The organism is Gordonia zhenghanii (genome assembly GCF_021738965.1).
GTDB lineage: Bacteria > Actinomycetota > Actinomycetes > Mycobacteriales > Mycobacteriaceae > Gordonia > Gordonia zhenghanii.
In genome coordinates this window covers 1-57671 of the sequence record NZ_JAKKOQ010000004.1, presented here as the reverse complement: position 1 = coordinate 57671, position 57671 = coordinate 1, and the positions used below count along the sequence as shown (strand labels likewise).

51 protein-coding genes, 2 tRNA genes and 2 rRNA genes (1 of these 55 running past the window's edge) are annotated in these 57671 nt (G+C 67.3%); 27 read left to right on the top strand and 28 right to left on the bottom strand.

The window, feature by feature from the left end:
- The 3 genes from L5G32_RS03870 to L5G32_RS03860 form a co-directional block, all read right to left on the bottom strand.
- A protein-coding gene (locus L5G32_RS03870; protein WP_237009709.1) for a L,D-transpeptidase crosses the window boundary here: on the bottom strand, window positions 1-920 show its 5' portion. 292 nt of this gene lie to the left of the window's left edge; the window shows 920 of its 1212 coding nt (coding positions 1-920); its start codon is at window positions 918-920; the stop codon falls past the left edge of the window.
- A gap of 345 nt (window positions 921-1265) precedes the next feature.
- The gene (locus L5G32_RS03865) at window positions 1266-2429 is read right to left on the bottom strand and encodes a DUF3089 domain-containing protein (RefSeq protein ID WP_237009708.1); all 1164 of its coding nucleotides are present in this window, start codon (window positions 2427-2429) and stop codon (window positions 1266-1268) included.
- A 111-nt stretch (window positions 2430-2540) separates the two neighbouring features.
- Entirely contained in the window at window positions 2541-3053 is a 513-nt protein-coding gene (locus L5G32_RS03860) for a MarR family winged helix-turn-helix transcriptional regulator (RefSeq protein ID WP_237009707.1), read from the bottom strand.
- 171 nt (window positions 3054-3224) lie between these two features.
- On the opposite strand from L5G32_RS03860, the gene L5G32_RS03855 reads away from it, so the two are divergent.
- Window positions 3225-4550, top strand: coding sequence for an FUSC family protein (locus L5G32_RS03855; RefSeq protein ID WP_237009706.1), 1326 nt, complete (start codon window positions 3225-3227; stop codon window positions 4548-4550).
- 91 nt (window positions 4551-4641) lie between these two features.
- Here the strand turns inward: L5G32_RS03855 and L5G32_RS03850 are convergent.
- Window positions 4642-4714, bottom strand: a tRNA-Lys gene (locus L5G32_RS03850).
- A 170-nt stretch (window positions 4715-4884) separates the two neighbouring features.
- Complete coding sequence (locus L5G32_RS03845; RefSeq protein ID WP_237009705.1) at window positions 4885-5103, bottom strand: DUF3618 domain-containing protein; 219 nt, start codon at window positions 5101-5103, stop codon at window positions 4885-4887.
- Window positions 5104-5196: 93 nt separating this feature from the next.
- Here L5G32_RS03845 and bcp point away from each other — a divergent pair, with 93 nt between their 5' ends.
- Both bcp and L5G32_RS03835 read left to right on the top strand, forming a co-directional pair.
- Complete coding sequence (gene bcp, locus L5G32_RS03840) at window positions 5197-5670, top strand: thioredoxin-dependent thiol peroxidase (protein WP_237009704.1); 474 nt, start codon at window positions 5197-5199, stop codon at window positions 5668-5670.
- 10 nt (window positions 5671-5680) lie between these two features.
- Window positions 5681-6319, top strand: a complete 639-nt coding sequence (locus L5G32_RS03835) for a TetR/AcrR family transcriptional regulator (RefSeq protein WP_237009703.1) — start codon at window positions 5681-5683, stop codon at window positions 6317-6319.
- Window positions 6320-6341: 22 nt separating this feature from the next.
- On the opposite strand, the gene acpS is transcribed toward L5G32_RS03835, so the two are convergent.
- Window positions 6342-6743 carry a holo-ACP synthase AcpS gene (gene acpS, locus L5G32_RS03830; protein ID WP_237009702.1) on the bottom strand — a complete coding sequence of 134 codons (402 nt, stop codon included), beginning with the start codon at window positions 6741-6743 and terminating at the stop codon, window positions 6342-6344.
- Window positions 6740-15973 carry a type I polyketide synthase gene (locus L5G32_RS03825; protein WP_237009701.1) on the bottom strand — a complete coding sequence of 3078 codons (9234 nt, stop codon included), beginning with the start codon at window positions 15971-15973 and terminating at the stop codon, window positions 6740-6742. Before L5G32_RS03825 ends, acpS begins: the two co-directional genes overlap by 4 nt.
- Window positions 15974-16282: 309 nt before the next feature.
- Between L5G32_RS03825 and L5G32_RS03820 the strand changes: the two genes are divergently transcribed.
- From L5G32_RS03820 to L5G32_RS03800, 5 genes are read left to right on the top strand one after another with little or no spacing between them, the layout of a single operon-like run.
- The gene (locus L5G32_RS03820) at window positions 16283-17068 is read left to right on the top strand and encodes an LppX_LprAFG lipoprotein (RefSeq protein WP_237009700.1); all 786 of its coding nucleotides are present in this window, start codon (window positions 16283-16285) and stop codon (window positions 17066-17068) included.
- 29 nt (window positions 17069-17097) lie between these two features.
- Window positions 17098-17487 carry a DUF4189 domain-containing protein gene (locus L5G32_RS03815; RefSeq protein WP_237009699.1) on the top strand — a complete coding sequence of 130 codons (390 nt, stop codon included), beginning with the start codon at window positions 17098-17100 and terminating at the stop codon, window positions 17485-17487.
- Entirely contained in the window at window positions 17487-17918 is a 432-nt protein-coding gene (locus L5G32_RS03810) for an HIT family protein (protein WP_237009698.1), read from the top strand. Before L5G32_RS03815 ends, L5G32_RS03810 begins: the two co-directional genes overlap by 1 nt.
- Window positions 17915-18673: an SIR2 family NAD-dependent protein deacylase gene (locus L5G32_RS03805; protein ID WP_237009697.1), complete on the top strand. Its 759-nt coding sequence runs from the start codon at window positions 17915-17917 to the stop codon at window positions 18671-18673. The genes L5G32_RS03810 and L5G32_RS03805 overlap by 4 nt, the downstream gene beginning before the upstream one ends.
- Window positions 18674-18682: 9 nt before the next feature.
- The gene (locus L5G32_RS03800) at window positions 18683-19237 is read left to right on the top strand and encodes a hypothetical protein (RefSeq protein ID WP_237009696.1); all 555 of its coding nucleotides are present in this window, start codon (window positions 18683-18685) and stop codon (window positions 19235-19237) included.
- Here the strand turns inward: L5G32_RS03800 and L5G32_RS03795 are convergent.
- Window positions 19224-20201, bottom strand: coding sequence for an ABC transporter permease (locus L5G32_RS03795; protein ID WP_237009695.1), 978 nt, complete (start codon window positions 20199-20201; stop codon window positions 19224-19226). The genes L5G32_RS03800 and L5G32_RS03795 overlap by 14 nt on opposite strands.
- Before the next feature lie 98 nt (window positions 20202-20299).
- On the opposite strand from L5G32_RS03795, the gene L5G32_RS03790 reads away from it, so the two are divergent.
- Window positions 20300-20890: a TetR/AcrR family transcriptional regulator gene (locus tag L5G32_RS03790; RefSeq protein WP_237009694.1), complete on the top strand. Its 591-nt coding sequence runs from the start codon at window positions 20300-20302 to the stop codon at window positions 20888-20890.
- Window positions 20891-20914: 24 nt separating this feature from the next.
- On the opposite strand, the gene L5G32_RS03785 is transcribed toward L5G32_RS03790, so the two are convergent.
- The gene (locus L5G32_RS03785; protein WP_237009693.1) at window positions 20915-22672 is read right to left on the bottom strand and encodes a DEAD/DEAH box helicase; all 1758 of its coding nucleotides are present in this window, start codon (window positions 22670-22672) and stop codon (window positions 20915-20917) included.
- 116 nt (window positions 22673-22788) lie between these two features.
- On the opposite strand from L5G32_RS03785, the gene L5G32_RS03780 reads away from it, so the two are divergent.
- From L5G32_RS03780 to L5G32_RS03770, 3 genes are read left to right on the top strand one after another with little or no spacing between them, the layout of a single operon-like run.
- Entirely contained in the window at window positions 22789-24579 is a 1791-nt protein-coding gene (locus tag L5G32_RS03780; protein WP_237009692.1) for an AMP-dependent synthetase/ligase, read from the top strand.
- Window positions 24580-24625: 46 nt separating this feature from the next.
- On the top strand, window positions 24626-25756 hold the full coding sequence (gene opgC, locus L5G32_RS03775) for an OpgC domain-containing protein (protein WP_237009691.1): 1131 nt from the start codon (window positions 24626-24628) through the stop codon (window positions 25754-25756).
- Window positions 25753-27018: a trans-sulfuration enzyme family protein gene (locus L5G32_RS03770; protein WP_237009690.1), complete on the top strand. Its 1266-nt coding sequence runs from the start codon at window positions 25753-25755 to the stop codon at window positions 27016-27018. The genes opgC and L5G32_RS03770 overlap by 4 nt, the downstream gene beginning before the upstream one ends.
- Here L5G32_RS03770 and L5G32_RS03765 read toward each other — a convergent pair.
- Window positions 27001-27579: a TetR/AcrR family transcriptional regulator gene (locus L5G32_RS03765; RefSeq protein ID WP_237009689.1), complete on the bottom strand. Its 579-nt coding sequence runs from the start codon at window positions 27577-27579 to the stop codon at window positions 27001-27003. The genes L5G32_RS03770 and L5G32_RS03765 overlap by 18 nt on opposite strands.
- Before the next feature lie 94 nt (window positions 27580-27673).
- Here L5G32_RS03765 and L5G32_RS03760 point away from each other — a divergent pair, with 94 nt between their 5' ends.
- Window positions 27674-28318 carry a lysophospholipid acyltransferase family protein gene (locus L5G32_RS03760; RefSeq protein WP_265738675.1) on the top strand — a complete coding sequence of 215 codons (645 nt, stop codon included), beginning with the start codon at window positions 27674-27676 and terminating at the stop codon, window positions 28316-28318.
- 106 nt (window positions 28319-28424) lie between these two features.
- Here L5G32_RS03760 and L5G32_RS03755 read toward each other — a convergent pair whose 3' ends face one another.
- Complete coding sequence (locus L5G32_RS03755; RefSeq protein ID WP_237009687.1) at window positions 28425-29927, bottom strand: DUF7782 domain-containing protein; 1503 nt, start codon at window positions 29925-29927, stop codon at window positions 28425-28427.
- A 49-nt stretch (window positions 29928-29976) separates the two neighbouring features.
- Between L5G32_RS03755 and L5G32_RS03750 the strand changes: the two genes are divergently transcribed.
- Window positions 29977-30058 (top strand) — tRNA-Leu (locus L5G32_RS03750).
- Window positions 30059-30096: 38 nt separating this feature from the next.
- Here L5G32_RS03750 and L5G32_RS03745 read toward each other — a convergent pair.
- Window positions 30097-31059, bottom strand: a complete 963-nt coding sequence (locus L5G32_RS03745) for an acyl-CoA thioesterase (protein WP_237009686.1) — start codon at window positions 31057-31059, stop codon at window positions 30097-30099.
- Between the two features lie 256 nt (window positions 31060-31315).
- On the opposite strand from L5G32_RS03745, the gene L5G32_RS03740 reads away from it, so the two are divergent.
- The 4 genes from L5G32_RS03740 to L5G32_RS03725 all read left to right on the top strand — a co-directional run bounded on the left by L5G32_RS03740 (window position 31316) and on the right by L5G32_RS03725 (window position 34255).
- Complete coding sequence (locus L5G32_RS03740; RefSeq protein WP_237009685.1) at window positions 31316-32656, top strand: trimethylamine monooxygenase; 1341 nt, start codon at window positions 31316-31318, stop codon at window positions 32654-32656.
- Between the two features lie 122 nt (window positions 32657-32778).
- A complete protein-coding gene (locus L5G32_RS03735) occupies window positions 32779-33462 on the top strand; it encodes a phosphatase PAP2 family protein (protein ID WP_237009684.1) in 684 nt (227 codons plus the stop codon).
- Window positions 33459-33863, top strand: coding sequence for a transcriptional regulator (locus L5G32_RS03730; RefSeq protein WP_237009683.1), 405 nt, complete (start codon window positions 33459-33461; stop codon window positions 33861-33863). Before L5G32_RS03735 ends, L5G32_RS03730 begins: the two co-directional genes overlap by 4 nt.
- A 20-nt stretch (window positions 33864-33883) precedes the next feature.
- Window positions 33884-34255, top strand: coding sequence for a DUF3817 domain-containing protein (locus L5G32_RS03725; RefSeq protein WP_372491629.1), 372 nt, complete (start codon window positions 33884-33886; stop codon window positions 34253-34255).
- A 25-nt stretch (window positions 34256-34280) separates the two neighbouring features.
- Here L5G32_RS03725 and L5G32_RS03720 read toward each other — a convergent pair whose 3' ends face one another.
- The 9 genes from L5G32_RS03720 to clpS form a co-directional block, all read right to left on the bottom strand.
- Window positions 34281-34892 (bottom strand): non-canonical purine NTP pyrophosphatase, encoded by a 612-nt coding sequence (locus L5G32_RS03720; RefSeq protein ID WP_308192009.1) that lies wholly within the window; start codon window positions 34890-34892, stop codon window positions 34281-34283.
- Window positions 34889-35647, bottom strand: coding sequence for a ribonuclease PH (rph, locus tag L5G32_RS03715; protein WP_237009682.1), 759 nt, complete (start codon window positions 35645-35647; stop codon window positions 34889-34891). The genes L5G32_RS03720 and rph overlap by 4 nt, the downstream gene beginning before the upstream one ends.
- A gap of 54 nt (window positions 35648-35701) precedes the next feature.
- Entirely contained in the window at window positions 35702-37069 is a 1368-nt protein-coding gene (locus tag L5G32_RS03710) for a GDSL-type esterase/lipase family protein (protein ID WP_237009681.1), read from the bottom strand.
- A gap of 42 nt (window positions 37070-37111) precedes the next feature.
- Window positions 37112-37885 carry a cyclic nucleotide-degrading phosphodiesterase gene (locus L5G32_RS03705; protein ID WP_237009680.1) on the bottom strand — a complete coding sequence of 258 codons (774 nt, stop codon included), beginning with the start codon at window positions 37883-37885 and terminating at the stop codon, window positions 37112-37114.
- 104 nt (window positions 37886-37989) lie between these two features.
- Window positions 37990-38784, bottom strand: coding sequence for a glutamate racemase (gene murI / locus L5G32_RS03700; RefSeq protein WP_237009866.1), 795 nt, complete (start codon window positions 38782-38784; stop codon window positions 37990-37992).
- The gene (locus L5G32_RS03695) at window positions 38781-39416 is read right to left on the bottom strand and encodes a rhomboid family intramembrane serine protease (protein WP_372491628.1); all 636 of its coding nucleotides are present in this window, start codon (window positions 39414-39416) and stop codon (window positions 38781-38783) included. The genes murI and L5G32_RS03695 overlap by 4 nt, the downstream gene beginning before the upstream one ends.
- Complete coding sequence (locus L5G32_RS03690; protein ID WP_237009679.1) at window positions 39413-40534, bottom strand: P1 family peptidase; 1122 nt, start codon at window positions 40532-40534, stop codon at window positions 39413-39415. Before L5G32_RS03690 ends, L5G32_RS03695 begins: the two co-directional genes overlap by 4 nt.
- Window positions 40531-41139, bottom strand: a complete 609-nt coding sequence (gene aosR / locus L5G32_RS03685) for an oxidative stress transcriptional regulator AosR (RefSeq protein WP_237009678.1) — start codon at window positions 41137-41139, stop codon at window positions 40531-40533. Before aosR ends, L5G32_RS03690 begins: the two co-directional genes overlap by 4 nt.
- A gap of 10 nt (window positions 41140-41149) precedes the next feature.
- The gene (gene clpS / locus L5G32_RS03680) at window positions 41150-41452 is read right to left on the bottom strand and encodes an ATP-dependent Clp protease adapter ClpS (RefSeq protein WP_237009677.1); all 303 of its coding nucleotides are present in this window, start codon (window positions 41450-41452) and stop codon (window positions 41150-41152) included.
- On the opposite strand from clpS, the gene L5G32_RS03675 reads away from it, so the two are divergent.
- The 4 genes from L5G32_RS03675 to glgB are packed head-to-tail and all read left to right on the top strand — an operon-like array spanning window position 41451 to window position 47508.
- On the top strand, window positions 41451-42794 hold the full coding sequence (locus L5G32_RS03675; protein WP_237009676.1) for a nicotinate phosphoribosyltransferase: 1344 nt from the start codon (window positions 41451-41453) through the stop codon (window positions 42792-42794). The two genes, clpS and L5G32_RS03675, sit on opposite strands and share 2 nt — an antisense overlap.
- Window positions 42795-43379 carry an isochorismatase family protein gene (locus L5G32_RS03670; protein WP_237009675.1) on the top strand — a complete coding sequence of 195 codons (585 nt, stop codon included), beginning with the start codon at window positions 42795-42797 and terminating at the stop codon, window positions 43377-43379. It abuts the gene before it with no gap.
- Window positions 43376-45361, top strand: a complete 1986-nt coding sequence (locus L5G32_RS03665; RefSeq protein WP_237009674.1) for an ATP-dependent DNA helicase — start codon at window positions 43376-43378, stop codon at window positions 45359-45361. Before L5G32_RS03670 ends, L5G32_RS03665 begins: the two co-directional genes overlap by 4 nt.
- Window positions 45358-47508 (top strand): 1,4-alpha-glucan branching protein GlgB, encoded by a 2151-nt coding sequence (glgB, locus tag L5G32_RS03660; RefSeq protein WP_237009673.1) that lies wholly within the window; start codon window positions 45358-45360, stop codon window positions 47506-47508. The genes L5G32_RS03665 and glgB overlap by 4 nt, the downstream gene beginning before the upstream one ends.
- 72 nt (window positions 47509-47580) lie before the next feature.
- On the opposite strand, the gene L5G32_RS03655 is transcribed toward glgB, so the two are convergent.
- The 3 genes from L5G32_RS03655 to L5G32_RS03645 are packed head-to-tail and all read right to left on the bottom strand — an operon-like array spanning window position 47581 to window position 50113.
- The gene (locus L5G32_RS03655) at window positions 47581-48483 is read right to left on the bottom strand and encodes a tetratricopeptide repeat protein (RefSeq protein WP_237009864.1); all 903 of its coding nucleotides are present in this window, start codon (window positions 48481-48483) and stop codon (window positions 47581-47583) included.
- Between the two features lie 56 nt (window positions 48484-48539).
- Window positions 48540-48914, bottom strand: a complete 375-nt coding sequence (locus tag L5G32_RS03650) for a DUF3817 domain-containing protein (protein WP_237009672.1) — start codon at window positions 48912-48914, stop codon at window positions 48540-48542.
- A gap of 5 nt (window positions 48915-48919) precedes the next feature.
- Entirely contained in the window at window positions 48920-50113 is a 1194-nt protein-coding gene (locus L5G32_RS03645; RefSeq protein ID WP_237009671.1) for an acetyl-CoA C-acetyltransferase, read from the bottom strand.
- Window positions 50114-50169: 56 nt separating this feature from the next.
- Between L5G32_RS03645 and mce the strand changes: the two genes are divergently transcribed.
- Window positions 50170-50658, top strand: coding sequence for a methylmalonyl-CoA epimerase (gene mce / locus L5G32_RS03640; protein ID WP_237009670.1), 489 nt, complete (start codon window positions 50170-50172; stop codon window positions 50656-50658).
- An 86-nt stretch (window positions 50659-50744) separates the two neighbouring features.
- Window positions 50745-51740, top strand: coding sequence for a hypothetical protein (locus L5G32_RS03635; protein WP_237009669.1), 996 nt, complete (start codon window positions 50745-50747; stop codon window positions 51738-51740).
- 6 nt (window positions 51741-51746) lie between these two features.
- Here the strand turns inward: L5G32_RS03635 and nucS are convergent, their stop codons facing one another.
- A complete protein-coding gene (nucS, locus tag L5G32_RS03630; RefSeq protein ID WP_237009668.1) occupies window positions 51747-52430 on the bottom strand; it encodes an endonuclease NucS in 684 nt (227 codons plus the stop codon).
- Window positions 52431-52479: 49 nt separating this feature from the next.
- Window positions 52480-53148 (bottom strand): TetR/AcrR family transcriptional regulator, encoded by a 669-nt coding sequence (locus L5G32_RS03625; RefSeq protein ID WP_237009667.1) that lies wholly within the window; start codon window positions 53146-53148, stop codon window positions 52480-52482.
- Window positions 53149-53314: 166 nt separating this feature from the next.
- Between L5G32_RS03625 and L5G32_RS03620 the strand changes: the two genes are divergently transcribed.
- From L5G32_RS03620 to L5G32_RS03610, 3 genes are all read left to right on the top strand, one after another.
- On the top strand, window positions 53315-54109 hold the full coding sequence (locus L5G32_RS03620; protein WP_237009666.1) for an SDR family NAD(P)-dependent oxidoreductase: 795 nt from the start codon (window positions 53315-53317) through the stop codon (window positions 54107-54109).
- 64 nt (window positions 54110-54173) lie between these two features.
- The gene (locus L5G32_RS03615; protein WP_237009665.1) at window positions 54174-55301 is read left to right on the top strand and encodes a DUF5938 domain-containing protein; all 1128 of its coding nucleotides are present in this window, start codon (window positions 54174-54176) and stop codon (window positions 55299-55301) included.
- A complete protein-coding gene (locus L5G32_RS03610; protein WP_237009664.1) occupies window positions 55298-56773 on the top strand; it encodes a class I adenylate-forming enzyme family protein in 1476 nt (491 codons plus the stop codon). The genes L5G32_RS03615 and L5G32_RS03610 overlap by 4 nt, the downstream gene beginning before the upstream one ends.
- A gap of 405 nt (window positions 56774-57178) precedes the next feature.
- Here the strand turns inward: L5G32_RS03610 and rrf are convergent.
- Both rrf and L5G32_RS03600 read right to left on the bottom strand, forming a co-directional pair.
- Window positions 57179-57295: ribosomal RNA gene (gene rrf, locus L5G32_RS03605) — 5S ribosomal RNA — on the bottom strand.
- Window positions 57296-57438: 143 nt separating this feature from the next.
- A 23S ribosomal RNA gene (locus L5G32_RS03600) occupies window positions 57439-57671 on the bottom strand; the annotation flags it as partial.

Here is a 57671-nt window from a genome sequence, read left to right as displayed (position 1 = left end):
ACACCGTAGGTCGCGGAGTCCATGATGATGTGGTCGACGCGGTCGCCGATCGTGTAGATGCCGTTGTTGGTCGGTGCAGCATCCTTGCCCATCGACGTCGGCATCCGACGGATCACCTTGCCGTCACGCTTGACCACGACGATCTTGTCGCTGTCGTCGACCGACAGTTCCAGGTCGCGACCGATCTTGAAGCTGGACGATGCGTTGTCCTGACCGAAGGTCCCGTCACCGAGATCGATGCCGAAGATGTTGACCTTCACGTCGACCTTGGTACCGGGCTTCCAGAACTCCTTGGGCCGCCAGCGGACCTCTTGGTTGCTGATCCAGTAGAACGCACCCTCGGTCTTCGGGTTTGTCGTGACCGTGATGGCCTTCTCTGCGGCCTCCCGATCGCCGATCGCCTCGTCGAAACGGACGCCGACAGCCTGCGCGACGCCCACGGTCTCGCCGTTCGGAGGAGTGATGTAGGCAGCGGTCTGGTTCTGCGGAGAGCGAGTCGTGAACTTAGTTGTGCTCGTCGTGCTGCCACCGACACCGGATGCCGTCGCGTTGACCGTGTAGCTGCGGCCATAACCGAACGGCTCGGTGCTCGTCCACTTCGCACCGTCGTCGCTGACGTCACCGGAGATGAAGCCACCGCTGGCCTTCTTGATCTTGACGTCGGTGATAGCACCCTCGGTCGCGTTCACGACGATGGGCTGCCCGGGTTGGATGTCGACCTCGTTCTTGCCCAATGCCTCGCCACCAGTGTCCGTGACGGAGATCGCAGGCTTGATCATGTCGGCGAACTCACCGTCCGCCTGGACCTCGCTGCCGTAGGTGGTGCCGCAGGCCGACAGGAATGCCATCGTCCCGACCAGCAACGCGACCATCGACGCCTTGACTCCAGGTCTGCGTCGGCCACTCCGAGTGATGCCCATCTTGCTCCCAAACCTCTTCTAACCGTTCCCGACTCATGGTCATGGGAACCCGAAAGCGGACCGTGTTCCGGTTCTCGTCGATTGTACGAGACGCCGACCGTATTCCTCGTCGCCGAGGACGGCGTGACGGCTCCGCCACGCGCAGCTGCGGCGTCGTCCATTTTGTCGTTACCGAACCCGGCGACGTTACCGATCGACGAAAGCCTCACTACCTCGATGAATCGTCATCGACAATACCCAATACCTCCGACATCGACCACCGCGACGACGCTTGGATCACACCGGTGTGACTCATTCGACCGAATGGGTTGTGACGTCCACTAGAGGTTGAAAGTTCTGCTCGCTTCAGCCGACGTACGCGGCGATCTGCTGCTCGGCGATCGAATGCAGTTTCTCTATTCCGAGGTTCAGGTCGACCAGATGCGAGTCGAACAGCGGCAGTTCGTTGAAGTGCTGAGGGATCACCGAGTGGGCGATGAGCTTGCGGAAGCCGAGGTGGTCCTCGCAGTTCAGGTTCCACCGTCCACGACCGGTGGTCCAAGTCGACGACGATGTCGGCAGATCGCCGGGGAACGTCGACACCTTCATCAGGAATGCGATCATGCTCGCCGCGTACGGCCTGCTAGGGACCGTCGCCGCGGCCGGAGTCCGGTCACCGCTCAATCGGTCGGGGTCGGTGCACGCCACTTGGAAGGCGGGTCCCGTCGGGAGATTCATTGGCGAACTCAACGCGTCGAGACCACTGTTGCCGAACAACGACGGTAGACCTATCAGCGCGGTCGAGTACGCGACCACACAGCCGGTCTCGGCACGCCTGGTACAGATGGGAATATTCCGGAAGTCACCACCGGTGGTCCGTCCGCGGGCGGTCATCACGTTGCCGCCCATGAGGAACGCGCCCACCATCTTCTTACGCAGTTCAGATTTCGGGTCGATTTCCTCACGGATCAGCTTGCGCAGCATCATCGAGCCCTGGGAATGACCGATGAAGATGACCGGCCGCCCGTTGTTGTCTTCGCGCAGGTACTTCTGCCACGCCTGCTTCACGTCCCCGTAAGCAGTGTTCGGCAGGTCGCGGTTGCCGACCCAGGACGCAACCATCGACGGACTCAGTCCCCATAGCGTCATCTGACGGTAGACCGGTGCGTACACGCGACACAGATCGTTGAACGACGCGGCCTGAAAACGCGCGATCGACTGAACCGTCGGGACCACCTTCTTGTCCGCCAGGATCGACGGCTGATCGGTGACCGTCGGGTAGACGTAGAAGCAGTCGGCCTTTTTCGCCGAGTCCGGCACGGGCGCAGCCGGGGTCCGTTTGTCGGTTAACTGGTCGGTCCTGTCGTTCTTCAGGTCACACGGATCCAGTACCCCCGGTTCACACAACCAGGCAACCGTCGATTTGGCGGCTGCGGGACCGGCGCCGATCGGGGCCACCAATCCGCCGGCGACAGCTATCGATGCCAGCAGTGTCACGATTCCGCGAATACCTGGACGACGTGCCGACATGTGAGCCTCCCCGACGGTCGATGTCAGGAGAGTCAATCATCTCCGTCGTCGCAGGTCTCGCGAATCATCGAGACAGATCAGACCGGATGGAACGCGCCAGCAGCTCCGAAATCAGTTCCGCCTCTCGACGTTCTCGGTGATTCTTCGCAACATGTCGGTCAGAATCCTGATCTCGTCGTCGTCGAGTCCGTCGAGCATCTGCAACTCGCTCTCGACCCGCCGCGGGAACTGCTCGTGCACCAGTTCGCGACCCGCATCGGTCAGCGACAACAACACGACCCGGCCGTCGCGCTCGAGTCGCTCACGCTCGATCAGTCCCATCTTCGCCAACCGCTCGGCGTGCTTGGTCGTCGATCCGGCTGACGCCCCAGTCACCGAAGTGACTTCACTCGCTCGCAACGGATGATCACTGCGGGCAAGCGCACTGAGTACGTCGAACTCGGTACGGCCGATTCCGCTGGCGTCGAGTTCTCGCTCGAACCTCGCCAGAGCGAGCGTGCTGATCCGCGTGATGCGCCCGATGACGTCGATCGGCCGCACGTCCATGTCGGGAAACCGCTCAGCCCAATCGCTACGGGCCCGCTCGACATAGTCGGGTCCGTCCCCGGGGATACGTGACGCCATGTGACGAACTCTACCCACCGAGACGGATTAATTCATAGTTATTTTACTTGTGAAGTATTATTCTGGAGTCATGCACGATGACTCGTCCTCCGTCCGCCAGCCCCGGCTCAAGCAGTCGGGACGGCTCTGGCCCACGTCGCGTCGCCCGCCACGTGGCGGAGCGCGTTCGAGATGCGCCGGGCCGACCCGACGACGGCGCTCGCACTGCGCGTCGGCTTGGTCGGCATGATCGCGCTCGTCGGCTGCGGACTGCTCGGGTTCACCGAGATCGCGGCGTTTACCGCCCTCGGCACATTGAGTTCGGCCTTCCTCCGCTACGAGCCGTACCGTCGCCTCGCGCCGAGACTGGCAGGCGTCGTCGCACTCATCGTGGCCTGCGCCGCTTTCGGTGCAGCACTCGGCGCGCTCGGCCTCAACGTCTGGACGCAGGTCGTTCTACTCTCAGCCACAGGTGGGATCGTCTTCTGGTTACTGCAGGCATTCCGGATCACCGGGCCCGGAGCTGCCATCATGGTCTTTGCGGCCGCAGGCGCGGCAGGCTTCGCCCAGGACGCTCAGGACGTCGGCGAGGTCACGCTCGCCATCACCGTTGGCGCGGTCCTCGGCTGGATCGTCGCGATGTGGCCTGCGATTCTGCATCCCCACAGTCCTGCCCGAGTCGCGGTGGCTCGTGCGCTGTCTGCTGCGGCAGCAGTCGAAAGTGGCGACGTCGCAGCCGAACCCGCAGCGCGCCAAGCCATTTCGACTGCCCGGGAGACGATCGCCCTTACCCCGCACCGGCGTATCGACGCACACACACGAGAATTGCTCGCTCTGGTGGACGCCGCCGAAACGGTCGTCGACAGCGGCTCACGAGACACTCTCGATCCCGCGCACCGCGACTTCGCCGACCTCGCGGTACGCCTCCGTCGGATTCGTTCCGACTTCCCTGTTCCGGCCAAGTCTGAGCGCGAGATCGAAGTCGAGGACATCAAGGCTCACCACCCCGGTCCGGCGTTCCGCGCCGGGTTCCACCGTCTCGGCGACCGCACCATCCTGCTCGACGTCGCGCGTCTGGGCATCGCCTGCCTGATCGCCGGACTCCTTGCCGCAGCCCTCGGGCTGGACCACCCACTGTGGGCCACCATCGGCGCGCTCACCGCGCTGCAGGGCGCTCACTATCACCACACAGTCCAGCGCGGGATCCAGCGCGTCCTGGGCAACGCCGCGGGCGCCCTCGTCGTCGTCGGCATCTTCGCGCTTCATCCGGGCTACTGGCCGCTGATCATCGTCGTCATCATCTGTCAGACATGCGGCGAACTCTTCGTGACGCGCAATTACGCGCTCGCCCAGATCTTCATCACCACGATGGCACTGATCTTGACCGGGCTCGGCGCGTCCGGTGGCGCCACCATCGCGGCCACCCGCGTCGCCGACACTCTCATCGGGGTGGTGATCGGCGTGATCATCGCGGCAGTCACTATCAAGAACGACGACCGGCATCATCTGACGACGTGACCGGCGAACGGGCGCGCTCGTTTCGCTTGCGGTACGTCAGCACACGAAAAATCCCTGTGATCCGCGCTTGTGCGGATCACAGGGATTTGAGTGCGCCATCAGGGACTTGAACCCCGAACCCGCTGATTAAGAGTCAGCTGCTCTGCCAATTGAGCTAATGGCGCTTGGCCTTGCGAGAAGAAACATTAACAGCAGGATCGGAGATAACCCAAATCGCCTGGTCGACGGCGGGACTGAGCGTTAACGCAGTGGTCCGCCGGTCTGCGAACAGACCGGCGGACCGGGGGTCTCGACTCCGCTCGACCAGCAGGGTTGAGCTCGACCAGCAGGGCGGTCAGCGGAAAATCTTGACGATCACCGCGACGACGAGAGCACCGACTCCGGCGGCTCCGTACTTGACGGCGGGCTTCTGTACGACGGCCATCGCCTTCGTCTTCGCCTCGCCGGCCAGTCGCTGCGGGTTCCCCTTCACCGCAAGCTGATCGAGGGTCTTCGCGAGCTCCTCGCGCGCCTGCGCGATGTCCTTCTCGATCCGTTCGGTGTCACCGGCCACGTTCGTCCTCCAGTACTTTCTGACATTTCAGGGTTCGTCTTCGGGTTGAGCCTACAAGGGATCAGTGTCACTGCGATCGGATAGCCTGGCGGTATGTCTGAGAACGCACGACTCGCCGTCGGTGACAAGGCCCCCGATTTCACTCTTCTCGACTCCACCGAGAAGCAGGTGTCCCTCTCCGACTACGCGGGACGCAAGGTGATCGTCTACTTCTACCCGGCAGCGATGACCCCCGGCTGCACCAAACAGGCATGCGACTTCCGCGACAGCCTCGCCGAACTGAACGGCCAGGGCATCGACGTCATCGGCGTCTCCCCCGACAAGCCGGCCAAGCTCGCCGAGTTCGTCGAACGCGACGAGCTGACGTTCCCGCTCCTGAGTGATCCCGACAAGACCGTCCTCACTGCGTGGGGCGCGTTCGGTGAAAAGAAAATGTACGGGAAGGTCGTCCAGGGCGTCATCCGATCGACGTTCCTCATCGACGAGAACGGCGTCATCGCCGCCGCGCAGTACAACGTGCGCGCCACCGGGCACGTCGCGAAGCTACGTCGCGACCTGTCGATCTGACCTTCTCGGCATGACCCATGCTGACTCACCTGAGCCCCTCGTCCCGCGTAAGCGACCGACGCAGGAGCGGAGTCGACGCACCTTCGAGACGATCCTGTCGTCGGCGCGCGACGTACTGATCGACGTCGGCTTCGACTCGCTGACCTGTGAGCAGATCGCGCAACGCGCCGAGCTCCCCATCGGCACCATCTACCAGTACTTCGCCAACAAGTACGTGGTCGTGTGCGAACTCGACCGCCAGGACACGACCGCAGTCAGCGAAGAGCTGTCGGCATTCGCCTCGGAGATCCCGTCCCTTCAGTGGCCGCAACTCCTCGAGAAGTTCTTGGACCACCTCGCCGAACTGTGGCGCACCGACCCGTCGCGTCGAGCCGTCTGGCTGGCCGTCCAGTCGACGCCCGCGACACGCGCGACGGCGTCGATCACCGAGAAGATCCTCGCCGAACAGGTGTCCCGCATCCTCGCACCGCTGACTCCGACGTCCCAGCGCGACCGACGCCAGATGATGGCCGAGGTCCTCGTTCACGCCGCGTACTCGTTGCTCAGCTTCTCCGTACAGGCGCCGCACGACCACGCAGAAGTAGTCGGCGAGCTCAAACGGATGCTCGCCGGCTACCTCTTACTCGAAGAGTCGGTCGACCGCGACTGACCCGGCCACACGCCGAGTCCGACTAGCCGTCGGTCGCCTCCTCCAGGATCGCGACGGCGCCTGCCATGTCGCCGTCGTGCGTCAACGACACGTGAATCTTCAAGTGGCCGATCGCATTCGCCAGATCGCCGTGCAGACGCACGCGAGGCCTGCCGAACGAGTCCGACTGGATCTCCACCTGGTTCACAGCGGTGTCCGGCAACAACGGCGCGAGACCGAACCTGCTCGACGACCATGCCTTGATGACCGCTTCGCGAGCCGCCCACCGGGCCGCCAGGTTCCGGGCGCCGTCACCGCTGCGGTCGGCCACGTCACGCCGTTCACCGACCGAGAAGTGGCCGATGAACGTCGATCCCGGCGTGGACAACTGCTCACTGAACTCGGGAACCGACACCATGTCGATCCCCACTCCGACAATGCTCATCGGACGTACGTGCCTTCCTCAGTCAGACGCGACTCCGGATCGAGCAGCAACGCCGACTCGGCCGTGTGCTCGTCGGCGTCGCCGAACCGACGTCCGTCCGGACGCTGGTAAGCCGGTTCGCCACCGCACATCGACGACAGCAGACGCTGGCGGCCGTCACGCAGACGGGCGGCGGCCGCGCGGCGGTAGCCGCCGCGACTCGACTCGTCGAGCGAGGCGACGAACGCCTCGGGATGGACGACGGCGATGAGGCCGGACACGTGGCCGAAGCCGAGGCTGGTGAGCAGACCCGCCTTGAGCGGGAACTTCTCACCCATCCGCAGGGTCTCCCGCGGCCACACCAGGTGCGGGTACTCGGCCATCTTCTCGTCCACACAGTCCAGGCTGCGGTTGGGCGGAAGGACGCCGTCGCGGAGCACCTGGCACAGCCCGATCAGCTGGAAGGCGGCAGCGCCGCCCTTGGCGTGACCGGTCAGCGACTTCTGCGACACCACGAACAGCGGCGCTCCGTCGCCTCGACCGATGGCTCCGGCCAGTCGCTCGTGCAGCTCGGACTCGTTCGGGTCGTTGGCGCGAGTGGATGTGTCGTGCTTGGACACGACCGCCACATCGTCTGCGCTGACGCCCAGCGAGGCGAGCGACGTCGCGAGCGGGGACGACGCCTCGCCGCGGGCCGCGCCCAGAGCACCGAGCCCGGGAGCCGGGATCGACGTGTGAACGCCGTCGCCGAAGCTCTGCGCCCACGCCACCACACCGAGAACAGGCAGACCCAGTTCTGCGGCGACGTCGCCGCGAGCCAGGAGCACGGTTCCGCCACCGGCGGACTCCACGAAGCCGCCACGGCGGCGGTCGTTCGCTCGGGAGTAGCGACGTTCGTCGATCCCCTTGGCCTCCATGTCCGCCGAATCGGCGGTGGCCGACATGTCGCCGAATCCGACGATGCCCTCGATGCCGAGGTCGTCGAATCCGCCTGCGACCGCGAACAGCGCCTTGCCGAGGCGGATCTTGTCCGCGCCCTCTTCGACGGACACCGCGGCCGTCGCACACGCTGCGACCGGGTGGATCATCGCACCGTACGAGCCGATGTACGACTGCACGACATGCGCGGCGACGACGTTCGGCAGCGCCTCCTGCAGGATGTCGTTGGCCTTCGACTCGCCGAGCAGCGTGTCGACGTACAGCGACCGCATCGACGTCATGCCGCCCATGCCGGTGCCCTGGGTGTTCGCGACCAGACCGGGGTGGACCCAGCGCATGAGCTCGCTCGGGCTCAGACCTGCGGTGAGGAACGCGTCGACGGTCGCGACGAGGTTCCACAACGCGACCCGGTCGACGGACTCGGCCATGTCGGGCGAGACGCCCCAGCGGACCGGGTCGAAGCCGGTCGGGATCTGACCGCCGACGGTCCGCGACAGCTCGAAGCGACGCGGGACGCGGATCTCGGTGCCCGCCAGGCGAGTCACCGACCAGTCGCCCGACTCGGTCGCCACGATCCGAGTGCGCTCGGGATCCGCGGATGCGAACGCACGGGCCGCAGCCTCGTTCGGCACTGTGAAGGTCAGGTCGTCGTCGAGGAACACCGACTCCAGCAGCGGAGCGGAGTTGTCGACCATCGCGCCTTCGTCGGCGTAGGTACGGATGCCGCAGCGTGCGACGACCTCGTCGTGGTAGCGGTCGGCGATCTCGGATTCGGCGATCCGATCGCCGGACGCCACGTCGTACCAGCCCGGCTTCGGAGTCTCCTCCCAGGTGACGAGTCCCGTGTTCCAGGCGAGCTCGAGAACGCCTGCGGCAGAGAGCTTCTCGTCGACCTCCATCTCGAAACGCGTGCGCGAGGAACCGTACGGTCCCACTTCGCCCGCGCCGACGATGACCACCATGTCCTCGGGCCGTGCCGTGATCTCGGGCCACGCGTGCGCAGTCGGGAGATCAGCGCGGGCCGGGGCGGGAAGTGCGGCGACCAGTGAATTGCCGGTCACTCCCGGCTCATCCGCATCGGTCTCGTCCGCGACAGCCGCCTCTGCAGCCTGTGCCGCCAATGCCTTGAGGTCGATGTTCGGGTCGAGTCCGGCCGTGAGGTCGGCGATGACCGGCTCACGACGCGCGTCGCTGCGGGTGCTCGCCGAGCAGAGTGCGACCAGTTCGGCCGCCATCTCGTCGGTGCTCCAGGTGCGGACGCCTGCGGCCTCGACCGCGGCGACCATGCCATCGTTGGCGCCCATGAGTCCGGTGCCGCGCACCCACCCGATGAAGGCGTGCGCCAGCGTGGTGCGCGAGCCCCACGACTCCTCGGCGCCCCAGCGGGTGACGACTGCGTCGAGCGCGGCCTTGGCTTCGCTGTACGCGCCGTCGCCGCCGAACATCCCGCGGTTCGGCGATCCCGGAAGCACCACGTGGACGCGCGAGTCGAGATCATGGTCGGCGCCGATCGCACCGAGACCGGCGATCAGACGCTCCACCGACCACAGCAGGACCTTCATCTCCAGTTCGGCACGACCGCCGACATCGGCGAGGTCGCCTGCGACTCGCGGAGCCGCGAACGGGAACAGCAGGGTGGGTGTCATCGCCTCCTTGATGACTCCGGTCGTCGCACCGAGGTTCTCGGTCTGCTCGGAACCGATCCACTCGACGACGGCGTCGACGTCGACGTACGACGCGAGGTTCGCGGGGACCACCCAGAGTGCAGCGCCCACGGCGGCGTGATCGCGGTAGAGCTTCTTGTAGAAGGCGAGTCGCTCGCTCGTCAGCCGCGACGTGGTGGCGACGACCGTTGCTCCCCCGCCGAGCAGCTTGCCGACCACCGAGGCCGCGATCGAGTCCGGCGAAGCGCCGGTGACGACGGCGACGTCGTCGGCGAACTCTCCGCGTTCGGTCGATTCCGCGGCGTCGGCGATCGCCGAGAACAGGCGGGCGTGCACGCGGAAGCCGCGGTGCAGTGCCTTGCCCTGCCACCAGGTGGCGTGTTCCGCGACCGTCGTGCCCGCTCCGCGCAGTCGCGCGACGATCTCGTCGTGATCGGCGTCGACGACGGCTTCGTCCTCGAGCCACAGACGCGCGAGGTCTTCGCGAGCGCTGGCCCAGCGGTCGTCGAGCAGCACCGCGCGCTTCTCGTCGAACGAGGGGGTGACGGTGCGGACCCAGTCGGCGCCGAGCTCGTCGCTGATGCGTGCCGCGGCGACGGCGTTCGGGTCTTCGACGACCTCACCGGCCGACTCGAGGTCGACGAGGCCGAGCTTGGCCAGGATCGTGTTGGCGGTCGTCGCGAGGACGCCGTCGGGACCGGTCACCTGGTCGGCGAAGGCGTCGAGCGCAGCCGAGTCGACGGCCCCACCTTCCGACGACGACGCTGCGGGCAGTTCGACGGCCACGCCGCGAGCCGCACCGACCGAGCGGACGGCACGGTCGACGAGGGCGTCGAGGTCGGCCGCCGTGGCGACACCGCCGTCGAGCAGGTCGCCGAGGTCGCCGCCGCGAACGCTGGCGCCCTCACGTGATCCGAGAGCGACGGCGACGAGCGTGTGCTGCGCCCAGCCGCCGCCCAGCTGCCACGTGTCTGTGACGCGGTCGGTGATGTAGGCCTGACGCTTGCCGGTGGGGCCCGCGACCTTGCGGATCTGATCGCCGACCGCGTCGGTCAGCACATCACCGAAGGGCTTGTAGCCGCGAGCGAGTGTCTCGACGGTCGTGGCGAGCGCCGTCATGTCCGCTTCGGCAGCGCCGTCGATGGCTCCGAGGCCGAGCTCGCCGCCGATGTCGAGAAGCAGCTGGTTGCGACGTGACGAGACGCCGTCGCACAGCGACTCGATGGTGTCGACCGTGCCGATCTGAGCGGGAGTCATCTTGGTCCAGAGCGCGATCACGGCACGGACCGCATCGGCGGGTCCGAACGCGATGTCGGCGGGGCGGGGCCCTGCCGCGGCGGCGACCGGTGCTACAGGCGCGGCTGCGACGGGAGCGGCCGCCGGGGCCTCGGCTTCGGCGGGAGTCTCGTCGGCGATGTCCTCGTCGACGGGCTCGGGCGCGCTGTCTTCGGCGCGCAGGAGCTGCTCGTCCGACTCGACGTTGAGGACCTCGGTGACCGCGGCTCCGTACGGCGCGAGCTTCAAGGTGTTGCGGGCCAGACCTGTCAGCGTCGGAGCCGACTTCACGCCGACCTCGACGAATCGCTCGACGCCCACACCACCCTGCTCGACGCTCGAGAACAGGAGGTCCTGCGTCTCGATCCACCGGACGGGGCTGGCGAACTGCCAGGCCAAGAGCTCGATGAGGATGACGCGGGCCAGCGCGGCAGGCGTGGCCTCCCAGGCGTCCCAGTCGGCGAGCACCGCGTCGAGCGGCTCGGACGGGACGAGGTCGGCGATCTCCTGGACGAAGTCGCGGCCAAGGTTGAACAGCCGCGGGACCAGGTTCGGGATGTAGTTGCCGACGAGGATCTCGGGGTCGATGACCTCGGGCAGCAGTTCGTCGAGCTTTCCGCGGAACTCGGGCACGCCGGCACGCAGGACGGTCGAGTGGAACGGCACGTCGATTCCCGGGACCAGGATGAACGCTCGTTTGCCGCCGAACTCGGCGCGGCGACGATCGATGTCGTCTTCGAGCAACTCCAGGCCGCGGACGGTGCCTGCGATGGCGTACTGCGATCCGAGCAGGTTGAGGTTGACGACTTCGAGGAACTCACCGTTCTCTTCGCCGAGCGTCTTCACGTAGCTCTCGACGTCGGCGTCGGCCAGACCGAACTGGCTCGGACGGATCGCCGCCAGCCGGTAGTCGCTGCGCCCCTTCGCATCACGCGGGACGAGGTGGTGCATCGCGCTGCCGCGTTGGAACACGACTTCGAGGACTGCTTCGAGCGGAAGCACCCCTGCACACGCGGCGAGCGCGTTGTACTCGCCGACCGAATGACCGCAGGTGATGGAGTCTTCGACGAAGGCGTCTGCCTCGCGGAGCTCCGCGATCTGCGCGACTCCCAAGGTTGCCATCGCGACCTGGGTGAACTGCGTCAGGAACAGGACGCCGTCCGGGTGGTGGTAGCGCTCGCCTGCGGCGATGAGAGTCGTGGGGTTGTCGCGGACGACGGCGAGGATGGAGAAGCCGAGCGCCTTGCGGGTGTGCTTGTCGGCACGGTCCCAGATCTCGCGGGCCGCAGCGCTGCGGGACCGGGCGTCCAAGCCCATCCCCTTGCTCTGGATGCCCTGTCCGGGGAACGCGTACACCGTGCGCGGCGCATCGAGGAGCGCGGTCGCCGCCATCACGAGTTCGCCGTCGACCTTGGCGGTCACTTCGACCACTTCACGGCCGTGGTCGATGCCGACGCGGTCCACTCGGATGTCGACGGTGTCGGCGAGACGGACCATGCCGAGGTAACGGGCGGTCCAGCCGCGCAGCGCACGCGGTGCGGGCACCGGCTGCGCCACGGACGCCGCGGTGACGACCTGCTGCGCGACCGCCGACAGCCACATGCCGTGGACGATCGGATCGCCGAGCCCGGCCAGCCGCGCGGCGAGCGGATCGGTGTGGATCGGGTTGCGATCGCCCGACACGACGGCGAAGCCGTTCATCCGGGTGGGAGCGGTGACGGTCGCGGACCGCACGTGCTTGCGGGTGCCTGCGCGCTCGTCGTCGATCGCGCCGCCTGCGCGGACCGGGTCGGCCAGCGTCGCGTCACCGATGCGGTTGCGGATCGCGAAGCGCTCGACGAGTCGGGCGACCGGGACGGAGCCGTCGGTGACTGCCACCTCGATCTCGACGACACGCCCCACGTCGGCGTCGGTGACGCCGAGGCACCGTGCCTCGACGGTCAAGTCGGTGTCGACGGTCGGCAGGGCGCCCGCCAACGAGATCGCGTGGTCGAGGTGGACGAGGTCGAGCAGACCTTCCACGACCGGCACGCCGTCGTCGGTGGCGACCGCGCCGATCACGCTGAAGACGGTCGGCCAGCACGCGACGACCAGAGCGTCGGGCACGGCGAAACCGTTCGGCGACGACGGCGTCACCGCGCGCAGCACACTCGGCAGGGTCGCGCTGGTCGCACCGCTGTGGTCGGCGACCGAGTCGGCACGCCACGCGACGGTGTCGGTGGCCGCGCCGTCGGTCACGGCGGCGAGGCTGCCGCCCGCGGCGACGGTCAGCAGCTCGCGCATCGCGCCCGCTGCGGAGACCGTGCCCACGCGCGGACTGCCGCCGTCGACCACCTTCAGGTCGCCGATGAACGGGATACGGAGGACGGTGCCGGAGACCGGCACGGTCAGATCCAACCGGATCTCGTCGTCGGCGGCTTCGGCGGCCGGAACGTAAGCGATGACCGCACCGTTCGGGTGCTCGGCGCGCTCGCCGTCGACGATCGTCCACTGCTCGCGGTCGCCGAGGAGGGCGATCGGGTTGCGGACCTGGCGGCCCGCCCACAGGACGTCTTCGGCTTCGATGAGGATGCTCAGCGGGCTGGACTGCTCGACGAGGCCGCGGCGACGCCGTCCGGCGACCACCTCGGGCTCGGCGCCCGACGAACGCAGGTCGGTGATCACCTGGCGTTCGAAACGATTCAGCAGATCGCCGACCGGTTCGTCGACCTGGGTGATGCCAGCGACGGCGACGGTGCCGGGGATGATGCACACCTCGTCGGCGGAGTACCGCGCGTCGTGGGCCTGCCACAGCGAGTCCGAGCGCCACCAGCGGCGCACGTCCTTGTCGATGACGGGGACGAAGTTGACGGGCTTGCCCGGGGTCCGGCACAGCTCGAGGAAGAAGGCGACGTCGGCCGGGTGCAGGATGTCGGCGTCGACGGCGGGGAACGTCGCGGCGATCAACTCCAGCGCGGCGTAAGGATCGGTGACGCGATCGTCGAACAACGACTCGAACTCACCGTTGTCCAGTTCGTGCATGCGGGCCTCGGTGCGACGCAGCATCTCGACGAAGCGCGACTCCCAGGTGATGTCGGCCCACGCGTACGGATCTTCGGCCGCGCCGACAGCGAGCTCGGCGTAGCGCCCGAGCCATTCGCCGTAAGTCATCTCGGCGACGTCGCCGAAGTACGGCTTGGCAGTGCGCGCCATGGCGGCGATGATCTCGTCCCGCCGTTGCGCGACCGCGTCGCCGTCGCCTGCGACCTCGTCGAGGAGTCGGCCGCAGCGCGACGCGGAGTTGTCGATCTCGTGGATGTCTGCGCCGAGCTGACTGCGACCCGACGCCATGCCGCCGGTCGCGTGTCCCGCGCCGACCCAGTCCGGGCAGCCTTCGGTGTCGGCGAGGAGCTGCTTCACCTCGGGTGCGGTGGTGGCCTCCAGGGTCGCCATCGCGGCGGTGCCCACCAGGATTCCGTCGAGCGGCATCGCCGGGTAGCCGTAGGCCGTCGACCATGCGCCGGTGAGGTACTCCGACGCGCGTTCCGGCGTGCCGATGCCGCCGCCGACGCACACGACGACGTTCGGGCGGTCGCGCAGTTCGCCGTACGTGGCCAACAGCAGGTCGTCGAGGTCTTCCCACGAATGGTGTCCGCCAGCGCGGCCGCCCTCGATCTGGACGATGACCGGGAACTGCGGGGTCTGCGTCGCGATGCGGACGACGGACCGGATCTGGTCGACGGTGCCCGGCTTGAACGCGACGTAGTGCAGGCCCGCGTCGGTGAACTCGGCGACGAGGTCGACGGCCTCCTCGAGCTCGGGAATGCCCGCGGTGATGATGACGCCGTCGATCGGTGCGCCCTGCGCACGCGCCTTCTGGACGAGCCGCTTGCCGCCGAGCTGCAGCTTCCACAGGTACGGGTCGAGGAACAGCGAGTTGAACTGGACTTGGCGGTTCGCGTCGAGCAGGCCGGTGAGCTTGTCGACGTTGGCGGCGAAGATCTCCTCGGTGACCTGTCCACCGCCGGCGAGCTCGGCCCAGTGGCCTGCGTTGGCGGCAGCGGCGACGATCGCCGGGTCGACGGTGGTCGGCGTCATGCCGGCCAGGAGCATCGGGGACCGACCGGTGAGGCGGGTGAACGCGGTGTCCACGCCCACGCGGCCGGTGGGCAGCGACACCAGTCGCGGAGCGAAGCTCGACCATGCGGCTGCGACGGCCGGGGCGCTGCCGGGCACGAACAGGCTGCGCTGGCCGCGACGGGTCGCGGCGGCCACAACGCCGACGCCCTGGCCTCGAGCGACCGATGCGGCGAGTCGTGCACCGAGATCGGTGGGTCCGAAGTCGATGATCCAGGTGGCTCCGGAGCCGACGACGTCGCCGATCTGGTCGACCCAGTCGACGGGCTCGACGAGGATGCGCGTGGCGTGCCGACGCGCGAACTCCACATCGATGCCGCAGCGCTCGGCCCACTGCGCGACGAGGTCGACGGCGGGGCTCAGATCGGGGTGGTGAAACGGCACGGTCACCGGCAGTTCGTCGAAGACCGGTGCGAACGGATTGCCGCCGGTCTTCTTCGCCTTGCGGTCAGCCGCATCGGATTCCGCGCGACGATCACACAGCTGCGCGAAGCCTGCGAGGTGGCGGGGTGCGCCGGAGACGACGATGGAACGTCGGTTGTTGACGATCGCCACAGTGGGCAGTCCGACAGTGCCTGCGGGCAGGCTCGCCGCGTACTCGGTGAGCATCGTGTCGATCTCGTGCGGGGAGACACCGGAGACGGCGACCATCGGTGCGGTGCCCTCGTGGTGTCCGTCGGCCGTCCCGGACAGTCCCTCGCGACGAGCGATGAGAGTCGCGGCCGCTCCCATCAGCTGCGCGACGGCGAGCAGTTCGGCGTCGTCGTGCTCACGCGCGTGCTCGGCGGTGTCGACGGCGTCGATCGCGAGCAGTCCCTGCGAGTGGCCGATCACCGCGCTCGGCGGCAGCGTCCGCGTGTCGAGGCCCTGCTTGGCGAGATTCGCGATGGCAGCGATCTGGGTCAGCAGGATCCCGGGAAGCGACAGGTGCGCACTCGCCAGCTCGGCGTCGTCGGGCACCGACTCCTCGTTGTCGAGGGCGACCAGCCACTCGACGGGCGTGAAGCGGTCGCTGCCTGCGGCGGCGAGTTCGTCGGCCACCGGCGCGAGGCGACTCGCGGTGTCGGTGAGCGTCGTCTCGACGACACGACTGAGGTCGGCGTCGGCGACGAGTTCCGCCAGCCCGGTCAGCCACGGTCCACCCTGTCCGCCGAAGCCGATCGCGTAGCCCTCGCCTGCGCTGAATCGGTCGATCAGACTTTCCGACGGCTCTGAGTTGGAGGTGCGATTGCTGAAGCGGAACTGGTCGAGGGTCACTGATACTCCTGTCGGCCTACGTGTGGGAACGCGACCATCCTGACACACGAACATGAGGAAACCCTCACGTTTTGTGGTGACCCGTAGGTATACCCGCCGGTAGACCGAGGGGTAACCGAATCGACCTGCAGCGAGGAATTATTCGGTGATTGTGATCACAAGGCCTGCCGCGTCCACGTCTGAGTCATCCGCTGAAACGACGACGGCGTGCCGTCGGGGTCTCAGACGCCCTAGCATCCATGTAACAGTCCACCGGCGGACCAGACATTCCGGCCTGGCGCCCACGGGGGAGAAGAAGGAGACCGTTTCATGAACCGTCCACACCGTTTGATCGCAGGCGGATTCGCCACCGCGATCACGGCAGCCATGGTCCTGACGGGCTGCTCCAGCAGTGACGACGATCAGACGAAGCCGGCATCGGATGCGGGAGCGGAGTCCACACTGGAGGCGGCCGCGACCGCGACGCAGGCGCTGACCGGCGCCCACGTCGTCCTCTCCGTCGACGGACAGTTGCAGAGCATCAACGCCACGAAGGTCGACGCCGACATCGAGACCAAGCCGAAGCTCGAGGGCGAGGGCACCACCACGCTGAACATGGGCGGCAAGAGTGTCGACGCCCCCTTCGTCTACATCGACGGCACGCTCTACACGAACGTCGACGGCGCCGGATTCCAGGACTACGGCGACGGACGCTCGATCTACGACATCTCCAAGATCCTCGATCCCGAGGCAGGCGTGGCGAACATCCTGCGCAACGTCGACGGCGCACAGGAGGCCGGCGAGGAGACCATCGACGGAACGGCGACCACCAAGATCACCGGAACCGTCACCGGGAAGACCCTGTCGGGCCTGACGTCGACCGCTGCCGAAGGGCCTGGCAGCGACGGCACGTACGACGCCACCATCTTCATCACCACCGGCGACAACCAGGTGGCTCGCGTCGTCGTGAGTCCTACCGAGCGCGTCACCATGACCGTCGACCTGAACGAATGGAACAAGAGCGTCGACGTCGAGAAGCCGACCGATGTCCAGGCTCCGACCAAGAAGCCGGACGCACCCAAGTCGGGCGAGCCCACTCGCGACAAGACCAACTGAGCCCAGTACCGAGCCAGGAGAAAGTAATCATGAGCATTCGCACACGCCTCGTCACTGCGAGTCTGATCGCCCTCGGCGTCGGTTCGGCATTGACGGTCCCGTCCTTCGTCGACCCGGCACCCGCCGATGCCGCCTCGTACTACGGGGCGATCGCGCTCTCTCCGAGCACCGGGCAGACCGGCCGGTCGTGGGACTACCAGGACCCGTCGAAGGCCGCCGACACCGCGATGAGCTACTGCTACTACGACGACTGCCACATCGTGGTCCAGTTCAGCAACGGCTGCGGTGCGATCGCCCAGAGCTCTACCTACTGGGGTTACGGCAGCGGGCCGAGTCTGGCCGAAGCCGAGTCGTACGCCCGGTACAACGCCGAGGGTGGCTACATCTACGACTGGGTCTGCACCTCCGGGCACAGCTGATGACTCACGACGCGTGCGTCTTCTGCGACATCGTCGCCGGGCACGGTCCGGCACATGTGGTCTACTCCGACGACGACGTGGTCGCCTTCCTCGACCGCGCACCCGTCGCACGAGGCCACACCCTGGTCGTCCCGCGCACGCACTCGTCCGGCCTCGCCGATCTCGATCCGTCGTTCGGGACTCCCCTGTTGTCGGCGGCACAGCGGATCGCGAACGCGTTGAAGGGATCCGAGTTCGGCGCCGACGGGGTCAACCTCGCGCTCAACGACGGCCGGGCCGCGATGCAGACGGTGTTCCACACGCACGTCCATGTGGTCCCACGCCGGTCGGGTGACAAGCTGACGTTCGCGAAAGGGTTTCTCACTCGCCGTCCGGGTGATTTGGAATCGACTGCGGCGCAACTCCGTACGGCGATCGCGGCGCAGAAATGAGCACCGCGGGCCTCGACGGCGCACGCGACCTGCTCGACGCCGCGTCGTCGATCGTCGTCTTCACCGGAGCCGGGATGTCCGCGGAGAGCGGGATCCCCACCTTCCGCGACGCGTTGACCGGGATGTGGGAGAACCACGATCCGATGACGCTCGCCTCCCCCGAGGGGTGGGCGAACGACCCCGACCTGGTGTGGGCCTGGTACGCCGACCGCGCTACTCGAGTGCGGTCGGTGACGCCCAACGCGGGACACCTCGCGGTCGCCGAACTCGGCCGACGCCCCGGCGTCACCGTCACGGTCGTCACCCAGAACGTCGACGATCTGCACGAGCGGGCGGGCAGTGTCGTCACAAGCCATCTGCACGGCAGCCTGTTCGCGCCCCGATGTCAGGACTGCGGACGAGCGGAGTCGCCTGACGTCGCGGTGGCGAACCCTCGACCGGCGTGTCCGCTGTGCGGTTCGACGCTGCGTCCCGGTGTCGTCTGGTTCGGCGAGTCTCTGCCGTCGGGCGACTGGTTGCGCGCCGAGAACGCCGTCGGCGAGGCGGATCTGATGATCGTCGTCGGCACGACCGGTGTCGTCTATCCCGCCGCCGAACTCCCCGAGCGCGCCGCTGCGGCAGGTGTGCCGGTCGTCGAGGTGAATCCGGATTCGTCTGCGGTGACTGCGCTCGCGAGCGTACGGCTCGCCGGGCCTGCGGCGCAGATGCTCCCCGATCTCCTCATGGACCGGCGACGAGGAGTGGACGGGCGATAGTATTCGCGCGTGAGCGACGACGAGCGGCCCGACCTCTATCCCGTCGACGACACGATTCGATTGGAACTGGAGTTCCTCACCGCATTGATCTGGGCTCCGGATCCCGTGACGGCCGCGGCCGTTCACGCGATGATCGGCACCGAACGGTCTGACGGCACCGGCCTTCCCGTCGACGCAGCGTTGTTCCTGAGGCCGGCCCACGCACGTGTCTTCGCCAACGTCGTCGCCCGCGTCGGAGACGGCGCACCCGTCACCCCGACACTGTTGGCCGAAGGCCTGACCGACCCGAAGGCGCGGGCGGGTCTGCGTGAGGTGCTCCTCGAGATCGGAGCACCGACCGGACAGGGACCGCTGCCGGGCGGAGCCGACGTGCCGCACCTCGCGATCGCGGTCATCGACCACTGGTACCGGCGCGGTTACACCGCGCTGCTGTCCCGGATGGCGTTGGCGTGCGAGGAGTCGCCGACCGACGACCTCGCGGACAGATGGGCCGAGCTGACGATTCATCAACAGACCGCGCATCGTTGCCGCGTCGAGGTCCGACGACGGCTCACACAGGTGTGAGCTCCGGCGCCTGCACCGACTCCTCCACTGGAGCCTCCCGGCGCCGGGACACGCCCAGAAGCAGGTAGCCGGCGACGATCCAGCCCGCGAGCACCGACCAGGCAGCGAAGGACCCTGCCCCGTCAAAGAATGCTGCGCTGCGCAGCGCCGTGCCCGTTGCACCGAGGGGCAGCAGTTGGCCGAGGTCGCCCCAGATCCAGGGGAGGAACTCCGGCGGTGCCGCGATTCCTGCGAGCGGCATGCCGACCAGCATGAACAGGAGAGCTGCCACGCCGATCCCCCGCACTCCGGTGAGCGACACCAGACCCGCGACCGGCGCGGCGATCGCCAGGATGCCCGCAGCCAGCACCAGCCATTCGAGTGCGAAACTGCCGGACAGCACGCCGATCCAGGTCGCGACGCCGATCGCACTCGCCGCCACCAGAGCAGCGCCAACGGGCAGAACGGCCGCGATGATGCGTCGACGCCGACCGACCAGCGCGGCCGCGGCGCCGAGGGCCGCGCCCGCCATGAACACCGGCATCACCATCGAGCCGAAGCCCGCACCCCGCGGGTCGCCGTCGGCGGCCGGTGCGACGTCGACGACCGTCGGCGTCGTACCCGACTGTGCTGCAACGCCCGCCCCGATCTCGACCACCATCGTCGCGACTGCTGGGCTCGCGCCGGTGGCGATCACCGTCTGCGGCGCCCCGCCGAGGACGAATCCGCCGTACACGTCGCGGTTCTCGGCTGCCGTGCGCAACGCATCGACGTCGGCGAACGCCTCGACCTCGAAGGCCCCCGGCTGACGTTCGTCGAGCATCGCGTCGACGGACTCCGCTGCAGACTGCGGCCCGACGACGCCGATCGGCAGATCATGCGGGGCCCCCTTCGATGCAGGAGAGATGAACATCAGCAGCACCAGTGGAATCACGATCGCGAGACCGACGACGACGCCGACCAGATTGCGGACAGTCGACGACATGTCCAGCCTCCAAACTATTTCAACGTATGTTGATCGACACGGTACGACGATGCGGTGAACAAGTCAACACACGTTGAAATAGGGGTAGACTCGGCGATATGACCGAAGGCTCTCCCCGTCGCCCCGGACGGCGCGCAGGCGACTCCACCACCCGCGACGACATTCTGCGCGCAGCGCAGAAGCTCTTCGGGCGCAACGGATTCAAGAACACGTCGATGCGCGCTGTCGCCGCCGAAGCCGGAGTGGACGTAGCGCTGGTCCCCTACTACTTCGGAAGCAAGCACGGCCTTTTCGTCGCCGCTCTCGAGGTACCGGTCGATCCGGCCGAGCAGGTCCGGCGAGCGACCGACGGACCGCGCGACCGGCTCGGCGAACGGATGATCACCGAGTTCACCGGCGTCTGGGAGGGCGCGCAGACCGGCAGTGCGATGCAGGGCCTGCTGCGGTCCGTGGTCAACGACGAGGGCCGCGCCAACTCGTTCGGCGAATTCGCGTCGACCGAGATGGTTCCGCTCGTCGCCGACTCCGCAGGGGTCTCTCTCGAGACGGCGCGCGTCGCCGTGAGCATGCTGTTCGGCGTGGCGACGATGCGCTACCTCATCCGGGTACCGCTGTTCGCCGACCTCACCCGCGAGGAGGTGATTGCCCTGTGGGGCCCTCAGCTGCAGCGAGTGATCGACGCAGACTGACGACCCCGACGAGGCCGCTCGGGACTAACCCCGACCGCGACCCGCGACCCGCGGCGAACGCTTGTTGTAGCCGTCGCGCTTGTTGTACTTCTGGCCTCCGCGGCCCCGCGGCGCACCCATGTCGACGCGGATGTCGATCGGGGTCTTGCCGATCCGCGTGTGCTTGAGCAGGTTGAGGGTGGCCGCGTCGAGATCGTTCGGGAGCTCGACGAGCGAGAAGTCGTCGCGGATGCTGATGTTGCCGAAGTCTCCGCGCGTCAGCCCGCCCTCGTTCGCGATGGCTCCGACGATGGCGCCCGGCGACACCTTGTGCTTGCGACCGACCGCGATGCGGTACGTCGCGAACTGACCGCCGCCTCCGCGCGGGGCACGATCACGCTGCTCGCGTTCGGGACGGTCACGACGCTGGCTGGCCGGCGGGTCCGGAGCCATCAGGAAGGCTCCGTCGCGGGACTCGAGCGCGAGTGCGGCGGCGATGTCGGCCATCGTGACGTCGTTCTCGCGGGCGTAGTTCTCCACCAGGCCGCGGAACATGTCGAGATGGTCCGATCCGAGATTCGCCGTGATCGAGTCCGCGAACTTGACCACGCGCTGAGCGTTCACATCGTCGACGCTGGGGAGGTCCATCTCCTCGAGCTGCTGGCGCGTATGCCGTTCGATCGACCGCAGTAGATGGCGTTCCCGCGGGGAGACGAACAGCAACGCGATTCCCGATCGTCCGGCACGGCCGGTACGTCCGATGCGGTGCACATACGACTCGACGTCGTGCGGGATGTCGTAGTTGACGACATGCGAGATCCGGTCGACGTCGAGACCGCGGGCGGCCACGTCGGTCGCGACCAGGATGTCGAGCGAACCGTCCTTGAGCTGGTTGATGGTGCGCTCACGCTGCGCCTGCACCATGTCGCCGTTGATCGCCTGCGCCGACAGTCCACGCGAGCGCAGCTTCTCGGCGAGCTCTTCGGTCGCCGATTTGGTGCGCACGAACAGGATCATCCCGTCGAACTGCTCGACCTCGAGGATGCGGGTCAGCGCGTCGAGCTTCCGGTGGTGCGAGACCTGCAGGTACTTCTGCGTGATGTTCTGCGCGGTACCGGTCTTCGCCTTGACCGTGACCTCTTGCGGGTCGTTGAGGTACTTGCGAGCAAGGCGACCGATAGACGCGGGCATCGTCGCCGAGAACAGCGCGACCTGCTTGCGGTCGGGAGTGTCCGCAAGGATGCGCTCCACGTCTTCGGCGAAGCCCATGGTGAGCATCTCGTCGGCCTCGTCGAGCACCAGGAACTCGAGCTGGGACAGGTCCAGAGTCCCCTTGTCCAGGTGGTCGATCACGCGGCCGGGCGTTCCGACGATCACCTGAGCGCCACGCCGGAGCCCCGCGAGTTGGACGCCGTAGCTCTGTCCGCCGTAGATCGGCAGGACTTTGACCTCGGGCATCTTGCTCGCATAGCGGGCGAACGCCTCCGAGACCTGGAGGGCGAGTTCGCGCGTCGGCGCCAGGATGAGGGCCTGCGGCTTACGGGCGGACGTGTCGAGATTCGACAGGACCGGGATCGCGAACGCCGCGGTCTTACCGGTGCCGGTCTGGGCCAGACCGACGACGTCACGCCCGTTCATCAGGGGTGGAATGGTCGCCGCCTGGATCGGCGACGGGGTCTCGTATCCGACCTCATCGATTGCCGCACGCACACGGTCGTCGATACCGAAGTCGTCGAACGTGGGGACCGGGGTGGAACCGCTGGTGGAATCGGAAGCGGCAGAATCAGGGTTTTCGGTAGTCATCGCCTATAGATGCTACCCCGAATTAGGCCTGTGACACCCCTCACCTCTGTCTACGGTACTGTGCGACTCACATATCCAGCGCCGTCTGAGTTGCGCATTTCCGCCGAAGGGGATTCATGATGCAGGAGTACGCCACTCCCTCCATCGCCACCGTCGACCCGAACACGACGACGATCACCAAGCTGCAGGAGTACCGCTCGCAGCGTCCCACGCTGCCGCTGTTCAAGCGCCGCACCGACGCGGGCAACTGGGTAACCGTGACCGCATCCCAGTTCGCCGACGAGGTCGACGAGATCGCGAAAGGCCTGATCGCAGCGGGGGCCAAGCCCGGCGATCGGATCGCACTGCTGTCGGGCACACGGTACGAGTGGAGCGTCATCGACTACGCGATCTGGCGCACCGGCGCCACGACGGTCGCCATCTACGAGACGTCGTCGCCCGATCAGGTCGAGTGGATCCTCACCGACTCCGGCTCGTCGATTCTGATCGTGGAGAACGCAGGTCACCGCAGTAGGCACCAAGAAGTGATCGCCGCGGCGCCCGAACTGCGTGAGACCCTTGTCATCGAAGACGGCGCACTGAACTCGCTGCGCAAGCGCGGAGCCGACATTCCGTCGTCCACGCTCGACGAGCGCGAGGCGAACGCGAAAGCCGCCGACGCCGCGACCCTGATCTACACGTCGGGCACCACCGGCCGGCCCAAGGGCGTCGTACTGACGCACCAGAACTTCCTCGAGGAAGTCGTCGCGACGGCAGAGGCCGTCGGCAGCGGTCTGCAGGAGGGCAAGTCGACGCTCCTGTTCCTGCCGCTGGCCCACGTCTTCGCCCGCGTCGTCGCCGTCGGCTGTGTCGAGAACGGGGTCATCCTCGGACACACCAACGACATTCCGAATCTCGTCGCCGACCTCGGCGTGTTCAAGCCGAGCTACGTCCTGTCGGTGCCGCGCGTGTTCGAGAAGGTGTACAACTCGGCCGAGCAGAAAGCGATCGACGGCGGCAAGGGCGCGATCTTCGCCAAGGCCGTCGACACGTCGATCGCGTACAGCCGGGCCACCGAGTCGGGAAGCGCGGGACTGGCGCTCAAGATCAAGCACGCGGTCTTCGACAAGCTCGTCTACACCAAGCTTCGTGACGCGCTCGGCGGCGAGTGCGAGGGCGCGATCGCAGGCGGCGCGGCGCTCGGCGACCGCCTCGGCCACTTCTTCCGCGGCGCAGGCATCCCCGTGTACGAGGGCTACGGACTGTCGGAGACCACGGCAGCGGTCACCGCCAACAACGAGGAGCACAGCCGCATCGGCTCCGTGGGCCGACCGGTGCCCGGCGTGACGATCAAGATCGCCGAGGACGGCGAGATCCTGCTGCGCGGCGGAATGGTGTTCTCCGGCTATTGGCAGAACGAGCAGGCCACCGCCGACTCCATCCGCGACGGCTGGTTCCACACCGGCGACATCGGACGTCTCGAGGACGGCTACCTGTTCATCACCGGCCGCAAGAAGGAGCTGATCGTCACCGCGGGCGGCAAGAACGTCTCGCCGGCACAGCTCGAGGACTCGATCCGCGCGCACCCGCTGGTGAGCCAGTGCCTCGTCGTCGGCGACAAGAAGCCGTTCATCGCAGCGCTCATCACTCTCGACCCGGAAGCACTCCCCGGGTGGTTGGAGCGTCACGGCCTCCCCGCGTCGACCCCGCTGTCGGAGCTGACGAGCAACGCCGACGTCCGCGCCGAGTTGGACGCCGCTGTCGCCGAGGCGAATTCGAAGGTCTCCAACGCGGAGGCGATCAAGAAGTACTCGGTGCTCGACACCGACTTCACGATCGAGAGCGGTGAACTGACACCGACGATGAAACTCAAGCGCAACGTCATCCATGACTCGTACAAGCAGGCGATCGCCGACCTGTACACGTGAATCGATCTGATCTGACACCGTTCGCGGGGTCACGCTCCACCGTCCGGTGAGGCGCGACCTCGCGATCGATGCGTTGCGAGGCTTGGCCATCTGGAGCATGGTCAGTCTTCACTTCGCCGACGGCACCTGGGCTGCTGAGCCGACGCACTCATTCCCGTACATGGACGGGATGAGTGCGTTCGTGTTGCTGTCCGGACTCGTTCTCGGCATCGTCCACCGACGGTGGACGCAGCGATTCTCGTTGCGCTACAGCCTGACTCGCCTGGCCCAGCGGATCGCGGTGCTCTACGTGTGCCAGGCGGTGATCGGATTGATCGCCGTCTGGGTGGCATCGGCGATGACCGGCCGTGAGTTCCGCGAGATCGCGGTGCTGCCGTACCGCCCCGACGTCGGGTCGAAGATCGAGTGGGCGTTGACCCTTCGGTACCTGCCGAGCGGCGGAAACATCCTGCTCATGTACCTGATCATGATGGTGATAGCGGTCGGAGCAATCGCGCTGCTGGTGCGCGGACTGTGGCCGGTCGTCGCCGCGGCGTCGATCGCGCTGTACGTGGCCAGCCACCTGTGGCCTGCCTCCTGGATGATGATCCACTCGGCGCCCGACTGGTACGGCATCCAGAACTGGGCGGCGTGGCAGATCGTCTTCATGCTGGCCCTCGTCGTCGGCTGGCAGTGGGAGACGTGGCGGATGCCTGAGCGCATCGACAACGCGCTCCCCGTGCTGATCGCGGTGTCGGTGGCGGTCGCGTTCACCATCGAAGACGTGATTCGGTCCCCCGACGTCCTGCCCGACGCCGAGTTCCTGATCGACAAGGTGCGCCTCGGCCCGATCCGGGTCGTCGTCGCCTTTCTCGTCATGACCACCTTGTACGGCGTGCTGACCCGAGTCCTACGCTGGACTCGTCGCGACGTGCTGCGTCCGCTGGTCTCGACCGGCGCCCGCAGCCTCGACGCCTACGTCATCCAGGCGACGTGCCTCCTGACGATTCCCGCGGTGCTGATCGAGCGCCCGTGGTCGCAGGGCCTCGCCGTCGGGCTGGCTCTCGGCGTCTACGCGGTGTGTTGGGCGTGGGCCGAGGCCCGCACCCGATTCGGGATCGACAAGCTGCACCGACTGCCCGTCCGGGCCGCGCACGCAGCGTCGACCCGGGTTCGGCGAGCAGAGAGGGTGTCATGACAGCGCATCAACAATCCGACAGGAATCAACAACCGGGGAATCAACGACCCGACCGGCGCGATCCGTCGACCGTCGGCGAACAGACGTGGAGTGTCCACGGCGGCAACCATGCGCCCGGTTCCGATGCGGAGGGCTCCGCGATCCGGGTGCCGATCACGATGGCCAACTCGTACCGGCTCCCTGAGGATCCGTCCACGATGGACTGGTCCAATCCCGAGCATCTGACCTATACCCGCAACACCGGCGTCAATCAGATCGCGCTGCAGAACAAGTTGGCGGCGCTCGACCGCGGTGAGGACGCCGTCGCCCTGGCGTCCGGTGTCGCCGCTCTGCACGCCGTGTTCTTCGGGCATGTGTCGGTCGGCGACCACGTGGTCGTCGCCGATGCGACCTATGAGGCGACGTACAAGCTGTGGACCTCGCTGCTCCCGCGCAAGTACGGGATCGAGGCCACGTTCGTCGACATCGCCGACCTCGACGCGGTGCGCGGGGCGATGCGCCCGAACACCCGACTGATCGTCACCGAGGTGATCGCGAACCCGACGACCAAGGTCTCCGACATCGCCGCGCTCGCAGAGATCGCGCATGCGGGCGACGCGCTGCTCGTCGTCGACTCGACGTTCACTCCCCCGCCGTTGTTTCGTCCGCTCGATCACGGAGCCGACCTCGTCGTGCATTCGCTGACGAAGTACATCAACGGTCACGGCGACGCGATGGGCGGCGCCGTCGTCGGCCGCGCCGACGCCGTCGAGCCGATCCGGTCCGAGGCCATGGTGGACGTCGGCGGGGTCATCTCACCGTTCAACGCATGGCTGATCATGCGCGGTTCGGTGACCTTGCCGCTGCGACTTCGGCAGCACCAGGCGTCGGCACTCGAACTGGCCCGGTTCCTGGAGGCTGATGAGCGAATCGCCTACGTCGCGTACCCGGGACTCGAGTCGCATCCGCAGCACGAGGTCGCGGTCCGTCAGTTCGGCGGAGTCGCGGGCCCGGACGCGGGCTTCGGCGGGATCATGTCCTTCGCGTTGACGGGCGACCCGGACCTGCAGAACCGCTTCGTCGCCGCCTTGCGCGTGATCACGTCGGCGGTCTCCGTCGGCCACGACGAGTCGCTGATCGTCCACGTGGGAACCACGGGTCCGCGCGTCGCCGCGTACCCGGAGGGCTTCCGGAAGTACGGCCACCTCCGCTTCTCGGTCGGCCTGGAAGACGTCGCCGACCTCCGCGCCGACCTCTCCGCCGCGCTAGACGCTGTTTCCTGAGCCGCTGCGCTGGTCGAGGCGGGTCCTCCGCTGGTCGAGCGGAGTCGAGACCCCCGTGCTGCGCTCGGCCACGCGCCGCACGGTCGCTTCGTCGACCACCACCCCGACTGCGTCCGGAACCCGCGTCGCCGCGAGCACGCATAGGCCGTGCACGGCCGACCAGCAGGTCAGCGCTTGCTCTACGTCACCGATCTGATCGGCGAGGGCGCCGAACCAGGTACCCGTAGTCTCCCGTAGCCGACCACCGGCTCCGTCGAGGACGTCGTGACGAAAGATGAGTTCGAACATTCCGGGCCGCTCATTCGCGAAGCGCCAGTACGCGACGGCTGCGTCCCCGACACCGACTTCGATGGCCGGTCGGAGGACTGCGTCGAGGTCCGCGACGCCTTCGGCGGCTATCGCCGCCAGAAGTGCGTCGAGCGTGGCGAAGTACCGACGCGGCGCACCGTGGGAGATGCCGACCCTAGCCGCGACGGCCCGCACCCCGACGTCGCGGAACCCACCTTCGTCGACGATCGCGACACCGGCCGCGACGAGACGTACTCGAGTGTCCTCAACCATGTTGACAGTGTCTACCGGCTCGCCCACACTGTCGAGTAGACACCGTCTACCAATTCCCTCGATTCATGGAGGCCTCGTGCCGGCCACGCCCCATCTGCTGTATCCGCTCTGCAAGCATGTGCTTCTCGGTCCGGCTCTGCGTCTGCGGCTCGACCTCGTGGTGACCGGTGCAGACAAGGTGCCTCGGCACGGGCCGGTGATCATCGCCGCGAATCACCTCGCGGAGATCGACTCTCTCGTCCTCCCGCTGGCGATTCGGCGGCGGCTCTCGTTCTTCGCCAAGGCCGAATACTTCACCGCGCCCGACGTCCGCGGCCTCGCCTCGCGCGCCTTCGTCAGCGGCACCGGACAGATTCCGGTGGACCGCTCGGGCGACGCCGCTGCGCTCGATGCCGCCGAACGCGTCCTCGACCGCGGGGACGTCTGGGCGATCTACCCGGAGGGCACACGATCGCCGGACGCACGTCTTCATCGTGGCCACACCGGGGCGATGCGCGTCGCAGCACGCGTGCCCGAAGCACAAGTGGTCCCCGTCGCACTCCACGGAACCGCCGAGGTCAACCCGCCCGGCACTCGGCGAGTGGTCCCCGGCCGTGTCACCGTCCAGATCGGCGATCCAGTCGACGCGTCGACCCTCCTCGGTCCCGACCGCGACGTCCGCACGGGCACCGACCGCCTGATGGCAGCGATCCGGGAGCTCGGCGACCTCGACTACGTCGACGAATACGCCCGACGCTGACCGGATGTCCGGTGCCGAGAAATTCAGGCGGGACAGGTGGGTCGGAGGGAAATATTCCCTCGGAGGGCCCTGAGCCGCCTGAATTTCCAAACATCTGCAGCCGCTGTCACTCGACGACGAACAGGATTCCTCGCCCGATCGCCTCGCGAACGCTCGGCATCGCTGCTTCCGTGAGCGCATCCGCGTCGACGCCGTGGAACTGCGCCAACAGGGTGATCAGTGCGCCGAGTGGCACTTCGCCCCGGCACCCCGCGATGAGCGCGGTGAGTACTTCGTCCACGCCGAGGACAGCGCCCGGGCCGCCCGGCCGGGTGACCGAAGCACCGACTTGCTGCCAACCGTCGTCGCCGGGCAACGACTGAGACTCGAGGAAGACCGGCGACGTCCGTAACCGAGCTGCCAGCAGACCGTCGTCCGTCGTGGTCCGCAGGAAGTCGCGGCGGGAGAACCAGGCCTGCGCCTCGAAACCGGTGACCTCCTGGCCTGCCGCAGCGATCTCCTCGATGACGACGTCGGCCGACCTGTCCTCGACCGGCTTACGCAGGGTCACCGACCCCATGCCGATGCCGACGATCCCTTCGCGTTCGAACCAGTCGAGCCAGTCGGCTCCGCGCCGGGCCGCATCCGCGGACGACTCTCCCGCATCCGAGACCCATAGCGAGATATAGGAGATCGGGTCGGCGAGCTCGCGTTGCACGACCCACGCGTCGAGCCCGCTCGCCTCGACCCACGAGCGGACCCGGTGGTCCCACTCGTCCTCGTCGTAGACGATCCAGTTGGCGAGCAGCTGGGCGACGCCGCCCGGCTTCAGATGGGTTCCGGCGTTCTCGATGAGCTGACGACTCACTCCGTCGCCGACGATGCCGGAGTCTCGATAGATGTAATCCTGCGCTCCAGTGCCGACGACGAACGGCGGGTTGGACACGATCAGGTCGAAACTCTCCCCCTCGACCGGGTCGAACAGGCTGCCCTCCCGGAGATCCCAGGCCGTTCCGTTGAGACGTGCGGTGGCCGCCGCGAGCGCTAGCGCTCGCGGGTTGGTGTCGGTCGCCACGATCTCGCCGCAGTGGCCGTTCATATGGAGCGCCTGAACACCGCAGCCGGTCCCGAGATCGAGCGCTCGCGCGGCAGGCGTGCGAATCACTGCCTGCGCCAACGACATCGATGCGCCGCCGATCCCGAGCACATGATCGTGGGCAACGGCTCCGGGCCGCATGGACGCGTCCTGATCGGCGACGACCAGATAGTCGGAGTCGTCACTGCCGTGCGGCCGGATGTCGAGCAGCGCGCGGATCCCGTCCTCATCGCGGGCGAGGACCTCGCCGTCGACGAGCGCATCCACGGCGACCCCGGCGAATGCCGCGTCGACCTCCGACTCCGGTTCCGTCGAACCGAGGAGGAACAGCCGGACCAACGTCGCGAGCGCCTGCTTGTCCACGGGGACTCGGCGGGTCGCACGCAGGGCCGGCCACCACGTCCCGTTCAGAAGCGCCTGCCCCGCTTGGTCGCCGAGGAGTCCGTCGATCCCGTCCGACGAGAAGTCAGCTGCGCGCAGGGCATTGCCGAGCGCATCGACGAGGGCGGAATCAGCCAGAGGGTATGCCGTCACGGCCCGAGACTACCGGTACAGTGTTCATGCACACGCGCGCCGTGTGCATGCGCGAGTGGCGGAATTGGCAGACGCGCTGGATTTAGGTTCCAGTGTCTCAGGACGTGGGGGTTCAAGTCCCCCCTCGCGCACAGGTGTCGACACTCGGGCCGCGCCGATCTCGCGCAGCCTAGATCTCGACCATCCGGTGTTCCGTCGCAGGCGATCTGCGCCCACGGATCGCGATCAGTTCTCGCGCATGACGGTCCAATGCGACGTCCCTCGGCAGTTGCGGAGCCCAGGGCACGACGTCTGTCGCGTCGCCCGCGGTGTCGAGCGCAGCGAGAACGGTCAGGCTATGAGCCGCAAGCAGTCTCGTGTGCGCGCCTTCGCGCGGCCAGTGCGCGTAGACGTGGACGGCGACGTGCATCGTCTGGCGGCCGGTGTGAATCAGACGCGCGCTCACGTCGACCACCTGACCGATGTGAATCGGCCGGTAGAAGCGGACACCGCCCATGTACACCGTGACCGCCTCCCCCGACCACCACCGGACCGCGCACAGGTAGGCGGCGTCGTCGATCCACCCCATCACGCGGCCACCATGCGCCTTGCCGCCCCAGTTGACGTCGGTCGGCGCCGCGAGGAATCGGGTCGACGCCTCCTGCGCTGCGGTCGCGCCGGAGTAGTCGGCCCCGGCCATCGCCGTGGTGATCCTGCCGCGGATCTCTGAGCGGTCGCACGCGAATCTGTCCCGGGCGACGTCCTCGGCGCGCATCGGCACCCATTGGCGCACCGGCGTCGGAGCCCCGCCCTCGTCGACGGCGACGAACACGAGCAGGCAGCGGCTCGCCTGGGTGAAGGTGCCGACACGTGGATCTGCCGACCGCACTTCGCATTCGATGTGCATGCTCGTCCGTCCGGTGTGGATGAGAGTGGCCGTGACCTCGACGAGGTCGCCGGAAGCGATGTCGCGGCCGAAACTGGTGTTTCCGACGTACGCGGTCACGCTGTATCCGCCCGACCACGCGGCAGCGCACGCATAGGCGGCCTTATCGACCCATTCAAGGATCCGGCCGCCGCGCACGCCACCTCCGATCGTCGCCACATCTGTCGGCGCCGCCATGAAACGCAGCGTGATCTGACGGTCGTTCATCGTCGATGTCCCTCCGGTCGGTTGGAACAATCGTGGTGACGTCGGCGAACGCACTGGTCGGCGGGTCCCGCATGCGAGGAATCGGTCACCTACGGGTAACACCGACGACACCGGAGGCGTCGAGTCGGTGCGAAGTTGACTTCAGCAGCGCTCGCTACCGACAGTGGACGTGGCATCCGGGGAGATTCTCGCGGGTGGGAAGGCGTTTGTGCAGCAGAGAAAAAGGATTGCGATCATTGGCGCGGGGCCGAGTGGCATGGCCGCCCTGCGCGCTTTCAAGTCGGCGGAGCGGGACGGCGTCGACGTGCCCGAGATCGTCTGTTACGAGAAGCAGGACGACTGGGGCGGCCAGTGGAACTTCACCTGGCGCACCGGAACCGACCACTACGGCGAACCCGTGCATTCGAGCATGTACCGCAACCTGTGGTCCAACGGCCCGAAGGAGGCGCTTGAGTTCGCGGAGTACACGTTCGACGAGCACTTCGGTCGGCCTATCTCCTCGTATCCGCCGCGTGAGGTCCTGTGGGACTACATCGACGGTCGCGCGGCGCAGTCGGGTGTCAAAGACAGTGTGTTGTTCGCACATGCCGTTCGGCGGACCGAGTTCGACGACGAGACACAGACATTCACCGTCACCGTGGACGACGTGAAGAACAAGAGAACGCTTACCGAGGTGTTCGACGAGATCATCGTCGCCACCGGCCACTTCTCGTTCCCCAACGTCCCCGACTTCGACGGCATCGAGACCTTCCCCGGTGAAGTGATCCACGCGCACGAGTTCCGCGGCGCCGAACGATTCGCGGGTCAGCGTCTACTCCTCATCGGCGGCTCCTACTCGGCCGAGGACATCGGCATCCAGTCGCACAAGATGGGCGCGCGGCACGTCACCATGAGCTACCGGTCCGGCCCGCAAGGCTTCGCGTGGCCGGAGGGCGTCGACGAGGTGCCTCAGGTCGCCCGGTTCGACGGACCGAATGCGACGTTCGTCGACGGCTCCTCACGCGAGTTCGACGCCGTGATCCTGTGCACCGGCTACCTGCACCACTATCCGTTCCTGCCGCACGAAGCCCAGATCGATTCGCCGAACAATCTGTATCCCACCGGCCTGTACCGCGGCGTGACGTGGCAGGCGAACCCGCAGATCCACTATCTGGGCGCGCAAGATCAGTGGTTCACGTTCAACATGTTCGACGCGCAGGCGTGGTTCGTACGCGACGTGATCCTCGGCCGCTTCGCACTCCCCGACGCCGACGCCCGCCAAGCGCACATCGACGAGTGGCTGACCGCCTACGCCGAGGTGGACGACGACCCGGCGGCCGTCCGCTTCCAAGCCGCCTACATCCGCGATCTCATCGAGCAGACCGACTACCCGATGTTCGATCTCGACGAGGTCGTCGACACCTTCCTCGCGTGGAAGAAGGACAAGAAGACGAACATCCTCACCTACCGCGATCAGCCGTACCGGTCGGTGATGACGGGAACGATGGCGACCATCCACCACACCGCGTGGCTCGACGAGCTCGACGACTCCCGCGAGCGCTACCTGTCGGCCCAGCCGACTGCGGACGAAGCGCAGGACGCTCCCGACCCGGTCTAGCTGTCGGGAACGTCACGTCGGCGCTGCTCTGCCGCTGTACCGAGGCACGTTGCGTCCCGATCGCGACACTCCGGGGCCGCCATGGATGCATCCAGTGACACGATTAGGGCACGGTGGAGGTCATGTCCGCCATCACCCGCCGCGCGACCGCGTTCGCGGGCGCCCTCATCGCGCTCGCCTTGCTCGCCGGAACGTTCGCTGTGTTCGTCCAGTCGTACCCGGGGCAGGCGTCCGACGAGCAGACGATGCAGTCGTGGGCGGCACACTTCGGGAGTGACACTCCGACCAGCGGGTGGCTCGGTGATCATCAACTGGCGGTACTGGCGGGCATCGGTCTGGTGCTCGGCGTGATCTGCGCCGGTCGCCGGTCGGCACGTCTCGCCGCGCACGCCGCGATCCTGGTGATCGGCGCGGTCGTGGCCGCGATCGCGCTCAAGACCGGCCTCGAGCGGCCTGCGCTCGGCGTCGGCGCGGCGAACAATTCCTTCCCGTCGAACACCGTCGCCGCCTTCGGGGCCGCAGCGTTCGCACTCATCGCGGTCAGCCCGGCACGGATCAGGCGTCTCGTGACCGTCTGTTCGCTCGTGGGTGCGACCGCGGTGTCGGTCGCCGTCGTCGGACTGCAATGGCATCGACCGTCGGACGTGATCGGCGGTTGGCTGGTCGCGGTCGCCGCGGCGTTCGCCGCCGAATGCGTCCTCCCCGTTCGGGGACCGTCGACGAGCCCGACGGCCGCCCCTAGCCTGGATCGAGGCGATGCTGTGAGGCAGGTCGCTTCTCCGCGACAGGTACCGTGGAGGTCGTGACCGATGCATCGCCCCCCGTCCAGAAACGACATCGACCCGCGTTGATCGCACTGGTCGTCGTCGCTGCTGGTGCCTGCCTCGCACTCGCGTGGTGGCAGTGGGGACGCTTCGAATCGACGTCGGGCAGCTTCCAGAATCTCGGATACGCCTTGCAGTGGCCCGCTTTCGCGATCGCCGTCGTCTACGCGTATCGACGGTTCGTGGTGATGGAGGCCGACCCGGACGGATTCGTCGAAGAGACGGCCAGACGCGGTCCCACCGAGATCCCCGATGGGGTGCTTCCCCCTCGTCCGGATGCGGCCGATCCGACACTCGCCCCGCTCGACGATGCGCCGGACGACCAAATGGCCGAGTACAACCGGTATCTCAGCGAACTCAACGACCGGCGCGACGACGCGTGACTGCACCGAAGGATCGATACGTGACGGACAATAATCTCGACTCCCCCACGCCCGAGACGGCTGCCCCGGTCTCCGAGGCCCAGAAGGACCGAGTACGCGGCGCCCTGCTGCGCTACCGCGTGCTCGCGTGGATCACCGGTGTCTGGCTGCTCCTGCTGGTCGCCGAGATGATCGCCAAATACGGCTTCGGCGTCGACGGCTACGGCTGGGTCGGTGTGGCGCACGGCTGGATCTACTTCATCTACCTGATCATGACGGTCGATCTGAGCATCCGCGTGCGCTGGCCGATCGGCAAGCTGATCGCGACCGCCATCGCCGGAACCATCCCGTTCCTGTCGTTCTACTTCGAGCACATCCGCACGCGCGACGTGAAGGCCCAATACGACCTCTGACCGGGGTACGACCCGTGATCGGTCGCTAACCCGCGAGTTCGGCCAACGCAGGCAGCAACTGCACCAACGCCTGGTGCCGATGACTGCGCGCGTCCTTCTCCGCCGGGCTCAACTCGCCTGCGGTACGCCCGTCGGCCGCGTCGTCCGGCAGAAACAGCGGGTCGTAGCCGAAGCCGCCGCCCCCGCGAGACTCCTGCACGATCGCACCGCGCCATTCGCCACGCACGATCTTCTCCGAGCCGTCCGGCAGGACGAGGGCGCAGACCGACACGAATCCGGCCCCACGGCGTTGCTGCGGGACGTCGGCGATCTGCGCGAGCAACAGTTCGTTGTTCGCGGCATCCCCCTTGCCGCCGCTCCACCGCGCAGACAGGATGCCCGGCATGCCGTTGAGCGCGTCGACGGTGATCCCGGAGTCGTCGGCGAGCGACGGGAGACCGGTGCGGGCCACCGCTTCACGCGCCTTGATCAGCGCATTCTCCTCGAACGACGCCCCGTCCTCGACGGGCTCGGGATATGCATCGACGTCGCCGAGTCCGAGCACGTCGAGGCCGGTGATCGCAGCACCGTCCACCATGCGCCGGAGCTCGGCGAGCTTCTTCGCGTTCCCCGATGCCAGCAGAACGCGTGTCGTCACTTCGACGCGGTGGGCAGCACGCCCGGGTACGGCTCGGCGAGTGCGTCCTGCTGAGCCTGCACGATCTGTTCGATGCCTGCCGTCGCGACGTCGAGCATCGCATCGAGGGTGCGGCGCGGGAACGTCGCGCCTTCGCCGGTGCCCTGAAGCTCGACGAGGGTGCCCGCATCGGTGGCGACCACGTTCATGTCGACTTCGGCGCGCGAGTCCTCCTCGTACGGGAGGTCCAGGCGGACCCGGCCGTCGACGACGCCGACGCTGATCGCTGCGATGACGCACGACAGCGGCTGCGGGTCGTTGAGCTTGCCTGCCGCGCCGAGCCAGGTGACTGCGTCGGCGAGCGCTACGTACGCGCCGGTGATCGCTGCGGTACGGGTGCCGCCGTCGGCCTGCAGCACGTCGCAGTCGATGGCGACGGTGTTCTCGCCGAGCGCGGCGAGGTCGATGCACGCACGCAACGACCGGCCGACGAGGCGACTGATCTCGTGGGTGCGGCCGCCGATCTTTCCGCGCACTGATTCACGCTTGTTCCGCTCGTGGGTGGCCGCGGGCAGCATCGAGTACTCCGCGGTCAGCCAACCGAGGCCGGAGCCGCGTCGCCAGGACGGGACTCCTTCGGTGACCGACGCGGTGCACATGACACGCGTGTTCCCGAACTCCACTAGAACCGATCCCGCCGGATGCGAGGTGAATCCGCGGGTGAACTTGATGGGGCGCAACTCGTTGTCGGCCCTGCCGTCTTCTCGTGTGCTCACCCTCCCGAGTCTATCTGGACCGGCACGAAGTGCACGGGGCGGCGCGTCGCCCGGCTACCGGAACCCGGACTCGAGGAGCGCAGCCTGGTCCGCGAGCGCGATCGCCAGACCGCCCGCCGTGGTCGGGTGCAGCGGCGCTGCTCCATCTATCGCCTGCACGAACGGACCCTTGGCGCACACCCCGTGACCTGCGAACGACGGCTGCGCGGTCTGGAACGACGACGCGCGGGCACCTTCCGCGAGGACGGTGTTCATCGACTGCAGCCATCCGCGGAGAATCTCTTCCTTCTCCGCCGTGATGCCGAGATCCCGTACGCAGTCGGTGTCGCCCGACAGCGGGTCGTAGTACTGGTTGATGACGACGGTCGGCGGATTCGGCAACGACCGCAACTGGGTGAGCAGGACCAGGTAGTCGCGGGTGAACGCGCTCAACTGCTGGCGGAAGTACGCGTCCGCCGCGGCCCCGCCGCAGTCGGGCAGCGTGGCGCACAGGCCGATCATCTGCGACCAGCGGACGTCGTTCGCGCCGACACTGATGATCAGCGCACCCGGCGCTGCCGCCAGCGCTCGCGCCAACTGTGGCGGCACCTGTTCGCCGCCTCGCTCCTGGTCGCCGAGCAGCCCTTCCCGGATCGTCGCGCTGCTGCAGGCCAGGTTCGTGACGCCCCAGCCCGTGGACTTGTCCAGTGCGGCCGCGAACGATCCGCTGGTCCGCTCGCACGCGGTGTCCTCGGGAGTCGGATCGGCCAGTGGCGAGTTCCCGATCCCGGCCGCGGTGGAGTCCCCGATCACCACGACTTTCCCCGCCTCGCCAGCCGGAGCCGCTCGCGGTGCGGGCGTCGCTGCGGGTGCGGCGCCGACCAGTGAGGCGAGGGAATCGATCTCCCGCAGTTGATCGGCGGTGGAGAACGCGGTGGCGACGAACGCGCCGACGTTCACCGTCACGGCGATCAGTGCACCGACCACGACGAACGTGATCGACGGTCGCATCGGTCGCCGCTGCCATCCGGCGACTGCTCCGAGCAGCAGCACCGTCACGGCCAGCACGATCAGCACCTGCAGGATCAAGTAATCGCGCCAGCCCGTGACGAGCGCGTCGGTCAGCTCGCTCTGCGCCGCAGAGCGCGTGGACTCGTCGCTGTCCGGGCCGGCGAGGCCGGTCAGCTGCTCCGTCAGTTGGAGGTCGGTCAGCTCCAGGCGCGGCCTGATCGGCCCCGAGAACTCGACCGTCGTCGGCAGTTCCTGCCCGAACAGGTCGACCTGTCCTGGACCGCTCCATGACCACGACGGAGCCGTCGCCCCGACCCGGATCGTCTGACCGACCGCCTCGACCGTCTGCATCGGCGTGAGCCACAACGCGACGGCGATCGCGATGGCGGTCGCGACGACGATGAGCAGTACGTCGATCAATCGCTTCGCCATACGTCGAGCTTCTCACGACCCGCGCGACGCGGCAGCAGCCGACTAGAGGGGCGAGCGGACCTCGATGACCTGTCCCTGATGGACCAACTGGAGCGGTCCGGGGTATTCGACGGACGCCTCGTCGATGATGGCGTCCGAGTCCGTCCACGGAACGACGTGCGTCAGCGCCAGGGAGCGCGCCGCTGCGCGAGCAGCGATCCGGCCTGCCTCGGTCCCCGACAGGTGCAGATTCTTCGGGCGATTGTCCGGGTCGTGTGTCCACGACGCCTCGCACAGGAACAGGTCGGCGTCGCGAGCGAGGTCGACGACCTCGTCGCACACGCCGGTGTCGCCGCTGTACGCGAACACTTCGCCGTCGGGTCCGGTGATGCGCAGCCCGTAAGTACTCGGCGGGTGATTCACCTTGAACGGCACGATGTGCAGACCGTGGAGGTCGACGGCTTCCCGGTCGACCCATTCGCGAACGTCATAAGTGTCGGAGATGTCGTCGACCCGACCCGGATACTCCGACGACCCCGCACCGATACGCAGCGCCGTGCCGGTCGGTCCGTACAGGAACGAGCGCTCGGTGGCGCACTCCGGAGCCCAGCGACGCCAGACGAGCATGGCGGGCAGATCCATGCAGTGGTCCGCGTGCAGATGACTCAACAGAACCGCGACGTGATTCGGGTTGGCGTGCTGCAACAGCTCACCGAACACGCCGTGCCCGCAGTCGATCAGCACCGGCTGGTGGCCGTCGGCTTGAAGCAGGTATCCCGAGCATGCGGCCCCGGGGCCGTTCACGCTCCCCGAACACCCGAGCACCGTCAATCGCATACGCCCCACTTTGCCATGCTCACCATAGAATCGAGCATCGAACCGCACCCGCGTGATCGACCGATTGACGCACGCTCGAAGCGAGACAGCTCACAGAAGGATCGTCAGAAGTGCGTCACATGGCCGATCTGAGGACCGAGGAACCGCTTCGACAACTTCGCGAAATTGGCGGGATCGCCTGTCGCCGAAAACAATCGGTGCGCTTCGCGCCCGGTGTGTGAGTTGAGCGAATCCGACTCGGTCAGGACGCGAAAGGTGTCCTTCGCCGTCTCCTCGGCACTCGACACCAATGTCACCTCGTCGCCCATCACCAACTGAATGACACCCGACAGCAACGGATAATGGGTGCATCCGAGAACGACTGTGTCCACACCGGCTTGTTGCAACGGCTCGAGGTAGCCCTGAGCCAGTTGGAGGATCTGTCTGCCGCTCGTGACACCGCGTTCGACGAAGTCGACGAATCGTGGGCAGGCGACGGCGGTGATCTCCATGTCCCGGGCCGCCGCGAACGAGTCCTGGTAGGCGCGGGACGCGACGGTCGCCTCGGTGCCGAGCACGCCGATCTTCCCGTTTCGGGTCGCGGCGACGGCGCGTCGGACGGCGGGCAGGATCACCTCGATCACGGGGATCGGCGCATACCGTTCCCGTGCGTCGCGCAGCATCGCGGCCGACGCCGTGTTGCACGCGATCACGATCGCTTTGACTCCGCGGCGCATCAACTCGTCGCCGATCGACAGCGCGTGTCCGCGGATCTCGGGGATCGTCAACGGACCGTACGGGCCGTTCGCGGTGTCGCCGATGTAGACGATGTCCTCGTCGGGCAGCAGGTCGATCACCGCACGCGCGACAGTGAGCCCGCCGACACCTGAGTCGAAGATCCCGATGGGTCCGTGATTCAGGACAGTCCTCCCAGTTCGATGGCTTTCGTGCCGCCTGCCTTCTCCGCGCCTGCCGACGTCGCGACCATCCACGCCGCGAGCACACCGCCGACGGCCCCGAACAGATGGCCTTGCCACGACACCCCGGACGTCCCGGGAAGGACACCCCACAGGATGCCGCCGTAGATCACCGCGATCACGACACCGCCGAGGACCTGCCAGACATCGCGGTTGAACAGGCCGCGCACGATCAGGAACGTCAGCCAGCCGAAGACGATTCCCGACGCCCCGACGGTGATCGACGCGGACGGCGCCGTCAGCCACACGCCGACACCGGACACTACCCAGACGACGCCCGTCACCACCAGGGCCCGGCCGCTCAACAGCACGAAGAAGCCGAGCACCAGGCCCGGCAGCAGGTTGGAGATCAGGTGGGCGAAGTCGGCGTGCAGGAACGGTGCCCAGATGACGCCGAGCAGACCCGACCACGTTCGGGGTTCGATGCCGTGCGTGTCGAGCCGACCGTCCAACACGACGTCGAGCAGTTCGACGGCGAACTGCACTGCGGTGACGACGGCCAGAATGATGACGATCTGCAGCCAACGGTCCCACGGCTTGGCGACCTCGTTGTTCTGCGGAAGCGGTGCGCTCACTCGTCCCCCGGCCCGAATGCGTATCCGCCGGCGAACGCCGACGCGACGACGTCACGGTAGGCGGGGATGCCCGCCACGGCGCTCGCGCTGACCACGGCCGACACGATGGCGCGTTGGACGACGGTCGCCGACGCCTCGGCGAGGGCGGCGACCACCGCGATATCCGACTCCATGCCGGGCGGGATGTCGGCGGCGGCGTCCGGGTCGGCGGTGCGTTCACCGGTTGCGACTGCGAACAGCGTGTCGCCGTCGAGCGGCGAGTGCGCGGGGCGGACCGCCCGCGCGAGTCCGTCGTGCCCGGACATCGCCAAACGCCGCACGGCGGGCACCGACAGCGTCGCATCGGTCGCGACGACGCCGATCGTCGTGTTCAAGACCGATCCCTTCGCCTCGAGTGCGCGCAGGCGAGTCAGTTCGGCTGCCGCGGGCCGACGGAGCCCGTGATGTGTCAGGTCTTCGGCGCCCCACGGCAGCCCGGTCTGCGGGTCGACCACCTGTCCGACGGGGTTGGCGACGACGAGTGCGCCGACCGTCAGTCCGCGGGCGGGCCCGTCGGTCACGGTGAGCGAGGCTGTCCCCACACCACCTTTGAGGGCTCCGGCGCGCGCGCCTGCACCGGCGCCGACCGACCCGACGGCGAAGTCAGCGCCCGCCGCAGCGAGCGCCCGCTCGCCGAACTGGGCGTCTGGCCGGTTGTCCCAGCGTCCGACGGGAAGATCGAAGATCACGGCCGCGGGGACGATCGGGACCACGTGCCCCTGGCGGTCCATCGGCAGTCCGATTCCTGCGGTCTCGAGGCCGCGCATCACGCCGTCGGCCGCCGACAGTCCGTACGCACTGCCTCCGGTCAGGACTATCGCGTTGGCGCCTCGCACGCTGTTCCCCGGTTCGAGGAGATCGGTCTCCCGAGTGCCGGGGCCCCCGCCACGCACGTCGACGGCGGTGGTCGCGCCGTCGGCGACAGTCACGACCGTGGTGCCTGCCGCCCACCCCGAACCGGGCTCGGTCGCGGTCGCGACGACGACGTCGTCATCGATCAGATGGTGGTGCCCGACGCCGATCCCAGCGACGTCGGTGATGCGGTTGCCCACTCGAGACACGAAGAGCCCGTCGGTCATTCGACGTCCCAATCGGACTGCGTCCACTCGTCCGCCATCAGCGCCTCGACGAGCAGCCCCTGGACCACCGACAGCCAGTCGTAGACATCGCGGTGCGCGGCCTGCGGATGATCGGGCGGAAGCCGCAGCGGCTGATCGTCGATCCCCAGCATCGCGCCCAGCGCCAACCGCACGTCGGTGAGGGCCGCCAGCCAGCGATCGGCCTCCTCCTCGGTCAGTCGGATGTCCCCGCCGTCGGGCGGCAGGGTCTCAAGGACGGTGCGCGCGGCGTTGAGTTTGGCGTCGATGATCCGCGGCTCGTTGACGCTGCGCAGCCCACCGTTGAGGTCGGAGGAGAGGGACGCCGCCGTCAGTTCGTCCTCCTGGTCGGGCCGGTGGAAGTCGGGCAGCAGCCGCCCCATCGTCACGTCCTCGGGGGCGCGTGTGTGGCCGGTCGAGATCCCGGTGATGGCCGACAGTTCGTCGCTCGGCGCCGAGTCGACACGTTCGACGAGCAGCTCGGAGATCGACTCGATCATGGAGGCGAGCAGCTGGCACTCGTAGCTCTCCAGGTTGGAGCAGATCCGCACCTGGGTCCCCGTCCCGGTCCGACGCCACGTCCTCATCGGCGCCGCCTCACGAGTCGTGCTGCATCGTCGCCCAGAGACCCGCCGCATGCAGTTTGCTGACATCGGCCTCGACCTTGGTGCGATCGCCCGAAGAGACGACCGCCTTGCCCTCGTTGTGCACTTGCATCATCAGTTCGCGAGCCCGCGCCTCCGAATAGCCGAACAGTTTCTGGAAGATGTACGCGACGTAGTTCATCAGGTTCACCGGGTCGTCCCACACGACCGTCACCCAGGGTCGATCCGTTTCGACCACGGGTTCTGCCACCGCGGTACCGGTGCTCGTGCCCGGCGTCGACTCATCGCGCACCATGAGTAATAGGGTAGCGAATGTGACCGGTACCGCGCTGCTGACAGACCACTACGAGCTGACCATGATCTCCGCCGCCATCAAGGCCGAACGGGCCGATCGGGCGTGCGTGTTCGAGGTGTTCGCCCGTCGACTCCCCGACGGACGGAGGTATGGCGTCGTCGCCGGAACCGGCCGTGTCCTGGAGGCTCTCGAGGAGTTCCGGTTCTCCGACGACGAGATCGCGGCCCTGCGCGGCGTCCTGGATCAGCCGACCCTCGACTGGCTCGCCGGCTACCGATTCTCCGGCGACATCGATGGTTACCGCGAGGGCGAACTGTATTTCCCCGGCTCCCCCATCATGACCGTGCGCGGCGGCTTCGCCGAGTGCGTGGTCCTGGAGACGGTGATCCTGTCGATCCTCAATCACGACAGCGCGATCGCGTCTGCAGCTTCCCGGATGGTCAGCGCGGCCGCCGGCCGGCCGATCATCGAGATGGGCTCGCGTCGCACCCACGAGCGGGCGGCCGTCGCCTCGGCGCGCGCAGCGTACGTCGCAGGCCTGACCGCCACCAGCAATCTGGAGGCCGCCCGGACCTACGGAGTCCCGAGCGCAGGCACCGCCGCGCACGCATTCACCTTGTCGTTCGCGACGGCCGACGGAAGCGGCGAGAAGGCCGCGTTCGCCGCCCAGGTCGACGCGCTCGGCACCGGAACCACTCTGCTCGTGGACACCTACGACATCACGCAGGGCGTCGCGAACGCGATCGGGGCGGCGGGCCCCGAACTCGGCGCGGTCCGCATCGACTCGGGCGACCTCGGCGTCCTCGCCCGGCAGGTACGCGCACAACTGGACGACCTCGGCGCCACCAACACGCAGATCGTCGTCTCCGGCGACCTCGACGAGTACGCGATCGCGTCCCTGCGCGCCGAACCCGTCGACACCTACGGCGTCGGAACGTCGCTCGTCACTGGCAGCGGGGCTCCGACAGCGGGGATGGTCTACAAACTCGTCGAGGTGGACGGCATTCCGGTCGCCAAACGGTCGAGCCACAAGGAGAGCCACGGTGGAGCCAAGCGCGCACTGCGCGCCGCCCGCGACACCGGCACGATCGTCGAGGAGATCATCGTGACCGGAGCAGGCATGGCAGGCGACGGACCGGTGAGCGGTCTCGGTAGCCTGGGAGTGAGAGATCTGCAGATCCCGCTGGTGCGTGGTGGCCGCGTCGTCGATGACGTGCCGACGCTCCCCGACGCCCGCGAGCACCTCGCACGAGGTCTCGTGTCCCTCCCGTGGGAGGGGCTGGGTCTGAGCCACGGCGATCCCGCAGTGGGCACCCGACACGTCAGCCGACCGGAGAAGTAGATGTCCAGCAACCGAGCTCTGATCGTCGTCGACGTCCAGAACGACTTCTGCGAGGGCGGCTCCGTCGCCGTCACTGGCGGAGCCGCCGTCGCCGCAGGCGTCAACTCGATCAGCGGCGACTATTCGACGGTCGTCGCCACCCGCGACTACCACGTCGACCCGGGATCGCACTTCTCCGAGGACCCCGACTTCGTCGACTCGTGGCCGCCGCACTGCGTCGCCCGGACCGACGGCGTCGGATTCCATCCGAGCCTGAACACCGAGCAGTTCCAGGCCGTCTTCGACAAGGGCGCCTATTCGGCCGCGTACTCCGGGTTCGAGGGCGTGGACGCCGACGGGACCTCGCTCGCCGACTGGCTGACGGCCCACGGCGTCAAGGCGGTCGACATCGTCGGCATCGCCACCGACCACTGCGTGCGCGCGACCGCGCTGGACGCAGCCCGCTTCGGCTTCGGCACGCGCGTGCTGCTCGACGTCACTGCGGCCGTCTCCGAGGCGACCACGCAGACCGCGCTGCGCGAGCTTCGCGAAGCCGGCGTCGAGGTGTCCGGCACGCTTCTGCACACCGGCACGCCCGCCCAGTGAGCGTTCCAGAGGTCCCCGAGCTCCTCGATCACGCGGTGTCCGAACTCGGCGGCACCCGCCGCGACGGACAGGTGACGATGGCGAGCGCCGTCGCAGCGGCGATCGACGACGGCGAGCACCTGGCCGTGCAGGCAGGCACCGGCACCGGTAAATCGTTGGCCTACCTGGTCCCGTCCATCCGGCACGCCGTCGAATCGAACGAGACGGTGGTCGTCTCGACTGCGACCATCGCGCTGCAACGTCAGCTCACCGAACGCGATCTGCCGCGTCTGGCGTCTGCGTTGACGAAGCCGCTCGGCCGGGAGCCGCACTTCGCGATCCTCAAGGGGCGCGCGAACTATCTGTGTCTGAACAAGCTGCACTCGGGCGTCGCCGACGAACCCGACAGCGAACTGTTCGACGCCTTCGAGCTGTCCCGGACGGGCCGTGAGGTCACCCGGTTGCGCGAGTGGACGTCAGAAACCGAGACCGGCGATCGCGACGATCTCCCCCAGGGCGTCTCCGACCGCTCGTGGCGACAGGTGAGCGTCACATCGCGAGAGTGCCTGGGCGCCAACGCCTGCCCGTACGGCGAGGACTGCTTCGCCGAGCTCGCACGCCGTAAAGCCGGAGCATCCGACGTGATCGTCACCAATCATGCGATGCTCGCGATCGACGCGATGAGTCCGGCGACGATCCTCCCCGAGCACCGGGTCGTCGTGATCGACGAGGCGCACGAACTGGTCGATCGCATCACCTCGGTGACGACCGAAGAGATCTCCGCTGCGGGCGTCACCATCGTCGCGCGCCGTCTCGGAAAGCTGGTGTCCGACGAGACGGCTGATTCGTTGGTCGGCGCAGGCGAGCAGCTCGGCATCCTCCTCGAAGCGACCCAGAACGGCGAGTGGACCCGGCTGCCCAACGGCGCGGGCGAGATCCTCGCGTCGCTGCGGGATCGGCTATGGAATGCGCGCAGCGAGATCGGACCGGCCAAACCCGGTACCGATCCCGAAGCCGCCGCCGCCCGCCAGATGGCGATGTCGGCCACCGAGTCCCTGCACGACAGCGTGGTCCGCACGCTGACCGTGTTCGGCGAGTCCGACATCACCAAGCGTTTCGACGTCGTGTGGAAGTCCGTCGACGACTTCCGCAACAACACGCGGCACACTCTGCGGATCGCGCCGTTGTCGGTGGCCGGCCTCCTGCGAACATCGCTGTTCACCGACTCCACGGTGATCCTCACCTCCGCGACGTTGACGTTGGGCGGCAACTTCGACGCCCTCGCCCGCACGTGGGGCCTTCCGGCGCACGGCGGCGACGCCGAAGGCGCAGGCTGGCGAGGGTTGGACGCGGGTTCGCCGTTCGACTACCCGAAATCGGCGATCCTCTACGTCGCCGACCGCCTCCCGCCTCCCGGCCGCGACGGCATCGCTCCGGCGACCCTCGACCAGATGGTCGAGTTGATGACGGCGGCCGGTGGGCGGACCCTCGGCCTGTTCTCGTCGATGCGGGCGGCGAAGGAAGCCGCCGAGAAGCTCCGCGACCGCGTCGACTTCCCGATTCTGTGCCAGGGCGACGACACGACGTCGACCTTGATCCGGACGTTCTCCGACGACGAGCAGACCTGCCTGTTCGGCACGTTGTCGTTGTGGCAGGGCGTCGACGTCCCGGGACGATCCCTGCAGTTGGTGATGATCGATCGCATCCCGTTCCCGCGCCCCGACGACCCCCTGCTGTCGGCGCGCCAGCGCGACGTCGATGCCCGCGGCGGCAACGGCTTCCTCACCGTGTCGGCCAATCACGCCGGACTGCTCTTAGCGCAGGGCGCCGGTCGACTCCTTCGGTCGACGTCCGACCGCGGTGTGGTCGCCGTCCTCGATCCGCGCCTCGCCACCGCGCGGTACGGCAATTACCTCATGGCGGGACTGCCGCCGTTCTGGAAGACGCGCGATCTGACGGCCGTCACGGCCGCACTGGCGAGGTTGGCGCCGAGCCGATCATGACCGACTGGATCGGCCGGCTGCTTGCCGGGACGCATCCGAGTCCGCACCGGATTCTCGGTGCGCACCACGACGGACCGGCGGTGCACGTGCACGCGCTGCTGCCCGGGATGGTCCACGGCGAGTCCGTCGCATCCACCGGGGCCCGGACTGCACTGCATCACGTCGGCGGCGCGCTCTGCCAGGCAGATCGTCCCGGCGACGAGTACTGGTACGAAGTCGACTACGGTTCCGGACCGGTGATCGTCGACGACCCCTTCGCCTTTCGACCGCGGTTGACCGACTCCGACCGAGACGTCGTTCGGCACGGCGGAGACCGGATCGTCGGGGTCCTCGGGTCGGTTCCCGGCCACCGCGACACCGCCTCCGGGCGACGAGTCGACGGCGTCGACTTCGCCGTGTGGGCGCCGAACGCACGCGGTGTCACCGTGTTCGGCGACTTCGACTCCTGGGGCGGCCAGCAGTTTCCGATGGCCCGTCGCGACGGCGTGTGGGAGCTCTTCGTCCCCGGCGCGAAGGTCGGCGACCGCTACAAGTACCGCATCGTCGGGGCCGACGGGCTGACGCGCGACAAAGCCGACCCCCTCGCCCACCGCACCCAGTGCCCACCGGACACCGCGTCGATCGTCGACGCACCGTCGAGGTATCTCTGGGGCGACGAGGAGTGGATGACGGCGCGCGCACACGACGATCCTGCCCGCAGTCCGTTGAGCATCTACGAGGTACACCTCGGATCGTGGCGGCCCGGTATCGACTATCGACGCGCGGCGCACCTGCTCGCAGACCATCTCGTCGAACTGAACTTCACCCACGTCCAACTGTTGCCGCTCACCGAGCACCCGTACGGACCGTCCTGGGGCTACCAGGTCGGCTCGTTCTTCGCGCCGACCGCGCGATTCGGCGACCCGGACGATCTGCGCTATCTGGTCGACTATCTGCACTCGCGTGGGCTCGGCGTGATCCTCGACTGGGTGCCCGCCCACTTCCCGAAGGATCCGTTCGCCCTCGGCGAGTTCGACGGCACCGCCCTCTACGAACACGCCGATTCGTTACGCCGCGACCAACCAGACTGGGGCACATACGCTTTCAATCTCGGACGAGACGAAGTCCGGGGCTTCCTCCTCGCCAGCGCCCGGTACTGGTGCGACGAGTTCCACATCGACGGACTGCGGGTGGACGCAGTCGCGGCCATGCTCTACCGCGACTACTCCCGGAGCCCCGGGCAGTGGCGGCCTGCCGCCGACGGCAGCCACCGCAACGAGGAGGCCGTGGAGTTCCTCCGCGAACTCACGGACACGATCCATCGGACTGGCCGTGGTGTCGTGATGATCGCCGAGGAGTCCACCGCGTGGCCCGGGGTCACTGCGCCGACGTCCGATGGCGGCCTCGGCTTCGACTTCAAGTGGGACCTCGGGTGGATGCACCGCACCCTCGACTACGTCGGCGCGCCTCCCGACCAGCGCGGCGCCGCCAACCCGCTGCTCCTGGACTCCCTGACCGGAGCTGTCCGCGAGCGTCACGTGCTGCCACTCAGTCACGACGAGATGGTGCACGGCAAAGGCACGCTGACCACTCGAATGCCCGGCGACCGACGCGCCGACCACGTCCGCGCGCTGCTCGCCTACCAGTGGGCGCACCCCGGTAAGAATCTGCTGTTCATGGGACAGGAGTTCGGCCAGGTCGACGAGTGGTCCGATGATCGCGGCGTCGACTGGGGCGCCCTGCACGGCGACGACGGCCCCGTCCATCGCGGCATCGCACGTCTCGTCGGAGACCTCGGGCGGGTCATGCTCGACCACGGCGCTCTGCACCGCGGCGACGCCGACTCCGCCGGGCTGGAGGTCATCGACACGAGCGACACCGAGAACGCGGTCGTCGCGTTTCTACGACGCGACCCCGACGGGGACGATCAGATCGCGTGCCTGTTCAACTTCTCCGACGAGGACCTGTACGACTACCGAATGGGTCTGCCGTGCGGCGGACGTTGGAGCGAAGTGCTCAACACCGCGGCCCTCGACTACCGAGGCTCGGGCGTGGGAAACCTCGGTTCGACCGAGGCACACGAGAGCCCGAGCCACGGACGCCCGTTCAGCGCCCAGGTCACCTTGCCCGCACGTTCGTCCATCTGGCTCGCCCCTCCACCTTCGTGAGCGAGACACCTACCGCTGGTCGAGCGAAGTCAAGACACGGTCTCGACTCCGCTCGACCAGCATACGGAGGAGTCAGTACAACGCGGCGGCGAGTTTTCGACGCGCCGAGACGACGAACGGCTCGGACGGGTCGAACAACTCGAAGAGTTCCAGCAGTCGGGTGCGTGCTCGCGCCTTGTCGTCGCCGTCGGACACGCGCACGACGTCGATGATCCGATCGAACGCCTGCTCCGGACGCTGACCGAGCAGCAGCACGTCGGCGGCCGCCAGTTGGGCGTCGACGTCGCCGGGCTCCGCGGTCTCCAGGACCGTCGGATCGTGCTGCTTGGCGCGGATCGTGAACTCGACGTTCCGTGCGATGGCCGCGGCTTCGACGTTGCCCGGTTCGAGCGCGAGGATCGCCTGGTAGGCGGCCAATGCGCCCTCGAGGTCGTCGGAGTTCAGCAGTTCCTCGGCTGCGACCATCCGCGGATCGTCCTCGGGTTCGGGCTCCGGCTCGGCGTCGGGACTCGGGATGCCCATCTTGGACGTGATCTCGTCGAGCCACGCACCGACCTGCTCGACCGGCTGGCGACCGTCGAAGGCCGACACCGGCTGTCCGCCGGCGAGCGCGATGGCGATCGGCACGGACTGCGCACCGAAGGCCTGTGCGACTCGCGGTGCGACGTCGACGTCGACACGCGCCAGTGTCCACGCGCCAGCGGCCCGGACGGCGAGTTCCTGGAGAAGCGCAGCGAGTTGGACACTCGGCTCGCTCCACCCCGCCCAAAGCAGGGTGATGACGAGTTCCCGGTCGGATCGCGCTACGACGTCCGACTCGAACGTGGCCTCGGTGACGTCGATGATCGACGCCCCTTCAGGCGCCTGCCCCGGGGCACCCGGTTCGACACCGGGCTGCGGGGCGGGCGCAGCGGCCCGCGACCGCTGAGCTTCAGCACGTTCTTTCAGGACGGACAGATCGACGGCACCCGACATGGTGCTCGCCTGCTGCATCGCCGCCGCTGCGGCCTGCCGACGATTCATAGGACTGCTCACACTGCCAGTTTGTCACGATCGACATCGTCGTCGCCACGTGCTGTCGCACCATGCGACAGTTCGCCGAGGTGACCGTTGCGTCGAGCCCACACCTCGAACCACACCGAGAAGAACGGCGGAATCGCGGCGAGGCCTGCGAGGACGAGAGTCTTCAGATTCCACTTCAATGCGTATGCGGCCCACAGGGTTATCACCAGGTAGGCGACGAACGCTGCGCCGTGCGCCATGCCGGGGATTCGCACCGCGGTGTCGAACCCGCCGCCGTACTTGAACGCCATGCCGATCAGCAGTGCAGCCCAGGTGATGGCTTCGACCACCGCGATGAAGCGGAAGCATTTGGCCGGAGTGGTGAGAGTGAAGAAGTCTTTCATCGCGATCACGCCTTCGGGACGCGGACGATCAGGGCGTCGCCCTGGCCACCTGCACCGCACAAAGCTGCCGCCCCGACGCCACCGCCGCGACGAGCGAGTTCGAGAGCCAGGTGCAGCGCGATGCGGGCGCCGGACATACCGATCGGGTGGCCGAGAGAGATCGCGCCGCCGTTGACGTTGACGATCTCCGGGTCGACGCCCAGGGTCTTGGTCGATGCGAGGCCGACCACCGCGAACGCCTCGTTGATCTCCAGCAGGTCGAGATCGGCGGGCGTGATGCCCTCCTTCTCGCAAGCCGCGAGGATGGCATTGGCAGGCTGCTGCTGCAGCGACGAGTCCGGACCCGCGACGACGCCGTGGGCGCCGATCTCGGCGAGCCAGGTAAGACCCAGCTCCTCGGCCTTGCTCTTACTCATGACGACGACGGCGCACGCACCGTCGGAGATCTGGGACGCGTTGCCCGCGGTGATGGTGCCGCCCTTGGCGAATGCCGGACGCAGGCCGGCCAACGACTCGGCAGTGGTGTCGGCGCGCACACCCTCGTCGGTGGTGAACGAGACCGGGTCGCCCTTGCGCTGCTGGATCTCGACCGGGACGATCTCGTCGTCGAAGACACCGTTGGCTGCTGCCGCAGCAGCCAGACGGTGGCTGCGCGCGGCGAACTCGTCCTGCTCTTCGCGAGTGAAACCGTCGGTCTCGTTGCCCTGCTCGGTGAGAGCGCCCATCGGCTGATCGGTGAAGGCGTCGTGCAGACCGTCAAACGCGGTGTGATCCACGAGTTCGGTGTTTCCGTACTTGAAGCCGCCACGGCTGCCCGGGAGCAGGTGCGGAGCCTGCGTCATCGACTCCTGGCCGCCTGCGACGACACAGTCGAACTCACCCGCGCGGATCAACTGGTCGGCCAACGCGATCGCGTCGATGCCCGACAGGCACATCTTGTTGATCGACAGCGCCGGAACGTCCCAGCCGATGCCCGCCTTGACCGCGGTCTGGCGAGCAGGCATCTGACCGGCGCCTGCGGTGAGGACCTGGCCCATGATCACGTAATCGACGACGGCCGGGTCGACGCCGCCACGTTCGAGAGCACCCTTTACTGCGACCGCCCCCAGGTCGACGCCCGAGTGTCCCTTCAGCGATCCCATGAGGCGCCCGAGCGGCGTGCGAGCGCCGGAGACGATGACGGTGGTGTTGTCGGACATTCAGCCAACTCCTAGTCGAGAACAGTGCGTAGTCCCCTCCAAGCTACCGTTAGGGGATGACTAACTCAGCATCCGAGCATGTGAACAGCACCACCCCGAACGACGGCGCTCTGGCGGCTGTGGGCGACCTCGTCGTCGGCATCGATCACGTGGGCATCGCGGTCGCCGACCTCGACGCGTCGGCCGCGTGGTACCTCGACAACTTCGGTTTCGAGAACCTCCACGAGGAGATCAATGAGGACCAGGGCGTGCGTGAGGCGATGGTCGGCCCGCGCGGCGGCTCCGGCGCACTGATCCAGTTGCTCGCACCGTTGAACGAGGAGTCGACGATCGCGAAGTTCCTCGACCGCAACGGTCCGGGTCTGCAGCAGATGGCGGTGCGTGTCACCGACCTCGATGCCGTGTCCACGCGACTCACCGACGCGGGCGTCCGACTCCTGTACCCGGAAGCCAAGCGCGGGACCGCTGATTCGCGCATCAACTTCGTGCATCCGAAGGACGCCGGCGGCGTTCTCCTCGAGCTCGTCGAGCCCGCGCAGCACTAGAGCCGAGACACCCCTTTACCAAACTGCGACAAGACACAGGGCGGCGGGTCCGTAGTCTCGCGAGTTCGCCGTCCTACAATCGAGGCATGTCTACTCCTGGTCAGCGTCAGAGCCCGTTCCCCATCGTCATGCGCGGCTACGACCGCGACCAGGTCACCGACCATCTCCGAAGGCTCGACGCCGAGATGCAGATGATGGCGGCCGACCGCGACTCCGCGCATGCGAGCGCCGACGAGCTGCACGACCGGCTCGAGCACGCGCGCGCCCAGATGCACGACCTCCAACGGGAGGTCGACACCCTCTCGGTGCCGCCGACCACGGTCGCCGGCATGAGCGATCGAGTCTCGCGCATGCTCCAGCTCGCCACCGACGAGGCGGCCGAACTCCGCGCCACTGCCCGCGACGAGGCCGACGAGACCTTGAGCATCGCCAGGCAGAACGCGCACCAGGAGCGTTCGGACGCGTCCGCAGAGGCCGCGCGGACCAAGGAGCTCGCACAGGATCACGCCGACACGTTGATCACCGACGCCGAGAAGCGTGCCGCCGACATCGACGCCGCGGCCGAGCAGACCCGACGGGACGCCGAGCAGGCGCTGTCCGATGCTCGCAGCCGGGCACAGGAGATCCTCGACGAGGCAGAGTCGGAGGCGGCTCGCCTCCGCGGAGCGGCTCACTCGATCTCGATGAACCGCCTGGCCCGATCCCGCGAGCTCGCGGGGGCCGCCCACGACGCACACGGGCAGATCCTCGATCATCTGGACGCCCTGCGACAGCACCTCGTCGATCTGCCGGAGGCGCTGACGCTGTCGGGAGACGAGCAGGAACTGGTGTCGCTCAACGACTCCGACGATCTAGAACTCCTCAACCGCACGCTCTCGGGCCGAGACCGTTTCACGGCGGGCGACGCCACCGATGCAGAGGAGACGACGTCCGACGACGCCCCTTTTGACGATCCTCGGGCGACCGAGGCTACCGACGTCCTGGACGCCGTCGACGACGAGTACTCGCTCGGAGCCTATGACGAAGAGCGCTTCGGCGCTTCGGGTCGCGGCACGAACGGGCACACGTCGGCGAGCGCCTGACTCGGCTCAGAAAAGCCGGAACTCGGTACTCTCGGTGCCACGGAGCTTGTCGTAATCCAACGTCACACAACGGATTCCACGGTCGGTCGCCAAGGTCCGCGCCTGCGGCTTGATGATCTGAGCTGCAAAGACTCCAGACACGGGCGCGATCGTCGCATCGCGGTTGAGGAGCTCGAGGTAACGGGTCAGCTGTTCGACGCCGTCGATCTCCCCGCGACGCTTGATCTCGACGGCGACCGTCGCGCCGTCTGCGTCGCGACACAGGATGTCGACCGGCCCGATGGCGGTCATGTACTCGCGGCGGATCAGCGTGTAGCCCTCGCCGAGCGTCGTCACATGTTCGGCGAGGAGTTCCTGCAGGTGTGCTTCGACGCCGTCCTTGACCAGCCCGGGGTCGAGCCCGAGTTCGTGCGACGAGTCGTGCTCGATCGACGCGACGGTGATCCGCAGCTGCTCCCCCGCCTTATTCGTCACCACCCATACCGCCTGGGCCTCGACCCCTTCGGCCGGAGCCTCCTCGGACATCCAGCACGGCGGGCTCATCCAGTTCAACGGCTTGAACGCTCGATCGTCCGCATGGATGCTCACCGAGCCGTCCGACTTCACGAGGATCAGCCGCTTGGCCATCGGCAGGTGCGCGGTCAGGCGGCCGACGTAGTCGACCTGGCAATCAGCAATCACGAGTCTCACAGTCGCCGAGTGTAGGCGATTCCGGTGACGTCGAGAGCGGCCGGGGACGTCAGGAGCGAGCGGGGACCAGCGCCGTCAACAGTCCGTCCAACTGTGCCGCCAGTTCGACCTCGGCACCGTGCTCACCCACCGCGGACCGGCGGACCGCCCGCTCGAAGGGACCGTCGAGCGCCGCGTAGACACCAGCGGAACCCAGGAGGGGAGCGCTGCTCGCGAGCTCGGCGTACCGCGAGACCACGCGCCAGATCATCGCCTCGAGCTCGGCGTCGATCTCTCGCACCCCGTCGAGGAGCGACGGCTCGAACAACGCTTGGATCCGGAGGTCGTACCAGAGCTTGTGGGTCGGCAGATCGCCGGCCATCGTCGCAACCAGTCGCTGCACGAATCGTTCGCGGAGCGCCTGCGCATCGTCGACGTCGTCGAGGATGTCGTCGTACGCGGCGACGCACTCGCTCTTGTAGAGAGACACACAGTGCGAGATCAAGTCGAGCTTGTCGGAGAAGTAGTAGTGCAGGACGCCGTGGCTGTACTCGGAGTTCGCGGCGATCTCACGCAGACTTGTCCCCGCGTAGCCGAGCTCGGACAAGGTCTTGAACGCTGCCCGCGCGAGCTCGTCCCGCTTCGCCGCCAGCTTGCTCACCCGCCGGCCGACGCCGCGCTCAGCAGGAGGCCCGGCTTTCACGACCGCCTCACTCGTCGCCTCGGCTTCGATCGTCATCGGTCCTCCTCTGGCGCTCGACGTCTCATCCGAGCATATCCGGCGCAGCAACCCGAAGACGTGTCGCCCCTCCTGATCTTTGACAATCGTCCAGTTTTTCTCTTGACGGTCGTCCAGACTTCGGTAGTGTGACACACACCACTAGACGGCGACAAGGGAGCGACTCATGAACGCATTCGACCTCACTGGACGGCGAGCACTGGTGACCGGCGGGGCCCAAGGCCTCGGCGAGGGCATGGCACACGCCCTCGCGGCCGCAGGCGCCACGGTGGTGATCGGCGACCTGCAGACCGACGCCGCGGGCGCCGTCGCCGACTCACTGGGTTCCGGACACGGAGCCGTGTCCCTCGACGTCACCGACGACGAGAGCTGGGCGGCGGCGATCGCAGCCGCGACCGAGCAGCTCGGCGGACTCGACGTCGTCGTCAACAACGCGGGCGTCGAGATCAGCGCACTGATGACCGAGATCTCCGCAGACGACGTCCGGCGCCAGCTCGACGTGAACGTTCTCGGCACCGCCCTCGGCATCAAGCACGCCCTCCGGACGATGCGGCCGGGCGGCGCAGCGGGCGACGGCGGCGTGATCATCAACGTCGCGTCGGTGGCAGCGACCATCGCCTTCCCCGGCATCGCGATCTACTCGGCGACCAAGTCCGCAATCGACCGGATGACGCGAGTCGCCGCGATGGAGGCGGGAAAGCTCGGGTACGGGATTCGCGTCAACTCCATCTACCCGGGGCTGGTCCCTACTGAGATGGGCGCGGGCCTCGCCAGCGACATGGCCGAGCTCCGACTGTTCGGTTCGGCGCAGGAGGCGGTCGAAGCCGTCGTCGGGCTCACGCCGAGCGGCCGACTCGGCGAAGTCGCCGACATGGCCGACGCCGTGGTCTTCCTCGCGTCCGACGCCGCCCGATTCGTCAATGGCGCGGGCCTGCCCGTCGACGGCGGCATGGGCATGTGAATTCCCCGCGCACGTCCCGTCACTGACAACCGACCACTTCTCTCACACGACCCAAGGAGATCTCATGAGCACCAAGCCCGTCGTCGTCTACGGAGCATCCGGCTACACCGGACGCCTCGTCTGTGAATTCCTCCGCCAGTACAACGTTCCCTTCACCGCCGCGGGCCGCAGCACGGCCACGCTGACCGAGTCGATGGACTCGCATGTGCCCGGCATCGAGACCGCCGACTACGAGGTGGTCGAGACCGAGCACACCGTCGCCGCACTCACCGACCTGTTTCAGGGCAGCTCCGTGGTCCTCAACACCGTCGGCCCCTTCATGAAGCTGGGCGATCCCGTCGTCGAAGCCGCTCTCGCGGCGGGCGCGCACTATCTGGACACCACCGGCGAGCAGGATTGGCTGATCCACTGCGACGAGGAGTTCGGTGCCCGCTTTGCTGCAGCGGGCCTGCTCATCGCACCGGGCACCGCCCAGATGTACACGACCGGTGAGATCGCCGCGCAGATCGCGCTCGAGACACCCGGCCTCGACACTCTCGACATCGCTGTCTTCTGGGGCGGCAGCCCGACGATCGCGTCCACCCGAACGATTCTCGTCAACGCCGCTGGCGGTGCCGCGTACCACCTGGAGCAGAACGAGTACGTTCCGTTCGACCCGGCCCAAGGCCTTGTGCCGTTGATCGTTCCCGGCCAGCACGAGCTCGCGCAGTCGCTGCCGTGGGGTGGAACGTCGCATCCAGTGTGGTTCAAACGGGACCCACGCGTGTCGACGTGCAAGGCGCAGGGCGGGGTGTTCGACGCGGCGCTCATGCAGAACGTCCCGGTGATCGTCGCCGACGCACTCGAGGCGACCAAGGACATGACGCCAGACGAGCGCGACGCCGCTCTGGACGCCGTGGCCGCGCAAGTCATGAGCTCGATGCCGCCCCGCGAGAACCGGCGGACGCACAAGTCCCTCGACTCGGTGCACGCATCGGGTCCGCTCGGTCGCGCGCACGTGGTGATCCACGGCAACAACAACTATCAGCAGACCGGACTTCTCCAGGCCTACGCGGCGTACAGCCTCCTGCAACGGGCTCCACACCGCGTCGGACTCGCGTCCGCATGCCAGGCTTTCGGGCACCGCGAGCTCGAAGGCGTCCTCCGGTCCTTCGGGTTCATCTCCCCACCGGTCGTCACGGTCGCACAGTGAGTGCGCTCATCGTCCCGGGACTCCCCGAGAGTCGAGCGGCTACCGCACCGGACGCTCCCGCGCTGGCCGACGGCCGAGTCGGCATGACGAACGCCGAGTTCGCCGACGCCGTGCGGTCCGCAGCCGGGCGGCTCGCTCAGGCCGGTGTCCAGAGCGGCGACGTCGTCGGTCTCCTGCTCCCGAACCGTGTCGAACTGGTCGTCGGACTGTTCGCGGCGTGGCGGATCGGTGCGGCGGTGACTCCCGTCAATCCCGCACTGGCCGTACCCGAGATCGAGTTCCAGACCACCGACGCCGGCGTGAAGACGCTGATCGTCGAATCCGACACCGACCTCCGCGTGACGTGTTCCATGCTCCACTGCGTCGATCTCCTGACGCCGATCGACGGAACAAGGGTTCCGGCGGTCGACGTGGACGGCTCGGACATCGCTCTCCTGATCTATACGGCGGGAACCACCGGGAAGCCCAAAGGTGTGATGACGACGCACGCCAACATCGATGCGATGACCGCGACGTTCGTCGACCATTTCGCATTCCACGACGCCGACCACAGTCTCCTGGTTCTCCCGTTGTTCCATGCGAACGGAGTGGTGCTGGGAACGCTGAGTCCGCTACGCGCGGGCGGACAGGCGACCATCATCGGCCGCTTCCGACCCGACGAGTTCTTCCCCGCTGTCGAGCGACACCGTCCGACGTACTTCTCGGCGGTGCCCGCGATCTACGCGATGCTGACGGCCCTGCCGTCCGACATACGACCAGACACCTCGTCGTTGCGCTTCGGCATCTGCGGAGCGGCGCCCATGCCCGCCGATCTGATCCGTCGTTTCGAAGAGCGCTTCGGTGTGCCGATCGTCGAAGGCTACGGGTTGTCCGAGACAACGACGGCCTCCGCCTTGAATCCCGTCGACGGGGTTCGGAAGCCCGGAACAGTAGGACTGCCGCTCACAGGTCAGCAGATCCGGATCGTGAACGATCGTCTCGAAGACCTGCCGCCTGGTGAATCCGGGGAGATTCTCATCGCGGGCGACGTCGTGATGGCTGGGTACCTCAACCGTCCAGAGGCGACCGCAGACACGATCGTCGACGGATGGCTACGCACGGGCGACGTCGGGTATTTCGACGCCGACGGCTATCTGACCCTCGTCGATCGTGTGAAGGACATGATCATCCGAGGCGGAGAGAACATCTATCCGAAGGAGATAGAAGCGGTCGTCTATACCGACGCCGGCGTCTATGAAGCAGCGGTCATCGGGCGTCCCCACGACGTCCTCGGCGAAGTCCCGGTCGCCTACGTCTCTCTGCGCCGAGATGCCAGCACGACGGTCAACGATCTCTACACCTTGTTGCGAACACAACTCGCGTCCATCAAAGTCCCCGTCGACATCATCCTCATCGACGACGTCCCGAAGAACCCCGTCGGAAAGATCGACAAACCAACGTTGCGAGAAACAGACTCCAACGCTCCCCGTTGATCGCCTACCCTCTCCTTCGTCGATCAAGGCCCTTCTTCGTTGATCGAGCGGAGTCGAAATTCGCCGTTCGCACGTAGTGAGGGTAAAGCGCAAACCCGCCAACCACGTTGATCGAGCGGAGTCGAGATCCGCTGTCCGCACGCAGTGACCTACAGCGCGGCCCGCACCGCACGCTGATCGAGCGGAATCGAGATCCGTCGTACATACGAGGGTCTCGACTTCGCTCGACCGGCGGGTCAGGTGTCTTCTTCGTTGATCGAGCGAAGTCGAGGTTCGTCGTACGCACGTAGTGACCTACAGCGCGGCCCGCACCGCACGTTGATCGAGCGGAGTCGAGATCGATAAGCGTGTAGATAGTGGTAGAGCCCCCAACACACGAGTGTGTTGGGGGCTCTACGATGTTTAGTTCGGCGGTGTCCTACTCTCCCACACTGATTAAAGTGCAGTACCATCGGCGCTGGAGGGCTTAGCTTCCGGGTTCGGAATGGGGCCGGGCGTTTCCCCTCCGCTATAGCCACCGAAACAATATGAAACTATCAACCACCACCAGCAATCGAAAAGATCCTGGTGGTCGTGTGTTGTTTCAGAGGTAGATAGTGGATGCGAGACAACCAAAAGAAGGTGAAGAAAAAGTTCTTCGCTTCTCTACAATGTTGTTGAGTGTTGTTAGTAAGTCCTCGGCCTATTAGTACCAGTCACCTGAACACATTACTGTGCGTACAGTTCTGGCCTATCAACCCCATGATCTGTAGGGGGCCTTACCCACCCGAGGGTGGTGAGAAACCTCATCTTGGAACAGGCTTCCCGCTTAGATGCTTTCAGCGGTTATCCCTTCCGAACGTAGCTAACCAGCAGTGCCCTTGGTAGGACAACTGGCACACCAGAGGTTCGTCCGTCC

Excerpts from the sequence above, each read along its gene's own strand:
- L5G32_RS03865 (WP_237009708.1), bottom strand. The coding sequence starts at position 2,429 with ATGTCGGCACGTCGTCCAGGTATTCGCGGAATCGTGACACTGCTGGCA.
- L5G32_RS03860 (WP_237009707.1), bottom strand. The coding sequence starts at position 3,053 with ATGGCGTCACGTATCCCCGGGGACGGACCCGACTATGTCGAGCGGGCC.
- L5G32_RS03855 (WP_237009706.1), top strand. The coding sequence starts at position 3,225 with ATGCGCCGGGCCGACCCGACGACGGCGCTCGCACTGCGCGTCGGCTTG.
- bcp (WP_237009704.1), top strand. The coding sequence starts at position 5,197 with ATGTCTGAGAACGCACGACTCGCCGTCGGTGACAAGGCCCCCGATTTC.
- L5G32_RS03835 (WP_237009703.1), top strand. The coding sequence starts at position 5,681 with ATGACCCATGCTGACTCACCTGAGCCCCTCGTCCCGCGTAAGCGACCG.
- acpS (WP_237009702.1), bottom strand. The coding sequence starts at position 6,743 with ATGAGCATTGTCGGAGTGGGGATCGACATGGTGTCGGTTCCCGAGTTC.
- L5G32_RS03820 (WP_237009700.1), top strand. The coding sequence starts at position 16,283 with ATGAACCGTCCACACCGTTTGATCGCAGGCGGATTCGCCACCGCGATC.
- L5G32_RS03815 (WP_237009699.1), top strand. The coding sequence starts at position 17,098 with ATGAGCATTCGCACACGCCTCGTCACTGCGAGTCTGATCGCCCTCGGC.
- L5G32_RS03810 (WP_237009698.1), top strand. The coding sequence starts at position 17,487 with ATGACTCACGACGCGTGCGTCTTCTGCGACATCGTCGCCGGGCACGGT.
- L5G32_RS03805 (WP_237009697.1), top strand. The coding sequence starts at position 17,915 with ATGAGCACCGCGGGCCTCGACGGCGCACGCGACCTGCTCGACGCCGCG.
- L5G32_RS03795 (WP_237009695.1), bottom strand. The coding sequence starts at position 20,201 with ATGTCGTCGACTGTCCGCAATCTGGTCGGCGTCGTCGTCGGTCTCGCG.
- L5G32_RS03790 (WP_237009694.1), top strand. The coding sequence starts at position 20,300 with ATGACCGAAGGCTCTCCCCGTCGCCCCGGACGGCGCGCAGGCGACTCC.
- L5G32_RS03785 (WP_237009693.1), bottom strand. The coding sequence starts at position 22,672 with ATGACTACCGAAAACCCTGATTCTGCCGCTTCCGATTCCACCAGCGGT.
- L5G32_RS03780 (WP_237009692.1), top strand. The coding sequence starts at position 22,789 with ATGATGCAGGAGTACGCCACTCCCTCCATCGCCACCGTCGACCCGAAC.
- L5G32_RS03770 (WP_237009690.1), top strand. The coding sequence starts at position 25,753 with ATGACAGCGCATCAACAATCCGACAGGAATCAACAACCGGGGAATCAA.
- L5G32_RS03765 (WP_237009689.1), bottom strand. The coding sequence starts at position 27,579 with ATGGTTGAGGACACTCGAGTACGTCTCGTCGCGGCCGGTGTCGCGATC.
- L5G32_RS03745 (WP_237009686.1), bottom strand. The coding sequence starts at position 31,059 with ATGAACGACCGTCAGATCACGCTGCGTTTCATGGCGGCGCCGACAGAT.
- L5G32_RS03740 (WP_237009685.1), top strand. The coding sequence starts at position 31,316 with ATGGCCGCCCTGCGCGCTTTCAAGTCGGCGGAGCGGGACGGCGTCGAC.
- L5G32_RS03735 (WP_237009684.1), top strand. The coding sequence starts at position 32,779 with ATGTCCGCCATCACCCGCCGCGCGACCGCGTTCGCGGGCGCCCTCATC.
- L5G32_RS03710 (WP_237009681.1), bottom strand. The coding sequence starts at position 37,069 with ATGGCGAAGCGATTGATCGACGTACTGCTCATCGTCGTCGCGACCGCC.
- L5G32_RS03705 (WP_237009680.1), bottom strand. The coding sequence starts at position 37,885 with ATGCGATTGACGGTGCTCGGGTGTTCGGGGAGCGTGAACGGCCCCGGG.
- L5G32_RS03690 (WP_237009679.1), bottom strand. The coding sequence starts at position 40,534 with ATGACCGACGGGCTCTTCGTGTCTCGAGTGGGCAACCGCATCACCGAC.
- aosR (WP_237009678.1), bottom strand. The coding sequence starts at position 41,139 with ATGAGGACGTGGCGTCGGACCGGGACGGGGACCCAGGTGCGGATCTGC.
- L5G32_RS03675 (WP_237009676.1), top strand. The coding sequence starts at position 41,451 with ATGAGTAATAGGGTAGCGAATGTGACCGGTACCGCGCTGCTGACAGAC.
- clpS (WP_237009677.1), bottom strand. The coding sequence starts at position 41,452 with ATGGTGCGCGATGAGTCGACGCCGGGCACGAGCACCGGTACCGCGGTG.
- L5G32_RS03670 (WP_237009675.1), top strand. The coding sequence starts at position 42,795 with ATGTCCAGCAACCGAGCTCTGATCGTCGTCGACGTCCAGAACGACTTC.
- glgB (WP_237009673.1), top strand. The coding sequence starts at position 45,358 with ATGACCGACTGGATCGGCCGGCTGCTTGCCGGGACGCATCCGAGTCCG.
- L5G32_RS03655 (WP_237009864.1), bottom strand. The coding sequence starts at position 48,483 with ATGTCGGGTGCCGTCGATCTGTCCGTCCTGAAAGAACGTGCTGAAGCT.
- L5G32_RS03650 (WP_237009672.1), bottom strand. The coding sequence starts at position 48,914 with ATGAAAGACTTCTTCACTCTCACCACTCCGGCCAAATGCTTCCGCTTC.
- L5G32_RS03645 (WP_237009671.1), bottom strand. The coding sequence starts at position 50,113 with ATGTCCGACAACACCACCGTCATCGTCTCCGGCGCTCGCACGCCGCTC.
- mce (WP_237009670.1), top strand. The coding sequence starts at position 50,170 with ATGACTAACTCAGCATCCGAGCATGTGAACAGCACCACCCCGAACGAC.
- L5G32_RS03635 (WP_237009669.1), top strand. The coding sequence starts at position 50,745 with ATGTCTACTCCTGGTCAGCGTCAGAGCCCGTTCCCCATCGTCATGCGC.
- L5G32_RS03625 (WP_237009667.1), bottom strand. The coding sequence starts at position 53,148 with ATGACGATCGAAGCCGAGGCGACGAGTGAGGCGGTCGTGAAAGCCGGG.
- L5G32_RS03620 (WP_237009666.1), top strand. The coding sequence starts at position 53,315 with ATGAACGCATTCGACCTCACTGGACGGCGAGCACTGGTGACCGGCGGG.
- L5G32_RS03615 (WP_237009665.1), top strand. The coding sequence starts at position 54,174 with ATGAGCACCAAGCCCGTCGTCGTCTACGGAGCATCCGGCTACACCGGA.